Raw genomic sequence first — 43,482 nt, forward strand, 5'->3', positions numbered from 1 at the left:
CGTTCCGGCCTGCAGCTGCCCCTGCTCTCGCTCGGGCTCTGGCAGAACTTCGGCGACGACCGTCCGGCCGAACGGCAGCGCGACATCCTGCTGCGCGCCTTCGACCGCGGCGTCATCCACTTCGACCTGGCGAACAACTACGGCCCGCCCTACGGCGCCTCCGAGGTGAACGTCGGGCGCGTGCTCGGCCGCGAGCTCCGCGCGCACCGCGACGAGATCGTCGTGTCGACGAAAGCCGGGTGGGACATGTGGCCCGGGCCCTACGGCTCCGGTGGCAGCCGCAAGTACCTGCTGTCGAGCCTCGACGCCTCGCTCGGCCGGCTCGGGCTCGACTTCGTCGACGTCTTCTACCACCACCGGCCCGACCCCGGCACCCCGCTCGAAGAGACAGCCTCGGCGCTCGACGCCGTCGTGCGCGCGGGCAAGGCGCTCTACGTCGGCATCTCCTCGTACTCCGCGGCCGACGCGCGCACGATGGCGGGGCTGCTCGCCGAGCTCGGTACGCCGCTCACGATCCACCAGCCGTCCTATTCGATGCTGAACCGCTGGATCGAGACCGAGGGGCTGCTCGACGCCGCCGGCGAGCTCGGCTTCGGCGTCATCGGCTTCACCGCGCTCGCGCAGGGCCTGCTCACGGGCAAGTACCTCGGCGGCGTCCCCGAGGGTTCGCGCGCCGCCTCCGACGGCTCGCTCGACCGCACCGTGCTCACCGAGGAGCTCACCGCTCACCTGCGCGCGCTCAACGAGATCGCCGCCTCGCGCGGGCAGTCGCTCGCGCAGCTCGCGCTCGCCTGGGCGCTCCGCGACGAGCGGGTGACGAGCCTCGTGGTGGGCGCGTCGAGCGTCGCGCAGCTCGACGAGAACCTCGACGCGCTCGACCGGCTCGACTTCGACGAGGCCGAGCTGCGCGCGATCGACGAGCACGCGGTCGATTCCGGCATCGACCTGTGGGCCGACGCCCGCGGCGGCGGGCCGGTGCCGGTGCTCAAGCCCGAGTGAGCTGAGCGTGCCCGGCCGGCAGCGCCGGCCGGGCACGCACGCCGGCGCGCGGCGCTCAGGCGTTGTCGATGCGGTGCGCGAGCACCTGGCGCGCGACGAGGTCGTTCGCCACGGCGTCGCCCGTCTCGCCGAAGATCGTGGCGGTCTTCGCCGCCCCGATCGCCCCGCCGAGCAGTGCGCCGCTCGTCATGTCGCGGTGCAGCCGGGCGACGAGCAGACCCTGCGCGTCCGTCATGAAGTCGACGGCGAGGTTGATCACGAACTTCGAGCCGGCCATGGCGCCGAGCCACACGGTGCGCGCGGTGCTGCCGCGCTTCGCGAAGAAGCCGCCGGTCGGCGTCTCGGTGATCGTGAAGCCCTGCGCCTCGAGCGCGCCGCGGATCGCGGCGCGGGCGGCGGCGTGATCGCCGAGGAGGAAGTAGTCGTACGACGAGGCCATCTGGTGCTCCAGTCGGGTCGGGTCGGATGGATGCCGATCGACTCTATCGGCACGCGGCCCCCGTTCGGGTGGTGGCTCGCCTCAGCGCAGGGCGTCGAGCACGAGCTCGTGCAGCGCGCCGTTGGTGGCGAGCGAGCTGCCGTGCTGGGGCCCGGGCTCGCCGGTGATCGAGGTGAAGCGGCCGCCGGCCTCCTCGACGATCGGGATGAGGGCGGCGAGGTCGTAGATCTTCACGTCGAACTCGCCGACGATGTCGATGACGCCCTCGGCGAGCAGCATGTACGACCAGAGGTCGCCGTAGGCGCGGTCGCGCCACACCCGCTCCGAGAGCGCCAGGAGGCGGTCCAGATAGCCGGCGTCGCGCCACTGGGCGAGGCTCTGGAAGCTCAGCGAGGCATCCGCCAGTCCCGAGACCGCGGAGACCGCGAGACGACGCGGCTCAGGGCGCACGCCCGACTCGTCGGGCAGCTCGCGCGTCCAGGCGCCCTCGCCGGTGGAGGCCCACCAGCGGCGGCCCATCGCGGGTGCCGAGACGACCCCGACGACGGGGACGCCGTCGACGGCGAGCGCGATGAGCGTGCCCCACACCGGCACCCCGCGCAGGAAGTTGGCGGTGCCGTCGATCGGGTCGATGATCCACTGCCGGCTCGTGCTGCCCTCGGTGCCGAACTCCTCGCCGATGATGCCGTCGTCGGGTCGCGCGGCAGCCAGTCGCTCGCGGATGGCGCGCTCGACCGCGAGGTCGGCCTCGGTCACCGGCGTGCGGTCGGGCTTCGTCTGCACGTCGAGGTCGACGGCGCGGAATCGGGAGAGCGAGATCGCGTCGGCGAGATCGGCGAGTTCGAGGGCGAGCGCGAGGTCGTCGGCGAAGGAATCGGTCACGGCTTCAGCGTATCGGCCGGGAGTGAACGGCGAGGTTCCGGGCCGGCATCCGGGCGACGCGCCCGGGGTGCGGACGGCCCCGCGCTCGATTGGCGCGAAGGTGGCGGAGCTGATAGCGTGGTCTCTCGGTTCGGTTCGCAAGATCCGCACTTCGCACCTCTAGCTCAATCGGCAGAGCAACTGACTCTTAATCAGTGGGTTCAGGGTTCAAGTCCCTGGGGGTGCACCAGAGCGAAGGCCCCGGCAGCATGCCGGGGCCTTCGTCGTTTCTCGGCGCACGAGCGCTGGCGGCGCCTCGGACCCGCTCGCTCAGCCGCGCTCCCGCTCGACGGCCTCGCGCGCGGACTGCACCTCCGCGACCGCGGCCATCGCCCGGCGCTCGGCGCGCTGCAGGCGGCGCACGGCGATCGTGGGGCTGCCGTACCGCGCCGCGACCCGGTCGTGCTCCTCGTCGACGCCGGTGACGATGTACGCACCGGCGATGAGCACGACCTGGCTCGAGAGGTTCAGCCAGAGCAGCAGCGCGATGATCGAGGCGAACGAGGCCAGCAGCGGGTTCGATGACGCCCCGCCGATGAACAGCCCCGAGAGCACCTGCAGCACGGTGAGCCCGACGCCGCCGAGCAGCGCCCCGGTCCAGAGCGAACGGCGACGCGGCCGGAGCCCGGACAGCAGGCGGAACAGCGCGGCGACGGCCACCGTGTCGATCGCGAGCACCACGAGGATCGAGAGGGCCTGCACGCCGAAGTCGGCGAGGCCGGAGCGCGCGGGGACGCCGAGCCAGTCGAGCACGGAGCCGATCGCGGCGGTGCCGGCCATCGTGACGACGGCGCCCGCCCCGAGCGCGACGCCGAAGCCGACGGCGATCGCGAGGTTCCGCAGCACGGCCCAGACGACGAAGGTCTGATCCGGCGCCTGGTCCGCGAGTTCGCGGAAGGCGATGGCGAGCGAGCCGACCGCGCCGATCGCGGTGCCCACCAGCCCCACGAGGCCGACGACGCCCGCGACGCTGAACGCGACGGGCTGCACGAGCGAGCCGGGGTCGATCGCGCCGCCCTCGCCGACGAGGCCCGGGATGGTCCGGCCGACGGCGTCGACGAGCGCCTGCATGGCCTCGTCGTCGCGGGAGAGCCAGATGCCGGCCACCGAGAAGCCCAGCAGCACACCTGCGAACACCGAGAAGAGCGCCCGGTAGGTGACGCTGTCGGCGAGCATCGGGCCGTGGTGCTCCTGGTACAACAGGAATGCCCGCACGGGCTTCCGTTCGAGCACCCAGGCGACGAGGCGCTTCAGCCAGCCCGCCTTCGAGGGCGTCGTGGTGGCGGGAGTCGTCTCTCGTTCGGCGGCGCTCATAGGGTCAGGCTAGCCAGCGGCCGGAATCCTCGCCGGAGGGTTGACGGCGGCCGCACGTCCCTCCGACAGGAACGCCAGGCGGCGCAGCGATTCCCGGTTCCGCAGCCGCAGCATCGGCTCGCGCAGGCCGCGCGGGAGCCAGCGCGCGGGTCCCGCCGTCGGCTCCTCCTGCAGGCGGACGAGGCATCCGGCCCCGCTCGCCCGCACCTCGATGCAGACCCGGGCCTCCCCGAGCGGCCAGCCTTTGGCCAGGACGGTCAGCGACGTCGCGGTGCGCGCGACGCTCACCGTGCGGTCGTCGAGCAGCAGCGGCCAGGCGCCGACCGAGTGGTGCAGCTCCGCTCCCGGCTCGGGCCAGTGCCGGTCGACCTGCCGCATCCGCGACGCCCCGACGACCCAGGCGGGGTACAGCCAGCCGTCGGCGAGCACGGCGAGCACGGCGTCCGCGGGGCACTGCATTCGGCGTACGTTCTGCGACATGACGTCATGGTGACCGACGGCGCGCACTGCGGTCAGGGGCTTGACGTGGTGCCCGGTTCGGCTCAGTCGTCGAGACCGCGGGCGACGAGCGCCTCGCCGAGGTGGTCGGCGGTGCGCAGCGCGCGCACGATCACGGGCACGGCGACGGCGCGGATCGAGCCCTCCGCGCCGCGCGCCCGGCGGGCGTCGAGCACCTCCGCGACGATCTCGCCGAGGAGGGGGATGGCGCGGATCGCGAGGGCGAGGGCGAGCCCCACTCGGTCGGCGTCGATCCAGCGGCGGAACGGCCGCAGCAGCGTCTGCGCCGCGTCGAGGGTCTCGGTCACCGGCGTCGTGAGCGAGTACACCCCGGCCAGAACGACCGCGAGCAGCAGCCGCAGGGCGACGGTGACGGCGAGCTCCCAGCCGGCGAGGAGCAGCTGGACCGGCACGGCGATCGCCAGCAGCCAGAGCAGCGGCACGAGCTGGCGCCAGAGCAGGCGGAACGGCACTCGGGCGAGCGCGGCGATGCCCGCGACCAGCACGCACGCGCCCCCGAGTACGAGCACCGAGTGCTGCAGCGCGATGGCCGTCACGAGCGCCGCGAGCAGGCCGAGCTTCAGGAGCGCCGGCGCGCGGTGCACCAGCGAGTCGCCCGGGTGGAAGACGCCGATCACGGGCGGCTCCGCTCCTCGGCGGCGTCCTGCGCATCGTCGTCGGCGTCGTCGTCCCCGGCGTCGATATCGCGGTACCGGGGGAGGGCCACCGCGGGCACGTCGTCGCAGACGACACGTCCGCGCTCCATCACGATGACCCGGTCGAAGTCGTCGAGGAGCTCGAGCTGGTGGCTCACGACGACGAGCTGCTCGTCGAGGCCGGCGAGATGGCGCGCGACGCGGCGCGCGTTCCTGGCGTCGAGGAGCGTCGTGGGCTCGTCGGCGACGAGAATCGCGGGATGCCCCACGAGCACGCTCGCGAGTGCCAGCAGCTGCTTCTGTCCGCCGGACAGCCGGTGCGCCGGCCGCTCGGCGAGCTCGGTCAGCCCGAAGCGGGCGAGCGCGGCATCCACCCGCTCGTTCGCCTCCGCCGGGGCGAGCCGGTGCCGGCGCAGGGTGAAGGCGACGTCCTCCCGCACGGTCGGCATGACGATCTGAGTGTCGGCATTGGTGAACACGAAGCCGACGCGGCGGCGCACCTCGCGGCCCTGCTTCGCCACGTCGAGCCCGTCGACGAGCACCCGCCCGGCGTCGGGCTCGACGAGGCCGTTGATCATCCGTGCCAGCGTGGACTTGCCGGAGCCGTTGGCGCCGACGATGCCGATCCGGTGCTCGACGAGCTCGAGGGAGACGTCGTCGACGACCCGCCGTCCGTCGAAACTGCGGCTCACCCGCTCGAACACGATCGCGCTCATGCGGCCCGCTCCACGATCATCGCCACGCCCTGGCCGCCGCCGATGGAGCACGCCGCGAGGGCGGGCCGATCGTCGTCGTCGGCGAGCAGACGGGCGGCGAGACGCACGACGAGCACGGCTCCGGAGGCGCCCCAGGGGTGCCCGAGCGCGATCGCGCCGCCGTCCGCGCTGATCGCCTCCTCGTCGAGCCCGAGCTCGTCGCTCACGGCCAGCAGTTGCGCGGCGAAGGCCTCGGTGATCTCGACAGCGCCGAGGGCACGCGGTGCGACTCCGGCGCGGTCGAGCGCGATCCGAGCGGCGCGGGCCGCGCCGAGACCGGGCAGCGCCGGATCGGATGCCGCGACCGCCGCCGCACGCACGCGAAACGCGGGCAGGCCGAGCTCACGGGCGATCTCGGGCGTCGTCACCGCCATCGCGGCCGCGCCGTCGGAGAAGCCGCAGGAGTTGCCCGCCGTCACGCTGCCCTGCCCGTCCGGAGCGAAGGCGGGGGCGAAGCGTGCGAGCACCGGCGCCGTCAGGCGGGCGTTCGGTCGTTCGTCGGCGGCGACCTCATCGACGGGCACGAGCTCCGCGTCGAAACGGCCCGCCGCGCGCGCCGCAACGGCCCGGGCGTGCGAACGCGCGGCCCAGGCATCCTGGCGTTCGCGCTCGATGCCGCGCAGCCGGGCCACGGCCTCGGCGGCCGGACCCATGTCGGGGTCGGGGAATCCGGCGGGCGCGAACGGTGCCCGGGTGTACGGCGTGCCGTCGGGCCAGCTGCGCTGCGGCGCGGTCGAGGCGGACTCGGCGCCGCCCGCGAGGACGAGCCGGGCGTCGCCCGCGCGGACGCGAGAAGCGGCCTGCAGCACGGCGTCGAGGCCCGAGCCGCACTGGCGATCGACGGTCACGCCGGGCACCTCGTGGCCGAGGCCGGCGCGGAGCGCGGCGATCCGGGCGAGGTCGCCGCCCGGGCCCATGCAGTTGCCGAGGATGACGTCGTCGATCGCCCGGCCGGACGGCGCGACGAGGCGGGCCGTCTCGGCGAGCACGGCCGCGGCCAGTTCGTCGACCGTGCGCGTGGCGAGGCTGCGGGCGGCCGTGCCGATCGGGGTGCGTCGAGCGGCCACGATGACGGCGTTCATGCCCCGACCTCCGCCTCGTGCGCCGCGACGGAGGACACGATGTGCGGGTACCGGCCCGCGGCGAGCTCGCTCGCGACGGCGCCGCGGGCGGGCTTGCCCGAGGGGGTCGTCGGGAGGGCCTCGGCGCGATGCCAGCGCCTGGGCCGCCACGCGGCCGGCAGCGCTTCGGCCGCGGCGAGTGCGAGCCTGGGCTCGGCCGGGGTCGCGAGCTCGACGACCGCGACCAGGCGTTGCCCGAGGAGTTCGTCGGGCTCGCCGAGGACGATCGCGGCGGCGATGCCGGGCAGTTCGCCGAGACGGCGCTCGACGTCCTCGGCCAGCACGGTCTCGCCGGCGACCGTAATCGCGGCGTCACCGCGGCCGAGGATGCGGAACCGCGGCTCACCGGATCCGCCACGGCGCTCCGCGTCGGACTCGACCGGCTCGGCGAGATCGCCGACCGTGGCGAAGCCGTGGGCGTCCCGGCGGAGCATCCCGCCGCCGACGACACCGAGCGCGAGGTAGGGCGAGCGCGCCCAGAGCTCGGAGCCGACGGCGCTCGGGCGCAGCTCGATCTCGACGCCGGGGAAGGGGCGCAGGCCGTCGCCCTCGCCGATGGCGACGAAGGAGAGCTCGGCGGCGCCGTAGTACTCGACGAGCCGCACTCCGCGTGCGGCGGCACGGGCTCGCAGCCGGTCGTGCAGGGCGGCCCCGGCGACGACCGCGGTGCGCGGAGCAGCGGGTCCGTCGAGGAGGCGGGCGAGCCGGGTCGGCGTCGCATGCACGATCGCGCCGCGGTCCGGCTCGTCGCTCGCGGTCGCGCCGAGCTGCAGGGCGTGCAGCGCGGCGTAGAGGTGCATCGAGACGTGCAGCGGGCCGGAGATGCGCACGACGCTGTCGGGGCCCGCTCCGGTCGCCTCGGCGAGCGGGGCCGAGGACGCGAGCCACGACGCGCTGCTGCGGGCGACGATCCTCGGCCGGCCGCTCGGCGCGCTCGAACCGGAGGTGGTCAGGGCGAGCTCGGTTCCCACGGGGAGCGGTTCGGCGGGCACGGCGTCCGCGCCGACGAGCACCGGGCGGCCCCGCTCGAGGCCCGCGACCACGGCCACGAGCGTCTCGACGGGATGCGCCTCCGGTCGGACGACGATGGCCCCGCCGTCATCCGGCAGTTCGAAGGCGGCGACGGCTCGACCGAGCGCGCGGTAGTCGAGCGTCCGCCCGCCGAGGGCGAGTGCCGGACGCCCGCCCGCTCCGCCGAGCCAGCCGCCGCTCACGCGCGCTCGTCGGCCGACGCGTCCGCGCCGCGGCGCCACGGCCACGGCTTCGGTTCGATGAGACCGGGCCAGGCGCGGTGCACGCCTTTCGCGACGAGCACGGTCGCGACGACCTTGATCGCGTCGCCGATGAGGAAGACGGCCGCACCGGCGGCCGCGAGACCGATCGGCGTGGCCGTCACCAGTGCGAAGACGGGGATGCCGACGGCGTAGACCGCGACGATGCCGCCGAGCGCCGTCCAGAGCAGCGCGGGCACGAGCCGGTAGCGGGGGAGCAGCCGTGCGGTCGCCCAACCGATCACGGCGGCGCCGAGCAGCCAGCCCAGCAGGTAGCCGACCGAGGGGCCCACGAAGACGCCCAGGCCGCCGCGCCCGCCGGACAGCAGGGGCAGGCCGGCCGCGACGAGCGCGATGAACAGCAGCACGGCGAGGGAGCCCTTGCGCGCGCCGAGAATCGCGCCGGCCAGCATGACCCCGAGCGTCTGCAGGGTGATCGGCACGCCCTCGGGCCCGAGCGGGATCGCGCCGGGAACGCCGAGCGCGGCGATGAGCGCCGCGAACACGGCGATCTGGGCGAGGTCCCTGGCGGTCGCGCGGCGACGGCGCACGGGCGCGGCGGGTTCGGCCGGAGCGGCCTGCTCGGATCCGGTGCTCGGTGCGGTGCTCATCTGCTGCGTCCCTCTCGCGGAGTCGTCGGGCGGGTTCGCCCGGTTCTCACGCTAGAAGCGCGGCACGACCGCTCGCGCGGATCGCCGTACAAGAATCGACCCCGGATTTTGGACGCCGGTCGCCCAGCGGTTCGGAGAGGCGTCAGGCGGCGCGGGCGTGCAGCGGAGTCTGGGCGGCGGATGCCTCGTCGGCCTCCGCGTCGTGCGCCGGTGCGTCGGCCTCGTCGGAATGGTCCGCCGCTGCGTCGGCGTCGGGCGCCGCGGGCATGGCGACGTGCGCGCCGAGCGGCTCGGCCCAGACGACGAGGGGAGTCGGCTCCCAGTCGAGCGCGAGCTGCTGCTCGCCCTCGGGGACGACGACGGCGACGTTGTCGCGCTCGTCGAGGATGCTGCGGGTGAGCTCGGCGGCGATCTGATGGGTCACGATCGCGTGGAAGATGCGGTCGGAGTCGGCGTCCGTGCGGCGGACGAGCGTCCACTCACCGGAGGAGCCGATGAACTCGGAGAGCTTGCCGTGCAGCAGGTCGAAGATCTGCTCGCCGCGGAGGTCGGCGGCGGAGGGGCGAGGTGCCGGGGCGGCGACGTGCTCCGAGGCTTCGGCGGTGAGCCTCGTGCGGCGCCAGCGGCGGAACATCATACGACCCTCTCGATCTCGTGCAGTGCCTCAAGTCTCGGGCACCAGCACGTCATCGAGCGGGGGACACGCCGCAGAACGGCAGGCGGAGCTTACTCCAGTTCTTCGCGCTTCGTCTCGTCGGCGACGGTGCCGATCGCGACGGCGAGGCTCGCGGCCCAGGCGATCCACATCATGAGCAGTCGCCAGTCGCGGGGGCCGGACATGGTCGCCTTGACGACGCCGATGCCGCTGATGGCGGCACTCAGCACGGCTCCGCTGAAGAGGTACTTGCGCATGCCGCAACGCTACCCGGCGGAGCCCGCCCGCGTCGCCCCCTTGACGGGATCCGTGCGGCGAGGCATCCGCCGTTCGTGACGGGACGGTGAACAGGCGCTGGGAGTCGACCGAGAATCTGACCGATCGGACAGAGTCTGACCGATCGGTCAGCTACCGTCGAAGCATGCCCACCGACGCCACTCTCCCTGCGCGCGCCCGCGCCGGCGACGAACTGCGCCAGGCCGCGCTCGAACAGTTCGCCACCGTCGGCTTCGCCGCGACCTCGCTGCAGCAGATCGCCGACCACGCCGGGTACTCGAAGTCGAGCGTGCTCTACCACTACGCCTCGAAGGAGGCGCTGCTCGAGGCGGCCACCACGCCCGCCATCGAGAAGCTCGAGGTGCTCGTCGCGGAGTTCGCCGCGGGCCGCCGCTCCGACGCGGCGCGCGGCGCCTTCATCGCTCGCTTCGTCGACCTGCTGCTCGGCGAACGCCTCGCCGTGCACCTCTTTGTCAGTCAGGGCCACTCCCTCCGCGGCATCCCCGCGATCGAACGCGGCAACGCCGCGATCCGCGTCCTCGCCGACGCGATCTGCACCGGCGCCTCGCTCGCCGAGCAGATGCGCTTCGGCGTCGCCCTCGCCGGCGCCACCTACGCGCTCGTGGCGGGCGCCACCTTCTTCGACGACGACGAGATGAGCCAGCTCGTCACCTCCTACTCGGACGACGACGTGCGCGCCGCGCTCATCGACGTCCTCACCGAACTGCTGATCCCGGCCGCCGGCCGCTGACCCGGAAGACACCATGGCCCTCCTCCTGCACCGCATCGGCCGCTTCGCCTACCGCCGCGGCTGGCTCGTCATCGTCACCTGGGTGCTCGCGCTCGGCGCGTTCCTCGGCGCCGGCATCGGGCTCGGCGGCCAGCTCCAGGAATCGTTCGCGATCCCCGGCACCGAGTCGCAGTCGGCGATCGACCAGCTCGCCGCCGTGTTCCCGCAGACCGCGGGCGCCTCGGCCCGCGCGGTCGTCGAGGCGCCGGAGGGCGCCTCCGTCGAGGACGCCCCCTACCGGGACGCCATCGACGAGATGTCGAGCGAGCTCGCCGACATCGACGGCGTAGCGAGCGTGCTCGGACCGTTCGACGAGTACGCCGGCGACCAGGTGTCCGGCGACGAGCGCACCGCCATCATCCAGGTGCAGTTCGACGGGCCGAGCACCGACGTCACGCAGGAGCAGCTCGACGCCGTCACCGCCACCAAGGAGCTCGCGAGCGACGCCGGCATGGAGGTCGCCTTCGGCGGCGAGGTGTTCCAGGACACGAGCTTCGGCCTGACCGTCACCGAGGCGCTCGGCGTGCTGTTCGCGGGCGTCGTGCTCTTCATCACCTTCGGCTCGCTGCTCTCGGCGGGCATGCCGCTGCTCACCGCGCTCGTCGGCGTGGGCCTCGCGTTCGGCGGCATCTCGATCGTCGCCGCCATCACGCCGGTCTCCAGCACCGCGCCGATGCTGGCCGTCATGATCGGCCTCGCCGTCGGCATCGATTACGCGCTGTTCATCCTGTCCAGGCACCGAACCCAGCTCGCCCGCGGCCAGGATCCGGAGGAGAGCGCCGCCGAGGCGGTCGCGACGGCCGGCGGTGCGGTCGTCTTCGCGGGCCTCACGGTCATCATCGCCCTGCTGGGGCTCCTCGTGGTCGGCATCCCCTTCCTCAGCGTCATGGGCGTCGGCGCGGCGTTCGCGGTGCTCATCGCGGTCGTCGGGGCGGTGACCCTGCTGCCCGCCCTCCTCGGCGTGCTCGGCAAGCGGCTCGTCCCGAAGCCCGGCAGCCGCGCGCACCGGCGAGCGAACGCCGACGACGACGGCGGCAAGAAGCCCCTCGGCCGGCGCTGGGTCGACACCGTGCTCAAGGCCCCGATCGCCTTCGTCATCGCGATCGTCGGGCTCCTCGGTGCGGCCTCCGTGCCGGCGCTGAGCCTCGACCTGAACCTGCCGAGCGCCGCCACCGATCCCGTCGGCTCCAGCTCGCGCGAGGCCTACGACCTCATCTCCGACGGCTTCGGACCCGGGTACAACGGGCCCCTCATCGTCACGGTCGACATCACCCAGACGACCGACATCTTCGACGACCTCGACGCCATCGGGGCCCGCATCGGCGCCCTCGACGACGTCGCCTACGTCGGCGACGGTATGCCGAACCCGACCGTCGACACCGCGATCATCCAGGTGATCCCGGAGAGCGCGCCCGACGACCCGGCGACGAAGCAGCTCGTGGAGTCGATCCGCGAGCTCGAGCCCGGCATCCAGGCCGACTTCGGCACGCCCATCGCCGTCACCGGCTACACGGCCGTCTCGATCGACATCTCGCAACGGCTCAGCGATGCGCTCGTGCCCTTCGCGCTCATCGTCGTCGGCCTCTCGATCGTGCTGCTGCTGATCGTGTTCCGCTCGGTGTTCGTGCCGGTGAAGGCCGCGCTCGGCTTCCTGCTCTCCGCATTCGGCGCGATCGGCGTGACGGTCGCGGTGTTCCAGTGGGGCTGGTTCGCCGATCTGCTCCACATCGAGCCCGGCCCGATCCTGAGCTTCCTGCCGATCCTGTTGATGGCGGTGCTGTTCGGGCTCGCGATGGACTACGAGGTGTTCCTCGTCTCGGGCATGCGCGAAGAGTTCGTGCGTTCGAAGCAGCAGACGCCGGGCGGGCGTCCGCGCGAAGCGATCGTGCACGGATTCCAGCACGCCGCCCGCGTCGTCACGGCCGCCGCGCTCATCATGTTCTTCGTGTTCTTCGCCTTCGTGCCCGAGGGATCGGGTCCGATCAAGGGCATCGCCTTCGCGCTCGCGATCGGCGTCGCGTTCGACGCCTTCCTGGTGCGGATGACGCTCGTCCCCGCCGCGATGGCGCTCGCCGGGCGCGGCGCCTGGTGGCTGCCGAAGTGGCTCGGGCGCCTCCTGCCCGACGTCGATATCGAGGGAGAGGGTCTGCGCGCCCACCTCGATCAGGAGGCCTGGGCGAAGGCGCGGCCGGCGGCCGTGCTCGCGGAGGGGGCCGTGTTCGGCCTGCCCGAGCGCACGATCGGACCGGTCGACGTTGAGGTGCCCGAGCACGGCGCCCTGCTCGTCCGCGGCAGCGCGGTCGATCGGCGCGTCGTCGTCGCGACCCTCGCCGCCCGCCTCGCGCCCGTCGACGGCCGCCTCGCCGTGCTCGGCCGTCCGCTGCCGGGTTCCGGCGGCGAGGTGCTCCGCCGCGTCGCGATCGCCGAGCTCTCCGCCGACCAGGCGCTCGACGGCGGCACCGTGGGCGAGCTCATCGCCCGTCGGCTCGACGCCACCCGCCCCTGGTACCGGCTCGCGCCGGCTTCGCAGGCCGCCTCGGAGTGGGCGCGCAAGGCGGCGCTCGCGATCGGCGAGCGCTTCGACGGCGACACCCCGCTCGAATCGCTCGGCGCCGTCGCCCGTGCCGTCGTCGCGACCGCCGCGGCCCTCGCCGAACGGCCGAGCGCCGTCGCCATCGACCTCGACGAGGCGCCCGGCGCGGCCACGACCGAGCTCTGGGACGCCCTCGCCGTCCTCGTCCCCGCCGATGTCGCCCTGATCGTCGGCATCGGCCGCTCCGCCCAGGGGCCGGCCGCCGGCAGTCTCTTCGCCGCCCGCGGCGTCGAGACCGTCGACCTCGCGGCCCTTCCGGCCGCGCCAGCTTCCCCCGTTCCCACCGACCACCAGGAGGCCCTGCGATGAGCGGCCGACTCTCCCGACTCTTCGGCTCCACCCCGTCCCAGCGCCGACTCCGCTACGGCGTGCTGCTCGCGGCCGTCGTCGCCGTTCCGCTCGCCGTCGCCGGCCTCGTGTCCGGTGCGGTCGCGGGCGGCAACGACCAGCTCGAACAGATCCCGGCGATCGTCGTGAACGACGACGAGATGGTCACGACCACCGACGCCGACGGCGCCGAGCAGCAGGTGCTCGCCGGCCGGCTCCTCGTCACCGAGCTCACCGGCGGCGAGGCGAGCGGCTTCGACTGGACCATCTCGAACGACGAAGAGGCCGCGAAGAAGCTCGCCGACGGCGAGGCGTACGCGGTGCTCACGATCCCGTCCGACTTCTCTGCCTCGGTCACCTCGCTCTCGGGCTCGAACCCGACGAAGGCGAACCTCGAGATCCGCACCGACGACGCACACTCGTACCTCGCCGGCTCGGTCGTGCAGTCCGTCGGCGACGCGATGACCGCCGCCTTCGGGCGCACGCTCACGCAGCAGTACCTCGAAGGGCTCTACGCCGGGCTCGCCGACTTCGGCGGCTCGCTCGACCAGGCCGCCGACGGCGCCTCCTCCCTCGCCTCCGGCGCGGGCTCGCTCTCGACGGGGGTCGGTCAGCTCTCCACGGGCGTCGCCTCGGCCGCATCGGGCGCCTCGGATGCCGCGAGTGGAGCCGCGCAGTACGCCGACGGCGTGCGGCAGTACACCCAGGGAGTCGACGGGCTCGCCTCGGGCCTGGCTCAGGCGAGCGCCGGATCCGCCGGTCTCGACACGCTCGCCGGTGGAGTGAGCGCCTATGTCGGGGGAGTGAACTCCGCCGTCGGTCAGTTCGGCAGCACCTTCACCACCCTGATCGCGCAGCTCGAGCAGGCGAAGGTCGACAATCCGGAGCTCGCCCCCCAGCTCGATGCCCTCATCGCCCAGCTGCAGGCGCAGGCAGGTGCCCTGCAGCCGCAGCTCGACAAGTTCACGGCCCAGGGCGCGCAGCTCGCCGCCGGAGTGCAGAGCGGCGTCGACCAGACGCAGGCCGGCCTCGCCGAGCTCTCGAACGGGGCAGCGCAGCTGTCCGGCGGTTCCGCCGCGATCCGGGACGGCGCCTCCGGACTCGCTTCAGGCGTCGGCGAGCTCGCGGGCGGACTGAGCCAGCTGTCGAGCGGCGCGTCGAGCGCGGCGACGGGTGCGGGGGAGCTCGCGAACGGCGCCACGCAGTTCGCGAACGGCCTCGCGGACGGCGCCGAGCAGGCGGGCGCGCTCACGAACGTGGACGGCGAGGAGATGGCCGACGTCGTCTCCCAGCCCGTCACAGTGGACACCGCGCGCGACCACGAGATCGCCTCGACCGGTGAGGCCGTCGGCATGTGGTTCGCCCCGATCGGCCTGTGGGTCGGTGCGCTGGCGATGTTCCTCGTGTTCCGGCCGTTCGGCCGCGAGGCGCTGCGCAGCACCGCCTCGACCGGTGGCCTGGTGTGGCGGGCGCTCGCCCGCGCCGGACTCGTCGCGCTCGGTCAGGCGGTCGCGGTCGTCGGGCTGCTGCACCTCGCGCTCGGCGTCTCGTGGTCGCTGCTGCCGCAGACCCTGGCGTTCTCGGCACTCACGGCGCTCGCCTTCACCGCGGTGCACGCCTGGCTGATGACGTGGCTCGGGCGCGGCGGCATGATCATCTCGCTGATCCTCGTCGCGCTGCAGCTCACGACCACGGGCCTCGTGCCGATCGAGGCGCTGAGCGGCCCCTACCAGACGATCAGCCCGTTCCTGCCGCTCACCTGGGCGGTGCAGGGCATGCAGCTCATCGTGTCCGGCGCCGGGGGAGCAGGCGTGGCGGGAGCCGCGGGCGTACTCGCGCTGTTCGCCCTGATCGGTGTGCTCGGCACTGCGATCGTGGTCGGCCGTCGCCGGGGCCTCCGTTCGATCGGCTTCGCCTCCGCGGCGCTCGGCTGAGCCCGTCGGCCCCCTGAGCTTGTCGAAGGGGTGTTGGTTCCCTGAGCTTGTCGAAGGGGTATTGGTTCCCTGAGCTTGTCGAAGGGGTGTTGGTTCCCTGAGCTGGTCGAAGGGGGGCGCCCTTCGACAGGCTCAGGGGACCATGCCGTCCCCCTTCGACAAGCTCAGGGGACCATGCCGCCCCCCTTCGACAAGCTCAGGGGACCATGCCGTCCCCCTTCGACGGGGTCAGGGGACCATGCCGCCCCTTCGACGGGCTCAGGGGGCCACCCAGCGGGCCGTCGGGTGTTGCGGCGGGCTGCGATCGATGCGAGCCTGGCCTCTCGTCCGTGAACGGCCGCCACCGAGGAGCGCAGATGAGCGTCACCGACCAGTCCGCAGGCATCCCCGCCTCGCGTCGAGCGGGCCTGCGGCTCGCTCCGGCGGTCGTCGCGGTGGTGCTCGTGCTCGCCTCGGGCATCGCCACCGCCGCGATGCTGCCCGAGCTCACCATCCGCGTCCTGAGCTTCGCGACCATGCTCGCGGCGCTCGTGTCCGGCATCGCGGCCGTGCGCCGCGGTCCGGCGTGGGTGCGGGCGATCAGCGCGATCGTGGGGGTCATCGCGCTCATGCTCGGGTCGACGTTCTTCGGGCTGACGTACTCGTAAGGCGGCGACCGCCCTTCGACGGGCTCAGGGGGCCGGCCCTTCGACGGGCTCAGGGGACCAGCCCTTCGACGGGCTCAGGGGGCCACGAGCGGCCGAGCGCAAGCCCCCGTGGCCGATGACGGGCGACTGTTAGCCTGGGCAGGAGCCCGAGGAGGGATCTCCATCACCATGCCGGACGCCCAGACGCCCACCACCACCCGCGGTGTTCGCGCCGCCTACGAGATGATCGTCGTGTCGAACCGGCTGCCGGTCGACTACGTCGAATCCGCCGACGGCACGCCGGGCTGGCGCAGCTCGCCGGGCGGGCTCGTCACGGCCCTCGAGCCGGTGATGCGCGCCGAGGACGGCGCCTGGATCGGCTGGGCCGGCGTCGCCGACCGGGAGTTCGAGCCCTTCGCCCACGACGGCATCGAGATCATCCCCGTTCCGCTCACCGCTGACGAGCTCGAGGACTACTACGAGGGCTTCTCGAACGACACCCTCTGGCCCCTCTATCACGACGTCATCGCCCCGCCCTCGTTCCACCGCGAGTGGTGGGACGCCTACGTGCGCGTCAACCGCCGCTTCGCCGACGCCGCGATCGAGGCGGCCGCCGAGGGCGCCGTCGTCTGGGTGCACGACTACCAGTTGCAGCTCGTGCCGAAGATGCTCCGCGAGGCGCGTCCCGACCTCGTGATCGGCTTCTTCAACCACATTCCGTTCCCCGCATACGGCATCTACTCGCAGCTGCCCTGGCGGCGCCAGGTCATCGAGGGACTCCTCGGCGCCGATGTCGTCGGCTTCCAGCGAGCGGCGGATGCCGGCAACTTCACCCGCGCAGTGCGCCGGCTCTTCGGCTACGCGACGCGCGGATCGATCATCGAGGTGCCCGAGGAGGACGGCGAGCTGCGTCGCGTCGTCGCGCGGCACTTCCCGATCTCGATCGACGCCGCGGGCTTCGAGGAGATCGCGCGCCGGCCCGAGGTGCAGGAGCGCGCCGCCGAGATCCGCCGCAACCTCGGCGACCCCGAGACGATCATGCTCGGCGTCGACCGGCTCGACTACACGAAGGGCATCCGGCACCGGATGAAGGCCTTCGGCGAGCTGCTGCGCGACGGCCGGCTCTCGGTCGAGGACGCCACCCTCGTGCAGGTGGCGAGCCCCTCCCGCGAACGCGTCGAGACGTACCGCCAGTTGCGCGACGAGATCGAGCTCATGGTCGGCCGGCTGAACGGCGACCACGGCGAGCTCGGCCATCCCGCCATCTCCTACCTCCACCACGGCTACCCCCGCGAAGAGATGGTCGCCCTCTACCTCGCGGCCGACGTCATGCTCGTCACCGCGCTCCGCGACGGCATGAACCTCGTCGCCAAGGAGTACGTGGCCTGCCGCTTCGACGACGACGGCGTCCTGCTGCTCAGCGAGTTCACCGGCGCGTCCGACGAGCTCCGCCAGGCGGTGCTCGTGAACCCGCACGACATCGAGGGCCTGAAGGACGCGATGATCGCCGCCGTCGAGATGCCGAAGGGGGAGCGCGCCCGCCGCATGCGGGCGCTGCGCCGCCGGGTGCAGTCGAACGACGTCGCCAACTGGTCGGCGACGTTCCTCGAGGCGCTCACCGGCGCCGGCAAGATCCCCGCCGGCGTCTCCGATTCCCTCTCGGCCGCCGTCTCGCGGCTCGCCGGCACCGAGCGCCTGCTCGTCGCGCTCGACTTCGACGGCACGCTCGCGCCGCTCGTCGACCGGCCGGAGGACGCTCGGGCGAGCGCTCGGGCCCGCGCGGCCGTCGAACGGCTGATCGCGAGCGACGACACCCGGGTCGCGTTCGTGTCCGGCCGCTCGCTCGAGAGCCTGCGCGAGGTGGCCGATCCGCCGGAGGGCGTGCTGCTGAGCGGCTCGCACGGCGTCGAGCTGCAACTCGACGACGGGGGAGTGACCATCGAGCTGCGCGATGTCGAGCACGCCCGGCTCGCCCGGCTCACCGAGCTCCTGGAGGATGCCGCGTCGGAGGCCGACGGCGCCTGGGTCGAGCACAAGCCGGCCGGGCTCGCGCTGCACACGCGGCGTCTGCCGGTCACGGTCGGGGCCGCGTTGCAGCACTCCGCGCGCGAGCGCATCGAGGACGAGCTGCCCGGCATCACGGTGCGCAGCGGAAAGGCCGTCATCGAGTTCGCCGTGCGCTCGAGCGACAAGGGCGAGTCCCTCACCCGGGTGCGCCAGTACCTCGGCTCGACGGCGGTGCTCTACGTCGGCGACGACGTCACGGACGAGGACGCCTTCGCGGTGCTCGACGTCGACGACGTGGGCGTGAAGGTCGGGCAGGGCAAGTCGCTCGCCGGCCATCGCGTGCGCGGCACGGAGGACGTCGCGCTGCTGCTGGAGACCCTTGCGGATGCCCGGGAGGCGGCGCGCGAACACACCTCGCGGTAGCCATAGACTCGATGCATGTCGGAGTTCGATCCCAAACCGCGTAGCCGCACCGTCACCGACGGCATCGAAGCCATGACCAGCCGGGGCATGCTCCGGGCCGTGGGCATGGGGGATGCCGATTGGGACAAGCCCCAGATCGGTATCGCGAGCTCCTGGAACGAGATCACGCCCTGCAACCTCTCGCTGAGCCGCCTCGCGCAGGCCGCGAAGGAGGGCGTGCACTCCGGCGGCGGCTACCCGCTGCAGTTCGGCACGGTCTCGGTCTCCGACGGCATCTCCATGGGGCACGAGGGCATGCACTTCTCGCTCGTCTCGCGCGAGGTCATCGCCGACTCGGTCGAGGTCGTCATGGAGGCCGAGCGTCTCGACGGCTCCGTGCTGCTCGCCGGCTGCGACAAGTCGATCCCGGGCATGCTGATGGCGGCCGCCCGGCTCGACCTCTCCTCGGTCTTCCTCTACGCGGGCTCGATCGCGCCCGGCTGGGTGCGCCTGTCCGACGGCACCGAGAAGGACATCACGATCATCGACTCCTTCGAGGCGGTCGGCGCGGTCAAGGCCGGCACGATGAGCGCCGCCGACGCGAAGCGCATCGAGTGCGCCTTCGCTCCGGGCGAGGGGGCCTGCGGCGGCATGTACACCGCGAACACCATGGCCTCGGTCGCCGAGGCGCTCGGTCTCTCGCTGCCGGGCTCGGCCTCGCCGGCCTCGGCCGACCGCCGCCGCGACTACTACGCGCACCGCTCCGGCGAGGCCGTCGTCAACCTGCTGAAGCACGGCATCACCGCGCGGCAGATCCTCACCAAGAAGGCGTTCGAGAACGCGATCGCCGTGGGCATGGCCCTCGGCGGCTCGACGAACATCGTGCTGCACCTGCTCGCGATCGCCCGTGAGGCCGAGGTCGACCTCACGCTCGAGGACTTCAACCGCATCGGCTCGAAGGTGCCGCACATCGGCGACCTCAAGCCCTTCGGCAAGTACGTCATGAACGACGTCGACCGCCGCGGCGGCGTCCCGGTGCTGATGAAGGCCCTGCTCGACGCCGGGCTGCTGCACGGCGACGTGCTCACCGTCACGGGCAAGACCATGGCCGAGAACCTCGCCGAGATGGACCTCCCGCCGCTCGACGGCGAGGTGCTGCACACCCTCGACGACCCGATCCACGAGACCGGCGGCCTCACGATCCTGCACGGCAGCCTCGCCCCCGAGGGCGCGGTCGTGAAGACGGCGGGCTTCGACGCGGCCGTCTTCGAGGGCCCCGCGCGCGTGTTCGAGCGCGAGCGCGGCGCCATGGACGCCCTCACCAACGGCGAGATCAAGCACGGCGACGTGGTCGTCATCCGCTACGAGGGCCCCAAGGGCGGCCCCGGCATGCGCGAGATGCTCGCCATCACCGCAGCCATCAAGGGCGCCGGGCTCGGCAAAGATGTACTACTCTTGACGGACGGTCGATTCTCAGGCGGCACAACCGGCCTGTGCATCGGCCATCTGGCACCCGAAGCAGTCGACGCAGGTCCGATTGCCTTGGTGCGCGATGGTGATCTGATTCGGGTCGATATCGCGGCCCGGTCCATCGACCTACTGGTCGACGAGGCCGAGCTGGCCGCCCGCCGTGAAGGCTGGGCGCCGCTTCCTCCGCGCTACACCCGAGGCGTTCTCGCGAAGTACTCCAAGCTCGTGCGCTCCGCTGCCGAAGGCGCGACCACTGGCTGAGTGCTGCGCTCATTCGCACACCCATTCACCCAGATAGGAATCGCATGCCCACGGAATCCCACCCCGTGCCGTCGCCTGCCCCAGCATCGCCAGGTGCGTCCGAGATCATCACGGGCGCCGAGGCGGTCGTCCGCTCGCTGGAGAATCTCGGCATCACCGACGTGTTCGGTCTGCCCGGCGGCGCCATCCTCCCCGTCTACGACCCGCTGTTCGAGAGCCGCAAGCTCCGGCACATCCTCGTCCGGCACGAGCAGGGCGCCGGTCATGCCGCCCAGGGCTACGCGTCCTCGTCCGGCAAGCTCGGCGTCGCGATCGCGACCTCGGGCCCCGGCGCGACGAACCTCGTCACTGCGATCGCCGACGCCCACATGGACTCGGTGCCGCTGCTCGCGATCACCGGTCAGGTCTTCTCCAACCTGATGGGCACCGACGCGTTCCAGGAGGCCGACATCGTCGGCATCACCATGCCGATCACGAAGCACTCCTTCCTCGTGAAGCGCGCCGAGGAGATCCCGGCCACGATCGCGGCGGCGTACCACATCGCCACGACCGGCCGCCCGGGCCCCGTGCTCGTCGACATCACGAAGGACGCGCAGCAGAACACCTTCGCGTTCCGCTGGCCGCCGAAGGTCGATCTGCCGGGCTACCGGCCGATCACCAAGGCGCACGGCAAGCAGGTGCTCGCCGCGGCCCAGCTCATCGCCGAGGCCGAGCGCCCGGTGCTCTACGTCGGCGGCGGCGTCATCCGCTCCGGCGCCTCCGCCGAGCTCCTCGAGCTCGCCGAGGCGACGAAGACGCCCGTGGTGACCACGCTGATGGCCCGCGGCGCCTTCCCCGACTCGCACCCGCAGCACCTCGGCATGCCGGGCATGCACGGCACGGTGCCCGCGGTGCTCGCGCTGCAGGAGTCCGACCTCGTCGTCTCCCTCGGCGCGCGCTTCGACGACCGGGTCACCGGCAAGGCCGCGCTCTTCGCCCCGAACGCGAAGGTCGTGCACGTCGACATCGACCCGGCCGAGATCTCGAAGATCCGCACGGCCGACGTGCCGATCGTGGGCGACCTGAAGGAGGTGCTCGTCGACCTGCTCGCGGCCTACCGCGACGTGGCCGCGCGCGGCACCGCCGACACCGCCGAGTGGTGGGCGACGCTCGAGGGGCTCCGCAACGAGTACCCGCTCGGCTTCGCGCCGACCTCCGACGGGCTGCTCTCGCCGCAGTACGTCATCAAGCGCATCGGCGAGCTCACCGGCCCCGAGGCGGTCTACGCCGCGGGCGTCGGCCAGCACCAGATGTGGGCGGCGCAGTTCATCAAGTACGAGCGCCCCAACGCCTGGCTGAACTCGGGCGGCGCGGGCACGATGGGCTACGCGGTGCCGGCGGCGATGGGGGCGAAGGTCGCCCAGCCCGACCGCCACGTGTGGGCGATCGACGGCGACGGCTGCTTCCAGATGACGAATCAGGAGCTCGCCACGTGCACCCTGAACGACATCCCGATCAAGGTCGCCATCATCAACAACTCCTCGCTGGGCATGGTGCGCCAGTGGCAGACGCTGTTCTACGACGGCCGCTACTCGAACACCGACCTGAACACCGGGCACGACTCGGTGCGGGTGCCCGACTTCGTGAAGCTCGCCGAGGCGTACGGCGCCCTCGGCATCCGCGTCACGAAGGAAGAGGAGGTCGACGAGGCGATCAAGCTCGCGCTCGAGACGAACGACCGCCCGGTCGTCATCGACTTCGTCGTCTCCGCCGACGCCATGGTGTGGCCGATGGTGCCGCAGGGCGTCTCGAACAGCTACATCCAGTACGCCCGCGATCACTCGCCGGCCTTCAGCGAGGAGGACTGACCATGTCGACCCACGTGCTCTCCCTCCTCGTCGAGGACAAGCCGGGTCTGCTGACCCGCGTGGCGGGGCTGTTCGCCCGTCGCGGCTTCAACATCGAGTCCCTCGCGGTGGGCCACTCCGAGATCGACGGGCTGTCCCGCATCACGGTCGTGGTCGACGTCGAGGAGCTGCCGCTCGAGCAGGTCACGAAGCAGCTGAACAAGCTGATCAACGTGATCAAGATCGTCGAGCTCGACCCCGCCCAGTCGGTGCAGCGCGAGCACCTGTTGATCAAGGTGCGCGTCGACAACACGACCCGATCGCAGGTGCTCGAGGCGGTCAACCTCTTCCGCGCCCGCGTGGTCGACGTGTCGACCGACGCGCTCGTGATCGAGGTCACCGGCGACTCGGGCAAGACCCAGGCGCTGCTCAAGGTGCTCGAGCCCTACGGCATCAAGGAGATCGCGCAGTCGGGTCTCCTCGCGATCGGCCGCGGCGGCAAGTCCATCACCGAACGCGTCTTCAAGAACTAAGCACTCGGCTCCCCGAGCTCGTCGAGGGGAGCGTCGACCCCGTGGTCCCTCCGACAGGTTCAGGGGACCGGATCAAAGGAAAAGGAACAGCAATGGCTGAGATGTACTACGACCAGGACGCCGATCTCTCGATCGTCCAGGGCAAGAAGGTCGCCGTCATCGGCTACGGCTCGCAGGGGCACGCGCACGCGCAGAACCTCCGCGACTCGGGCGTCGAGGTCGTCATCGGCCTGAAGGACGGCTCGAAGTCGATCGCCAAGGCGCAGGAGGCGGGCTTCGAGGTGAAGAACGTCGCCGACGCCGCCGCGTGGGCCGACGTCATCGTCATCCTCGCGCCGGACCAGTACCAGCGTCACATCTACGCCGAGTCGGTGAAGGACAACCTGAAGGAGGGCGACGCGCTCGTCTTCGGCCACGGCTTCAACATCCGCTTCGGCTACATCGAGGCGCCCGAGGGCGTCGACGTCATCCTCGTCGCCCCGAAGGCCCCGGGCCACACCGTGCGTCGCGAGTTCGTCGCCGGCCGCGGCATCCCGGACATCATCGCGGTCGAGCAGGACGCGACCGGCACCGCCTGGGACCTCGCGAAGTCGTACGCCAAGGCGATCGGCGGCACCCGCGCCGGCGTCATCAAGACGACCTTCACCGAGGAGACCGAGACCGACCTGTTCGGCGAGCAGGCCGTGCTCTGCGGCGGCACCTCGCAGCTCGTGCAGTACGGCTTCGAGACCCTCGTCGAGGCCGGCTACCAGCCGGAGATCGCCTACTTCGAGGTGCTCCACGAGCTGAAGCTCATCGTCGACCTCATGTGGGAGGGCGGCATCGCCAAGCAGCGCTGGTCGGTCTCCGACACGGCCGAGTACGGCGACTACGTCTCGGGCCCGCGCGTCATCGACCCCTCGGTCAAGGAGCGCATGAAGGAGGTCCTCGGCGACATCCAGAGCGGCGCCTTCGCCGAGCGCTTCATCGCCGACCAGGACAACGGCCAGAAGGAGTTCCTCGAGCTTCGCGCCAAGGGCGAGCAGCACCCGATCGAGACCACCGGGCGCGAGCTGCGCAAGCTCTTCGCCTGGAACTCCTCGGACGACGACGACTACGTCGACGGCGAGGTCGCGCGCTGATCAGGCGCTGAGCCTCGCGGGAGCGTCGCTCCCACGACCATGAACGGCCCGTCCCGGTTCTCCGGGGCGGGCCGTTCCGCGTCGTCGGGAGCGCCCGCCGGCAGGGCGCGGGAGAGCGACGGAACCGGCGGAACGGCTCCATCTCGAAACATCCGATGTTCCGTGACAGGATGGACGGCGATCGCGGATCGGAAGGACGAGATGACCCCGGATTGGTTCACCGAGGCCCGCTTCGGCCTCTTCGTGCACTTCGGCGCGTACAGCGTCGCGGCCCGGCACGAGTGGGTGCAGAACTACGAGCGGCTGAGCGACGAGGAGTACCGGGAGTACGTCGAGTTCTTCGACCCCGACCGCTTCGACGCGCGCGAACTCGCGCGCACGGCGAAGGCGGCAGGCGCCGGCTACGTCGTGCTCACGACGAAGCACCACGACGGCTTCGCGCTCTGGGACTCGCAGCTCAGCGACTTCACCTCGATGCGCAGCTGCGGTCGCGACCTCGTGCGCGAGACGGTCGACGCGCTCCGCGAGGTCGGCCTCCGGGTCGGCCTCTACTACTCGCTCATCGACTGGCACCACCCCGACTTCACGGTCGATTGGAACCATCCGCGCCGGGACGACGCGGTGGGCGCCGCCCTCAACGAGGGCCGGGACATGGCCCGCTACCGGGCGTTCCTGCACGGCCAGGTGGAGGAGCTCCTCACCGGCTACGGCCCGATCGACTCCCTGTTCTTCGACTTCACCTACCCCGAGACCAAGCAGGGCTGGGCGGGCAAGCGCGCCGAGGACTGGGATGCCGAGCGGCTGCTCGCCCGCTGCCGCGAACTGCAGCCGCAGATGCTCGTGAACGACCGGCTCGGCATCGAGGGTGACTTCGTGACGCCCGAGCAGTACCAGCCGACGAGCCCCATCGTGCGCGACGGCCGGCCGGTGCGCTGGGAGGCCTGCCAGACGACGAACGGGTCCTGGGGCTATCACCGCGACAACGAGGACTACAAGAGCACGCCGCTGCTGCTGCGCATGCTCGTCGACTCGGTCTCGATGGGCGGCAACATGCTGCTGAACATCGGACCGGACGGCCGGGGCGCGATCCCGCCGCGCGACCGCGAGATCCTCGACGGCATCGGGGAGTGGATGGCGCTGCACGGCCGCGCCGTCGTCGGCGCGGGTCACGCCGGCTTCACCCCGCCGCGGGAGGGCGTGTACACGCGACGCGGCGACCGCCTCTACCTGCACCTGTTCACCTGGCCGCTCGGCTTCGTGCACCTGCCCGGGCTCGCCGGGCGCGTGCGGCACGCACGGTTGCTGCACGACGGCTCGTGGCTCAGGCGGAGCGTCACCGACCCCGGCCAGGAGGCGCTGCTCACGCAGCCGGCGGGGCAGGCCGACGGCACGCTGACGATCTCGCTGCCGGTGCGGCGGCCCGATGTCGCGATCCCGGTGATCGAGCTCGTGCTCGACGAGACGGACTGAGCGAGGCAGCCGGACCTGAGTGAGGCATCCGATGTTTCAGCATTCAAACATCGGATGAAAGTTGGCAAATCTTCGATTCGGATGACATGATTGTGCTCGCACCGCCGGTGAACCGGAGCTTTGAGCGAGGAAACACCGGATGAATACTGTTCACTGCCTAGGAGGCGACATTCAATGAAGAAGATCCACGTCGGCGCGGTCGCGGCCGCCGCCGCCGCGGCCCTCGTCATGACGGGCTGCAGCACCGGCGGGGGCGACGCGTCGTCCGACACCGTCGTCATCGACATGTGGGCCGGCAGCCAGTCCGACACGGACGCGCTGAACGCCCAGCTCGAGATCGCGCGCAAGCAGAACCCCGACCTCAAGATCGAACTGCGCACGGCACCGTGGGGCGACTTCTTCACGAAGCTCACCACGAACATGGCCTCCGGCAACATGGCCTGCGTGACCGGGATGAACTCGGGCATGCTGTCGAGCTACACGGACGGCTTCCGGGAGCTGAGCGACGCCGACCTCGAGGCGGCGGGCATCGACCTCGCCGACTTCTCGGCCGGCGCCGACGAGATCCTCAGCAACAAGGGCACCATGTACGGCGTCCCCTTCGACATCGCGACGATGCTCGTCTACTACAACGCCGACCTGCTCGACGCCGCGGGCGTCGCGCACCCCGAGGCCGGCTGGAGCTTCGACGACTTCGAGGCCACCGCCAAGGCGGCCACGAAGGACGGCAAGTACGGCTTCGCCGTGGGCATGGGCGACTTCCAGTGGCAGGCGCTGCCGATCGCGAAGGCCGGCCAGCAGCCCGTCGAGCAGGACGGCACCCTCGCCCTCACCGACCCGGCCTTCGTCGACGCGGCGAGCTGGTACTCGGGCCTCGTCACCGAGCAGAAGGTCGCGGCGCCCGTCGCGAGCGCCTCGGACACCGGCTGGGGCGAGAACCAGTACACCGGCCAGAACGCCGCCATGGCGGTCGACGGCACCTGGAACGCGGTCAGCTACCTGAACAACGACGCCGGCTTCACCGCGGGCATGACGACGCTCCCGAGCGGTGAGAACGGCTCGCTCGGCCTCATCCTCGGTTCGGGCTTCGGCATCGCGAAGAGCTGCAAGAACCCGGACGCCGCGCTCAAGGTGCTCGGCTCCATGCTCAGCCCCGAGGCGCAGGACTACATCGCCTCGTCCGGCCGCAGCTACCCGGCGCGCACCGCCTCGCAGCCGCTCTACTTCGAGTCGATCGACGAGCAGTTCCGCCCGCAGGTCGAGGAGGTCTTCACCAAGGCCTTCGAGCAGGTGCAGGGCCAGTACGTCAGCGACAACTGGTCGAAGGTCGGCACCTACATCCAGCCGCAGCTCGTGAGCGTCTACAACGGTCAGGAGACCATGGAGAACGTGCTCGAGAGCGCGCAGCAGCAGTTCGGCGAATAACAGGAACCCCCACGAGATGTCGACCACCACGTACACGCCTCGCAGGGGGACGCTCGCCAGGACCGAGTCCCGTCAGGCGCTGGGCTTCGTCAGCCCGGCCCTGGCGGGCCTCGCCCTGTTCACGATCGTCCCCGTCGTCCTGTCCATCGTGATGGGCTTCTTCAACTGGCCCACCTTCGGTGACAAGGAGTTCGTGGGGTTCGACAACTACGTCCGCCTGTTCACGCAGAGCCCGGACTTCTGGCCCGCGCTGCGCAACACCTTCGTGTTCGCGCTGCTCTACGTGCCGATCAGCGTCATCCTCTCGCTCCTGCTCGCGCTCTCGCTGAGCTCCCGCATCCGCGGGCGCGGCGCACTGCGGGTGCTGTTCTTCATCCCCGTCGTGACCCCGATGGTCGCGAACGTGCTCGTCTGGAAGATGCTGCTGCAGCCGCAGGGCCTCTTCAACGGGCTCGCGCAGAGCTGGTTCGGGGTGCAGCTGCCGAACTTCCTCGCCGACCCGCAGTGGGCGATGATCATGGTCGTCGTGATGAGCGTCTGGCAGGGCCTCGGCTACAACATGCTGATCTTCTCGGCGGCGCTCGAGCAGCTGCCCGAGTCGGTCGTCGAGGCGGCCCGCATCGACGGGGCGAAGGGCTTCCGGATGATCTGGAGCGTCATGCTGCCGATGATCTCGCCCTCGATCTTCTTCGCGAGCATCATGACGATGATCACCTCGCTGCAGGTCTTCGCCCAGCCGCAGCTGCTCACCGGCGGCGGCCCCGGCAACGCGACCCAGCCGCTCGTGCAGTTCATCTACAACCAGGGCTTCAAGTTCCAGGAGCTCGGCCTGGCCGCGGCGGCCGCGTGGATCCTCTTCGCCATCATCATCGTCCTGACCGCGCTGCAGTTCCGCGCGCAGAAGAAGTGGGTGCACTATGAGCACTGAGCTGATCTCCCCGGTGACCGCCATCGCCGACGCCGAGCACGACGCCGCTCCCGTCGAGCCCGCCGAGCGCCGCGGGCGCGCCCCGCTCACCACCGGCGGACGCATCCGCCTCGTGTTCGCCCACCTGGGCGTCTACCTCGCCGCCCTGATCTTCGTCTCGCCGCTCGTCTACGCCTTCTTCTCGGCGCTGAAGCCGAACTCGGAGATGTTCTCCATGCCGCCGACGCTCGTCGGCTCCGAGCTGCGTTGGTCGAACTTCGCCGACGTGTTCGCGTACGGCCCGTTCCTCACCTACATCGGCAACTCCTTCTTCGTCGCGATCGCGGGCACCCTCGTCGTGCTCACCGTCTCGACGATGGCGGGCTACGCCTTCGGGCGGCTGCGCTGGAAGGGCCGCGACCTCGTCTTCGTGCTCTTTCTCGGCACCCTGATGGTGCCGCAGGAGGTGCTCGTCATCCCGATGTTCCAGGTCATGCAGTGGCTCGGCTGGGTCGACAGCTACCCGGCCCTGATCTTCCCGTTCGCGTTCACCGCGTTCGGCACCTTCCTCATGCGGCAGTTCTTCCGCGGCATCCCCTTCGAGCTCGAGGAGGCCGCCCGCGTCGACGGCGCCGGCCCCATCCGCTCGTTCCTGCAGATCATCCTGCCGCTCGCGAAGTCCGCGGTCGCCGTGCTCGCGGTCTTCACCTTCCTGTCGTTCTGGAACAGCTACCTCTGGCCCCTCATCGTCACGGTCGACTACGCCTCGCACGGCACGCTGCCGATCGGTCTCGCCTCGTTCTCGGGACTGCAGGGCACCCGCTGGGACCTGCAGATGGCCGCGGCGATCATCTCGATGGTGCCGACCACCGTGCTCGTCATCGCCCTCCAGAAGCACCTGGTCAAGGGCATCGCGATGGCGGGGCTCGGCGGCCGCTGAGCCGCGGCCCCGTCCTCCGGCCTCCGCACCGCCTCCGCCGACCGACCCTCAGACGCAGACGGGACACCCCATGCCTCGCACCCCGCTCGCCGCCGGCATCGACATCGGCGGCACGAAGATCTCCGCGGTCATCACCGACGACGACGGCCGTCGCCTCGCCTTCGACCACGTGCCGGCGCCCGCCGCGGCGGGCGGGCCGGCGATGGCAGATGCCGCGGCGGCCCTCGTGCGCCGGCTCGAAGCCGAGGCCGGCGCCGCCGTCGGGATCGCCGGAGTCGGCGCCGCGGGCGTCATCGACCAGCGCAGCGGCACCGTCGTCGCCGCGTCCGCGACCTTCGCCGAGTGGGCCGGCTTCGCGCTGGGCGCGGCCCTGGCCGACCGGCTCGGCGTGCCCGTCGCGGTCGACAACGACGTGAACGCCTTCCTCGTGGGGGAGCTGCGCTGGGGTGCGGCCCGCGGCCAGGCCGACGTGCTCGGCATCATGCTCGGCACCGGGGTCGGCGGGGCGATCGCGCTCGACGGCCGGCTGTTCGCCGGGCACCGCGGCGCGGCCGGCGAGATCGGGCACACGCCGGGCTACGGCGAGCTCGTCTGCACCTGCGGCCGCGTCGGGCACCTCGAGACCCTCGCCTCCGGCCGTTCGATCGAGGCGCGCTACGCGGAGCGCACGGGCGCCGCGGCGCCGATCGTCCGGGGGAGCGAGATCGCGGACCGCGCGCGTGCGGGCGAGCCCGAGGCCCTCGCCGTCTTCGACGCCGCCGGGCGCGCGGTCGGCCTCGCCGCCTCCTCGGCCGCCAGCATGTTCGACCTCTCCTTCGTCGTCATCGGCGGCGGGGTGCGTGCCGCCTGGGACGTGCTCGAGCCCGCCATCCGCGCCGGCATCGACGGCAACCCGCCGGTCTCCGGCTTCCCGCTCGAGGTGCGCCCCGCCGAACTCGGCGCCGACGGCGTCGTGCTCGGCGCCGCCGCCCTCGCCTACTCCGACGCGCCGCACACGATGCCCGCCGGCGCATCCGTCCCGACCGCCCTCGCCGCCCACTGAGAGGACCGACCATGCTGAACTTCGAGACCCGCACCGGCCCCGACTTCGGGGCGCTCGCGCCCACGTACCCGGCGAACACGGTGCCCGAGTGGTACCGCGACGCCAAGCTCGGCTTCTTCGTGCACTGGGGCCTCTACTCGGTGCCCGCCTGGGGCACCGCCCACGGGCCGGGGGGCGTGCCGACCGAGGACGCCTACGCGCACCACCAGTACGCCGAGTGGTACGGCAACACCGTGCGCATCGCCGGCAGCCCCACCTGGCAGCGCCACCAGGACGTCTACGGCACCGGCACGAGCTACGAGGACCTCGCCGATCTCTGGGACGCGAGCGCCTTCGACCCGGACGCCTTCGTCGGCTCCCTCGTCGACGCGGGCGCCCGCTACGTCGTGCCGACGACGAAGCACCACGAGGGCTTCTGCCTCTGGGACACGGCGACGACGCCGTTCAACTCCGCCCGGCGCGGTCCGAAGCGCGACCTCATCGCCGAGTTCCACGACGCCACGCGCGCCGCCGGTGCCCGCTTCGGCGTGTACTTCTCGGGCGCGCTCGACTGGCACGTGAGCGACTTCCCGCCGATCGAGTCCGACACCGACCTCTTCCGGTACCGGCGGAACGACGAGCGCTTCTCGCGCTACGCCGCGGCCCAGCTCGAGGAACTCGTCGAGCGCTTCGGCCCCGACGTGCTCTGGAACGACATCGAGTGGCCCGACGGCGGCAAGGGGCGCGAGGACTACGGCGTCGCCGCGCTGCTCGCGCGCTACTTCGCCCGGGTGCCCGACGGCGTCGTGAACGACCGCTGGGGCGTGCCGTACCACGGCTTCCTCACCCGCGAGTACACGCACGTCGAGCACGCGCTGCCGACGCCGTGGGAGTCCACCCGCGGGCTCGGCTTCTCCTTCGGGTACAACCAGGCCGAGGGGCCGGAGCACTCGCTCTCCGGCGAGGCGCTCGTGCGGCTGCTCGTCGACGTCGTCGCGAAGAACGGCAACCTGCTGATCAACGTCGGTCCGCGCGCCGACGGCTCGATCCCGGAGCTCCAGGCCGCGGCGATGGCCGAGATGGGCGCGTGGCTCCGGCTGAACGGCGAGGGCGTCTACGGAACCCGCCCATGGCTGCGCGCGGCCTCGGAGCACGGCACCCCGCTGCGGTACACGAGCGGCCCGAGCGGCGCCTTCGTGCACGCGCTCGATCCCGCGGCGGGCGAGTTCGCCCTGCCGGCCGAGCTGGCCGCCGCGGTCGCCGGGGCGCACTGGCTGGGCGACGGCGGCGCCGTCGAGTCCGCCGTGCGCGACGGCCGCACCTGGGTCGCGGTGCCCGAGGCGCTGCGCGCTGCGCCGATCGCCGTGCTCGCGGTGCCGGCCTGAGTCAGAGCGCCGCGGAGCGGAGCCACTGCTCGACGCCGGAGACGTGCACCGTCGTCAGCGCCTGGGCGAGCTCCGCGTCGCCGGCCTCGATCGCCTCGAGGATCGCGTGGTGCTCGTGCAGCGTGCGGTCGACCGCGTTCTCCTGCGTGATGCCGCGCCAGATCCGCGCGCGGATCGTGTGACTCGAGAGCGAGTCGATGAGGCTCGCCAGGTAGCCGTTGCCGCCCGCCTGGGCGATGCCGGAATGGAAGTGGAGATCGTGCTCGACCAGTTGCTCGACGTTCGCCTGCCGGTCGACGGCGTCGACCGCCTCGCGCAGCAGCTGGATGGCGTCGGCGTCGGCGTTGCGGGCGGCGAGGGCCGAGGCGGCCGGCTCGAGGATGCGGCGCACCGCGAGGATCTCGAGCACCGACTGGTCGTCGTGCAGGTCGACGACGAAGGACATCGCCTCGAGCAGCAGCGAGGGCTCGAGGCTCGTGACGTAGGTGCCGTCGCCGCGCCGCACGTCGAGCACCCGGATGACCTCGAGCGCCTTGACCGCCTCGCGCAGCGAGGAACGCGAGAGGCCGAGCTGCTCGCTGAGCTCCTTCTCGGGCGGGAGGCGGTCACCGGGGGCCAGCTGGCCCCCGGTGATCATCTCCTTGATACGGAGGATCGCTTCATCGGTGACGGCCATGGGGCGATGTTAGCGTGCGCCGGCGGGTCGGAGCCGCAGGGCCTGCATGCCGCCGTCGACGGCGAGCGAGACGCCCGTCGTGGAGCCCGCGCGCGGGCTCAGCAGGTACGCCACGGCATCCGCGACCTCGGCCGCGGAGACGAGCCGGCCGTGCGGCTGGCGGGCCTCGAGCGCGGCGCGCTCCGCAGCAGGATCCTCTGCGGAGTCCAGCAGGCGACCGACCCACGGGGTGTCCGCGGTGCCGGGGTTCACGGCGTTCACGCGGATGCCTTCGCGCAGGTGGTCCGCCGCCATCGCCAGGGTGAGCGAGAGCACGGCGCCCTTGCTCGCGCTGTAGAGGGCGCGCTGCGGGAGGCCCGCGGTCGCGGCGATGGACGAGGTGTTCACGATGGCCGCAGCGGGGGAGCGGCGCAGGTACGGCAGCGCGGCACGGCTCGTCCGGGCGATGCCGACGACGTTGATGTCGAGCACGCGGTGCCACTCGGCGTCCTCGTTCGCGGCGACGTCGCCCTGGGCGCCGATGCCGGCGTTGTTCACGAGCAGGTCGAGCCGACCGAAGTGCTCGGCGACCTCGGCGACGCCCGCGCGCACACTGTCGTCGTCGGCGACGTCGACGGCGACCGCGAGGTCGGCGTGCTCGGCGCCATCGGGGCGCAGATCGAACACCGCGACCTTGGCGCCGTCGGCGCGCAGGCGCTCGGCGATGGCCGCGCCGATGCCGCTGGCGCCGCCGGTGACGACGGCGACGAGCCCCTCGAGCGGAGCGGTCGATGAGACGACGGGTGCAGGAGTCATCGTGCGGCCTCCACGTAGTGCTGGCGCTGACGGCCGAGGCCGTCGATCTCGAGCTCGACGACGTCGCCGGCGCCGAGGTAGGGGAAGCGGCCGGAGAGCGCGACGCCCTCCGGGGTGCCGGTGAGGATGAGGTCGCCGGGCTCGAGCACGAGGAACTGGCTGAGCTCGTGCACGATCCGGTCGATGCCGAAGATGAGGTCGGCGGTGCGCGAGTCCTGTCGCGGTTCGCCGTTCACCCAGCTGCGCAGCCGCACGTCGTCGGCGTCGATCTCGTCGCCGGTCACGAGCCACGGGCCGGTGGGGCAGAAGCCGGGACCGCTCTTGCCCTTCGACCACTGGCCGCCGGACACGGCGAGCTGCCAGTCGCGCTCGGACAGGTCGTTGGCGAGCACGAAGCCGGCGATGTGCGCCCGCGCGTCGGCGGGGGAGTCGAGGTACGAGGTGCGCCGGCCGATCACGATGCCGAGCTCGACCTCCCAGTCCGTCTTCGTGCTGCCGCGCGGGATCTGCACCTCGTCGTCCGGTCCGATGATCGTGTTCGGCGCCTTCATGAAGAGCACGAGGTGCTCGGGCGGCAGCGAGCCGGACTCCGCCGCGTGCGCCGCGTAGTTCATGCCGACGCAGTACACGGCGGACGGCCGGGCGATCGGCGCGCCGACCCGCAGGGCGGCGGCGTCGGCGAGCTCGGGGAGTTCGCCGGCGGCCACGGCGGCCCGCGCGCGCTCCACGCCGTCCGCGGCGAGGAAGGCCCCGTCGAGCTCGGCGGTCAGCGGGCGCAGGTCGAGGTGGCGCCCCTCGTCGACGACGACGGGGATCTCGGCTCCTGGGGCTCCGAGGCGGGCGAATCTCATCGGGGTCCTTTCGACGGAAGGTCAGCTCTCTCGACCGCGAAATCCGGGCCGGTTCCGGCATTCTCGCACAATTCGCTCCGCTTGACGCGCTAAACATCGGATGTCTATGCTCAGAGCGCCAGAAAGGACGCCATGACCACGATCGCCGACGTCGTCACCCGCGACATCCGCTTCCCGACCTCTCGCACGCTCGACGGGTCCGACGCCATGAACCCCGACCCCGACTACTCGGCCGCGTACCTCGCGATCCGCACCGACGCCGGCGACGGGCTCGAGGGCCACGCCTTCGTGTTCACGATCGGGCGCGGCAACGACGTGCAGGTCGCGGCGATCGACACGCTCCGCGAGCACCTCGTCGGCCGCGACGTCGAGGAGCTGCTCGGCGACATGGGGGCCGCCTCGCGGGTGCTCATGACCGACTCGCAGCTGCGTTGGCTCGGGCCCGAGAAGGGCGTCATGCACATGGCGATCGGCGCGGTCGTCAACGCGCTCTGGGACCTGCGGGCCAAGCGCGCGGGCGAGCCGCTCTGGCTGCACCTCGCCCGGCTCTCGCCCGAGGAGCTCGTCTCCCTCGTCGACTTCCGCTACCTGAGCGACGCGCTCACGCCCGCCGAGGCGCTCGCGATCCTCCGCGCCGCCGAGCCCGGCCGCGAGGAGCGCATCGCGACGCTGCTCGAGCTCGGCTACCCGGCGTACACGACGAGCCCCGGCTGGCTCGGCTACTCCGACGAGAAGCTCGAGCGCCTCTGCCGCGAGGCCGTCGCCGACGGCTTCCCGCAGATCAAGCTCAAGGTCGGCGCGGACCTCGACGACGACCGCCGCCGCCTCGCGATCGCCCGCCGCGCCGTCGGTCCCGGCTACCCGATCGCGATCGACGCGAACCAGCGCTGGGACGTCGCCGACGCCATCGCCTGGGTGCGCGCCCTCGCCGAGTACGAGCTCGCCTGGGTGGAGGAGCCCACGAGCCCCGACGACGTGCTCGGCCACGCCGCGATCGCCAGCGGCATCGCGCCCGTGCGCGTTGCGACGGGCGAGCACGTGCAGAACCGCATCGTGTTCAAGCAGCTGCTGCAGGCGCGCGGCATGGACATCATGCAGATCGACGCCGCCCGCGTCGGCGGGGTGAACGAGAACCTCGCGAACCTGCTGCTCGCGGCGAAGTTCGGCGTACCGGTCTGCCCGCACGCCGGCGGCGTCGGGCTCTGCGAGGCCGTGCAGCACCTCTCGATGTTCGACTTCGTCGCGGTGTCGGGCACGATGGAAGGGCGCATGATCGAGTACGTCGACCACCTCCACGAGCACTTCGTCACCCCCGTCGTCATCGAGCGGGGGCGCTACCTCGCGCCCACAGCCGCCGGTGCGGGCACCGAGATGCTCGCCGCCTCGATCGAGACCCACACCTGGCGCGGCGCGCACGCCGAGGCCACCGCATGAGCCGCGCCCCCGCGCTCGCCGCCCGCATGGGCCGGCTCGGCTACGGCGCCGCCTCGATCGGCAACCTCTATCGCGAGGTGAGCGACGAGGCGGCCGAGGCCGCGCTCGAATCGGCGTGGGCCGGGGGCATCCGGTACTTCGACACCGCGCCGCACTACGGGCTCGGGCTCTCGGAACGACGCCTCGGCGCCTTCCTCGGGCGGATGCCTCGCGGCGACTACGTGCTCTCCACGAAGGTCGGCCGCGTGCTGGAGCCGAATCCCGACTTCGCCGGCGGCGACGACCGGGCCAACGAGTTCGCCGTGCCCGACCGCACGGTGCGTCGCTTCGATCCCAGCGAGGCTGGCGTGCGGCGCAGCATCGAGGACTCGCTCGAACGCCTCGGCGTCGACCGCATCGACCTCGCCTACCTGCACGACCCCGACGTCTACGACCTCGACCGGGGGCTCGCCGAGGGGCTGCCCGCCCTGCAGCGGCTCCGCGACGAGGGGCTCGTCGACGCGATCGGCATCGGCACGAACGACGCGGCGGCCGCGACCCGCGCCGTGCGCGAGGGCGAGCTCGACGTCGTCATGATCGCCGGCCGCTACACGCTGCTCGAGCAGCCCGCGCTCGCCGAGCTGCTGCCCACCTGCGCGGAGCGGGGCGTCGCGGTGGTCGCCGCCGCGGCCTATAACTCGGGGCTGCTCGCCACCGACGAGCCCTCCGCCGCCGCCCACTACAACTACGCGCCGCCGCCCGCGGCGATCCTCGAGCGGGCGCAGCGGCTCGCCGCGGCCTGCCGGGCCGCGGGCGTGCGGCTCCCGGTCGCCGCACTGCACTTCCCGCTCCAGCACCCGGCGGTGCAGGCCGTGGTGGTCGGCTCCGCCCGCGCCGCCGAGGTGCAGGAGAACCTCGCTCGATTCGACACCCCCGTGCCTGAGGGGTTCTGGGCCGAGCTGCGGGAGGCCGGACTCATCCCGTGACCGTCATCGACGCCCACCTGCATCTCTGGGACCTCGACGCCGTCGAGATCCCGTGGCTCACGCCGTCCCTCGGCGCGCTGCACCGCAGCTTCGGCGCCGAGGAGGCCGCGGCGGAGCTGCGCGGGGCGGGCGTCGACGCGGCCGTGCTCGTGCAGGCGGCGGACTCGCTCGCCGAGACCCGGTGGATGCTCCGCACCGCCGACGCACACCCGTGGATCGCCGGCGTCGTCGGCTGGGTGCCACTCGACGACGAGGCCGCCGCGCGGACCGCGCTCGACGGGGAGCTCGCGGGGGAGAGCCGGCTGCGCGGCATCCGCCACCTCGTGCACGACGACCCGCGGGACGAGTTCTTCGCGCTGCCCGCCGTGCGCGCCTCCCTGGTCGAGCTCGCCCGCCGCGGGCTCGTGCTCGACGTGCCCGACGCCTGGCCGCGCCACCTCGGCACGGCGACCGCCGCCGCCCGCGCGACCCCCGAGCTGACCGTCGTCATCGACCACCTCGGCAAACCGCCACTCGGGCGGGCGGGCCTCGACGCCTGGCGCACCGCCCTCGCGGAGTCCGCCGCGCTGCCGAACACCGTCGCGAAGTTCTCCGGCCTCCACTTGCCGGGGACGGTGCTCGACGTGGCGCTCGCCTCCGGGCTGCTGGAGCTCGCGCTCGAGCTCTTCGGCGCCGACCGCGTCATGTACGGCGGGGACTGGCCAATGTCGGTGCCGCACGGCGGCTACGCCGCCACGTACGCCGCGATGCGCGCGGCCGTCGACCGGTTGAGCCCCGACGAGGCGGCCGCCGTCCTCGGCGGCACGGCCACCCGGGTGTACGGTCTGGGCGACGTCGCGTCCCTGCGCACCGCGAGCTGATCGCGCCCCACGAGAGGACCCCTCATGCTGCACGGCATCCACCCGCTGCTCACCGGCGAACTGCTCGCCGCCCTCGACAGGCTGGGCCACGGCGACGAGCTCGTCGTCGCCGACGCGAACTTCCCCGCGTACTCCGTGGGGGCGCCCGTCGTCGAGGCGGCGGGCATCGCCTCGCCCGAGCTGGTCGCGGCGATCCGCACCGTACTGCCGGTGGACGCCTACGAGGGGCCGGCGGTGCTGCTGATGACCTCCGAGGACCCGGAGCCGCCCGCGGTGCAGCGCGAACTCGTGACGGCCGCCGCGGCGGCGCCCGGCCGCGTCGACTCGCTCGAGCGCTTCGCGTTCTACGAGCGCGCCGCGCGGGCCCGCCTCGTCGTGCGCAGCGGGGAGCTGCGCGCGTACGGCAACCTCATCCTGCGCAAGGGCGTCGTGCGCGCCGCCGGGCCGATGGCACCGGCCGAGTGACGAGCGCTAGTTCGCCGCCGGCGTCTCGGCCGGCTCCTCCTCGGCGGGCGTCTGGGCCGGCGCGTCGCTCGCCGGGGCATCCGTGCCGGCCTTGACGGCCTCGACCTCCGCCTCGGAGTAGCCGCAGTAGTTCACGGCCTCGCTCTCCCAGCGCTTGGTGAGCCGGTCCTTGCCCGCGGCGTGCGCCTCGGCGACCGTGCCCTCGTAGATCTGGTTGTCCTGCGACTCCTTGTTCACGTCGGGCACGTCGGCGCAGACGTGGAACACCGAGCCGGACTTCGTCCAGTAGACGAGGTCCTCGCCCGTGAGCTGGGCGACGAGGTTCGACTCCTCGGTGTACTGCTCGACCGACGGGGGGTTGTAGTCGACGCCGAGCGCGACGGCGCCGCCGCCGATGACGATCGCGATGATGCCCGCGATCGCCTTCTGCTTGCCGTCCATGTCCTTGTTCGTGAAGATCAGCACGATCAGCGGCAGGAAGGCGATGACCGCGATGATCGCGCCGAGCTGGTTCTGCACGAAGAAGCGGACCGTGTCCTGCTTCGACGCCGGGTCGAGGCGGTTCGCCTTCTTCCACAGCACCGAGCCGGTGATGGCGAGGGCGCCGATGACGACGGTCAGCCCGATCAGCAGCCAGAGGTTGACCGGGGTCTGCCGGAGCACCCAGAAGATCGCGACGGCCTCGCCCGCGATCGCGAGCAGCCACAGCACACCCGCGATGATGCGGAAGCGGGTGGCCTGCTGCTTCGCCTCGGGCGTCGGCGTCCACCCGGGGGCCGGCTCGGTGGCGTCGCCGGACCCGCCCGCGGCGCTCGTGCGTCCGGAGGCGCCCTTCGACGCCGCCGTCTCGACGCGGACGACCTTCTTCTTCCGCTGCTCAGCCACGCGATTTCCCTCCAGGCGCTCGGATGTCGCGATGAGCCTATTGGACGAGCGGGGCGTGCGAGTAGCCCCCGTGGCACGCGCCGCAACGCCGGTCGAATCGGCATCCCGGCCGTTCGGTACCCTGGCCCGATGAGCCAGGAGCCCCGTCGCCCGCTTCCCGTCGAGATCGCCGTGCAGGATGCGGCCGGCGCCAGGACCGCCCTCGACGGCGGCGCCGCCCGCGTCGAGCTGTGCCTCGCGCTCGGCCTCGGCGGGCTGACCCCGTCAGCTGGGCTGATCGAGGCGAGCGCCGAGCTCGCCGCCGAGCGGGGGGTCGCCGGCTTCACGCACGCGCTCATCCGCCCGCGCGGCGGCGGCTTCGTCTACGACGCCGAGGAGCGCCGGGAGATCGTGCGCGACATCCGCCTGGCCGTGCGGCTCGGCGCCGACGGCGTGGTCGTCGGTGCGCTCGACGAGACGGGCCGGCTCGATCTCGACGCGATCGCCGAGTTCCGGGATGCCGCGGGCGACGCCGACGTCACCGTCCACCGCGCGGTGGACGCCGCCGCCGACCAGCTCGCCGCCGTCGCCGCGCTCGCGGAGCTCGGCGTGCGCCGCGTGCTGACCTCGGGCGGGGGCGCCGACTGCCGCGCCGGCCTGCCGACGCTCGAGCGGATGGTCAGTGCCGTCGAGGGGCGGCTCGAGATCATGGCGGGCGGCGGGGTTCGGATCGAGGACATCCCGGCGCTCGCCGCCGCCGGGGTGGACGCCGTGCACCTCTCGGCCCGCGGCCGCGCCCTCCGCGGCGGGGCGAGCGGTCCCGGGGGCGGGGTCGACGGCTTCGACGAGACCGATGCGGCGCTCGTCGCAGCCGCCGTGGCGGCGGCCGGCTGGGCTGCGACGGACGCCACCGCCTAGGCTGGGAGCCATGGCCCACCCCGATTCCGACGACGAGGCCCTCAGCTGGGCGGGTGACGACGACGCGACGCTCGCCCCGGGCTGGAAGCGCGTCGGCACGCCGACGCCGGCGAGCGGCGAGCGCGCATCGGATGCTCCCTCAGCCGCCGCGCCGGACGCACCCGCGGGCGACGCCGCGACGGCCGTCGACCAGGCGTCCGACGACCGGCCCGTCGAGGAGGACCGCACCGGGCAGACCGGCTCGGTCGAGCTCGTCGTGCTCGGCATCCTCGGCGGGGTCTACCTGCTCTACGCCGTGGGCTGGCTGATCGTCGCGACGACCCCGGCCCCCGAGCTCGCCGACCCGGTGGCGACCTTCATGTACGGCCTCGGCCGCTGGTTCGCGGTGCTCGCGCCGGCGCTCTGGTTCGGCGTCACGATGTGGCTCTGCGCCGAGCGGCATCGCGCCCGGCTGCTCTGGCTCGTCGCCGGGGCCATCCTGCTCGTCCCGATCCCGTTCCTGCTGCGAGGCTGACATGACCGACGCATCCGCTCCCGCCGAGCAGCCGGAGACCTCGAGCGAGCCCCGCACCGACGTCGCGGGCGCCGACGCAGCCGAGGCATCCGCCCGTCCGGCCACGCCGCTCTGGCTCGCCGTCGTCATCGCCGCCGTCACGGGCCTCTTCTACGCCTACGACGTGTGGGAGGCGGTCGGCAACCTCGTCGGCCTGAACCTCTACGCCGACAGCCTCGGCGTCGGGCTCACCGCCTACGGCGTCGTCGTGCTGATCATCGGCGTCGTGCTGCCGTTCCTGGTCTATGCCATCGCCTTCTGGGTCGGCCGGCGACGCGGACCGCTCGGCCAGCTCGCCCTGTTCGTCGTCGGCTACGCGCTCGTGCAGGTGCTGAGCGCCGACGTCGCCGTGCTGTTCGGGCTCAACGGCCTCGACCTGGGCTGAGACCGGCCGCCGGCCCGGCGTCACAGAACGAGACGCTTCGTCACACTCCAGTAGCATTGGCGCAAGGCGCCCCCACGGCGTGTGGCGCATGCACCCCCACCGCAACCCGCGCTTCGCTGCGCGCATGCCCCGAAGGAACCGTTCGTGTCAAAGCCGGTCGTGCTGATCGCCGAAGAACTCTCGCCCGCCACCGTCGACGCCCTCGGGCCCGACTTCGACGTCCGCAACGTCGACGGCACCGACCGGGCGGCGCTGCTGTCCGCGCTCGCCGACGCCGATGCGATCCTCATCCGCTCGGCCACCCAGGTCGACGCCGAGGCGATCGCCGCAGCCAAGAAGCTGAAGGTCGTGGCCCGCGCGGGCGTCGGCCTCGACAACGTCGATGTCAAGGCGGCGACCACCGCGGGCGTCATGGTCGTCAACGCGCCGACCTCGAACATCATCTCGGCGGCCGAGCTCACCATCGGCCACATCCTGAGCCTCGCCCGGCACATCCCCGCCGGCCACGTCTCGCTCTCGGCGGGGGAGTGGAAGCGCTCGGCCTACACCGGCACCGAGCTCTACGAGAAGACCGTCGGCATCATCGGCCTCGGCCGCATCGGCGCGCTCATCACCGCCCGCCTGCAGGCCTTCGGCATGGAGGTCATCGCCTACGACCCGTACATCACGGCCGCCCGGGCGCAGCAGCTCGGCGTGCAGACCGTCTCGCTCGACGAGCTGCTCGAGCGCAGCGACTTCGTGACGATCCACATGCCGCGCACGCCCGAGACGCTCGGCATGATCGGCACCGAGCAGCTGCAGAAGATGAAGAAGACCGCGTACGTCGTGAACGTCGCGCGCGGCGGCCTCATCGACGAGGCGGCGCTGCACGACGCGCTCGTCTCGGGCGAGATCGCCGGCGCCGCGCTCGACGTCTTCGTGCAGGAGCCGCCGAAGGAGTCGCCGCTGCTCGGCCTGCCGAACCTCATCGTCACGCCGCACCTCGGCGCCTCGACCGACGACGCCCAGGAGAAGGCGGGCATCTCGGTCGCCAAGTCGGTGCGGCTCGCCCTCGCCGGCGAGCTCGTGCCCGACGCGGTCAACGTCGCCGGCGGCGTCATCGACCCGTACGTGCGTCCCGGCATCCCGCTCGTCGAGAAGCTCGGCCAGCTGTTCTCGGGTCTCGCGCACGGCGCGCTCACGAGCCTCGACGTCGAGGTGCGCGGCGAGCTCGTCGACTACGACGTCAGCGTGCTGAAGCTCGCGGCGCTGAAGGGCGTGTTCACGAACGTCGTCTCGGAGAGCGTCTCCTACGTCAACGCCCCGCTCCTCGCCGAGCAGCGCGGCGTGCAGGTGCGCCTCATCACCGAGTCGGACAGCCCCGAGTACCGCAATGTCATCACGCTGCGCGGTGCGCTCGCCGACGGCACCCAGGTGTCGGTCTCGGGCACGCTGACCGGGCCGAAGCAGTCCGAGAAGCTCGTCGGCATCGACGGCTACGACCTCGAGGTGCCGATCGCGAAGCACCACATCGTCATGACGTACGCCGACCGCCCGGGCATCGTGGCGATCTACGGCCAGGAGTTCGGCGAGGCGGGCATCAACATCGCGGGCATGCAGATCGCGCGCCGCGAGGCCGGCGGCACCGCGCTCAGCGTGCTCACCGTGGACTCCCCGGTGCCGACCGAGGTGCTCGACCGCGTGCGCGAGGCGATCGACGCGCAGGTCTTCGTCGAGATCGACATCACCGAGTAGGCGTCCCCGCCGCACCGCATTCGACTTGCCCGACTTTCATGAAAGTCGGGCAAGTCGCCGTTTCGGGGATGGCGCGCGCCGGCGCTTGGCGGCGGTGGCATGCACAGCCGGGGGAGCGGCGGATCAGTCGCGCGCGGCGAGCCGCTCGAGCAGGGCGACGAGCTCGTCCATCTGCTTGGGCGTGAAGTCGCCCGTCGAAACCGGGCGATCGACCGCTTCGGCGCGGGTGGCCGCGTGGTAGTAGAGCCCGTCGCCGATGAGCGCGATGGCGATGGCGAGCGAGGGGTCGGCGACGTACTGGCCGAGCACGTCGAGCCAGCGCTGGCGCACCTCGTCGATGGCTCGCCCGGCCTCGCGGTCGCCGCCCTGGGCGAGCCGGACGACGGCGATGAAGCTGCGGTCGAGCGGGGTCTCGATCTGCACGGAGGAGCGCACGAAGTAGGAGATCGGCCCGTCGGGGGCCGTGTCGATGCGCTCGATGTCCTCTTCGATGAGGCGGTGGAGCCGCTCGATGAGCCCTTCGATGAGGGCCTGGCGGGTGCCGAAGTGGTAGAGCAGGCCGCCCTTGGAGACGCCGGCCTCGCGCGCGGTCGCCTCGATCGTGGCAGCGCGCTCGCCTTCGCTCGCGATCAGCTGCTCGAAGGCGTCGAGCACCGCCTCTCGGGCGGCTGGGGGACGGCTCATCGGCACAATCCTAGGTGCGAAGCAGGGCGCATATCTGTTACTATACCAGCCGGACGGTACAGAAACTGAGATGGAAATGAACGAGAACACCAGCACGTCGTCGACCGAACGCCTCGGCCACTCGACGGATCCGACGCCCCGAACGGCCGCCCGGCCGAACGCCGTCGGCGATCCCGCGAGCACGGGCCGTGCGCCCCGCCGCGCCTGGTTCGCGCTGGTGGTGCTGATGCTGCCCACCCTGCTCGTCTCCGTGGACAACACGGTGCTGAGCTTCGCGCTGCCAGAGATCTCGCGCGACCTCGCGCCGACCGCCGCCGAACAGCTCTGGATCATCGACGCCTACCCGCTCGTGCTCGCCGCGCTCCTCGTCGCCATGGGCAGCGCCGGCGACCGCTGGGGCCGGCGCCGCATGCTGATCATCGGTTCGATCGGCTTCGCCGTCGTGTCGGTGCTCGCGGCCTTCGCCCCCACGGCCGCCGCGCTCATCGCGGCCCGCGCCGCGCTCGGCTTCTTCGGCGCGATGCTGATGCCCTCGACGCTCTCGCTGCTGCGCTCGCTGTTCACCGACCGTGAGCAGCGCCGGCTCGCGATCGCGGTCTGGGCCTCCGGCTTCGCGGCCGGCAGCGCCCTCGGCCCGCTCGTCGGCGGCGTGCTGCTCGAGCACTTCCCGTGGGGCTCGGTCTTCCTGCTCGCGGTGCCGGTGCTCGTGCCGCTGCTCGTGCTCGTGCCCATCCTGATCACCGAGAGCCGCGACCCGGCGCCCGGCCGCATCGACGTGTGGAGCATCCTGCTCTCGCTCGCGACGATGGCCCCCATCGTCTACGGCATCAAGCACATCGCGACCGAGGGCGTCGACCTCGTCTCGATCGTGGCGATCGTCATCGGTCTCGTGGCCGGCTACGTCTTCGTGCGCCGCCAGCTCGCGAGCGCGACGCCGATGCTCGACGTGCGGCTGTTCACCACCGGGCCGTTCGGCGGCGCGGTGCTCGTGAACCTGCTGAGCGTCGTCTCGCTCGTCGGCTTCCTCTACTTCGTCTCGCAGCACCTGCAGATCATCGCGGGCCTGTCGCCGGTGAACGCCGGCCTCGCGCTGCTGCCCGGACTCGTCGTGATGATCATCGCCGGCCTCGTGGTCGTGCCGATCTCGCGCCGGGTCCGCGCCCGGGTGCTCGTGCCCGCTGCACTCACCCTGTCGGCCGGCGGGTACCTGGTGGTCGCCTTCGGCGCCTCCGAGGGCTCGATGTCGGCGGTCATCATCGCCTTCGTGATGCTCGGTATCGGTATCGGCATGGCCGAGACGGTGTCGAACGAGCTCATCCTGACGAGCGCGCCGCCGGCGAAGGCCGGTGCCGCCTCGGCGGTGTCCGAGACGGCCTACGAGCTCGGCGCGGTGCTCGGCACCGCGGTGCTCGGCAGCATCATCGCCGCACACTACGCGAGCTCGATGCTCGTGCCGTCCTCGCTCACGGCCGAGCAGGCGGATGCCGCCCGCGAGACGCTCGCCGGGGCGGCGGCGGTGGCGGCGGATCTGCCGGCGAGCCAGGCGCAGCAGCTCATGGATGCGGCGGCGGTCGCCTTCGACGGCGGCGTGCTCGTCACCTCGCTGATCGGCTTCGGCCTGATGCTCGTGGCGGCGACGATCGCGGCGCTCACGCTGCGCAACCCCGACCCGTCGCGGGAGCCCGCCGAGCACTGAGTCCGGCTGGCGCTGAGCTCGGCATCCCCGACAGGCGAACGGGCGGCG

The 43,482-nt window shown here is 72.3% G+C and carries 41 protein-coding genes and 1 tRNA gene; 26 read left to right on the plus strand and 16 right to left on the minus strand.

The features are described 5' to 3' along the window. The coding region (locus tag IEY71_RS07855) for an aldo/keto reductase (protein ID WP_189084670.1) at positions 1–999 on the plus strand (999 nt) is incomplete at its 5' end. A gap of 55 nt (positions 1,000–1,054) precedes the next feature. On the opposite strand, the gene IEY71_RS07860 is transcribed toward IEY71_RS07855, so the two are convergent. Further along, positions 1,055–1,438 (minus strand): hypothetical protein, encoded by a 384-nt coding sequence (locus IEY71_RS07860; protein WP_189084671.1) that lies wholly within the window; start codon positions 1,436–1,438, stop codon positions 1,055–1,057. A gap of 81 nt (positions 1,439–1,519) precedes the next feature. After that, positions 1,520–2,320, minus strand: coding sequence for a histidinol-phosphatase (hisN, locus tag IEY71_RS07865; RefSeq protein WP_189084672.1), 801 nt, complete (start codon positions 2,318–2,320; stop codon positions 1,520–1,522). A 153-nt stretch (positions 2,321–2,473) separates the two neighbouring features. Between hisN and IEY71_RS07870 the strand changes: the two genes are divergently transcribed. After that, a tRNA-Lys gene (locus IEY71_RS07870) sits at positions 2,474–2,549 on the plus strand. A gap of 80 nt (positions 2,550–2,629) precedes the next feature. Here the strand turns inward: IEY71_RS07870 and IEY71_RS07875 are convergent. From IEY71_RS07875 to IEY71_RS07915, 9 genes are all read right to left on the minus strand, one after another. After that, a complete protein-coding gene (locus IEY71_RS07875) occupies positions 2,630–3,673 on the minus strand; it encodes a YihY/virulence factor BrkB family protein (protein WP_189084673.1) in 1,044 nt (347 codons plus the stop codon). Between the two features lie 9 nt (positions 3,674–3,682). Next, positions 3,683–4,153: an SRPBCC family protein gene (locus tag IEY71_RS07880; RefSeq protein WP_189084674.1), complete on the minus strand. Its 471-nt coding sequence runs from the start codon at positions 4,151–4,153 to the stop codon at positions 3,683–3,685. 62 nt (positions 4,154–4,215) lie between these two features. Beyond that, positions 4,216–4,809 (minus strand): energy-coupling factor transporter transmembrane component T family protein, encoded by a 594-nt coding sequence (locus IEY71_RS07885; RefSeq protein ID WP_189084675.1) that lies wholly within the window; start codon positions 4,807–4,809, stop codon positions 4,216–4,218. Further along, the gene (locus IEY71_RS07890) at positions 4,806–5,543 is read right to left on the minus strand and encodes an energy-coupling factor ABC transporter ATP-binding protein (RefSeq protein WP_189084676.1); all 738 of its coding nucleotides are present in this window, start codon (positions 5,541–5,543) and stop codon (positions 4,806–4,808) included. Before IEY71_RS07890 ends, IEY71_RS07885 begins: the two co-directional genes overlap by 4 nt. Beyond that, positions 5,540–6,664 (minus strand): thiolase family protein, encoded by a 1,125-nt coding sequence (locus IEY71_RS07895; protein ID WP_189084677.1) that lies wholly within the window; start codon positions 6,662–6,664, stop codon positions 5,540–5,542. The genes IEY71_RS07890 and IEY71_RS07895 overlap by 4 nt, the downstream gene beginning before the upstream one ends. Beyond that, on the minus strand, positions 6,661–7,917 hold the full coding sequence (locus IEY71_RS07900) for an AMP-binding enzyme (RefSeq protein ID WP_189084678.1): 1,257 nt from the start codon (positions 7,915–7,917) through the stop codon (positions 6,661–6,663). Before IEY71_RS07900 ends, IEY71_RS07895 begins: the two co-directional genes overlap by 4 nt. Next, on the minus strand, positions 7,914–8,585 hold the full coding sequence (locus tag IEY71_RS07905; RefSeq protein WP_189084679.1) for a biotin transporter BioY: 672 nt from the start codon (positions 8,583–8,585) through the stop codon (positions 7,914–7,916). Before IEY71_RS07905 ends, IEY71_RS07900 begins: the two co-directional genes overlap by 4 nt. A 142-nt stretch (positions 8,586–8,727) precedes the next feature. After that, a complete protein-coding gene (locus IEY71_RS07910; protein WP_189084680.1) occupies positions 8,728–9,219 on the minus strand; it encodes a hypothetical protein in 492 nt (163 codons plus the stop codon). A 92-nt stretch (positions 9,220–9,311) separates the two neighbouring features. Further along, entirely contained in the window at positions 9,312–9,497 is a 186-nt protein-coding gene (locus IEY71_RS07915; RefSeq protein ID WP_189084681.1) for a hypothetical protein, read from the minus strand. A gap of 164 nt (positions 9,498–9,661) precedes the next feature. On the opposite strand from IEY71_RS07915, the gene IEY71_RS07920 reads away from it, so the two are divergent. The 15 genes from IEY71_RS07920 to IEY71_RS07990 all read left to right on the plus strand — a co-directional run bounded on the left by IEY71_RS07920 (position 9,662) and on the right by IEY71_RS07990 (position 30,554). Continuing rightward, complete coding sequence (locus IEY71_RS07920) at positions 9,662–10,267, plus strand: TetR/AcrR family transcriptional regulator (protein ID WP_189084682.1); 606 nt, start codon at positions 9,662–9,664, stop codon at positions 10,265–10,267. A gap of 13 nt (positions 10,268–10,280) precedes the next feature. Then, complete coding sequence (locus IEY71_RS07925) at positions 10,281–13,208, plus strand: MMPL family transporter (RefSeq protein WP_189084683.1); 2,928 nt, start codon at positions 10,281–10,283, stop codon at positions 13,206–13,208. Beyond that, positions 13,205–15,160: a YhgE/Pip family protein gene (locus IEY71_RS07930; protein WP_189084684.1), complete on the plus strand. Its 1,956-nt coding sequence runs from the start codon at positions 13,205–13,207 to the stop codon at positions 15,158–15,160. Before IEY71_RS07925 ends, IEY71_RS07930 begins: the two co-directional genes overlap by 4 nt. Positions 15,161–15,516: 356 nt before the next feature. Next, positions 15,517–15,807 (plus strand): hypothetical protein, encoded by a 291-nt coding sequence (locus tag IEY71_RS07935; RefSeq protein ID WP_189084685.1) that lies wholly within the window; start codon positions 15,517–15,519, stop codon positions 15,805–15,807. Positions 15,808–15,975: 168 nt separating this feature from the next. Next, positions 15,976–18,216 carry a bifunctional alpha,alpha-trehalose-phosphate synthase (UDP-forming)/trehalose-phosphatase gene (locus tag IEY71_RS07940; RefSeq protein ID WP_189084686.1) on the plus strand — a complete coding sequence of 747 codons (2,241 nt, stop codon included), beginning with the start codon at positions 15,976–15,978 and terminating at the stop codon, positions 18,214–18,216. 15 nt (positions 18,217–18,231) lie between these two features. Next, complete coding sequence (gene ilvD / locus IEY71_RS07945; RefSeq protein WP_189084687.1) at positions 18,232–19,926, plus strand: dihydroxy-acid dehydratase; 1,695 nt, start codon at positions 18,232–18,234, stop codon at positions 19,924–19,926. A gap of 44 nt (positions 19,927–19,970) precedes the next feature. Next, positions 19,971–21,773 carry an acetolactate synthase large subunit gene (locus IEY71_RS07950; protein WP_189084688.1) on the plus strand — a complete coding sequence of 601 codons (1,803 nt, stop codon included), beginning with the start codon at positions 19,971–19,973 and terminating at the stop codon, positions 21,771–21,773. A 2-nt stretch (positions 21,774–21,775) separates the two neighbouring features. Next, positions 21,776–22,285: an acetolactate synthase small subunit gene (gene ilvN, locus IEY71_RS07955; protein ID WP_189084689.1), complete on the plus strand. Its 510-nt coding sequence runs from the start codon at positions 21,776–21,778 to the stop codon at positions 22,283–22,285. A 92-nt stretch (positions 22,286–22,377) separates the two neighbouring features. After that, on the plus strand, positions 22,378–23,406 hold the full coding sequence (gene ilvC / locus IEY71_RS07960) for a ketol-acid reductoisomerase (protein ID WP_189084690.1): 1,029 nt from the start codon (positions 22,378–22,380) through the stop codon (positions 23,404–23,406). A gap of 201 nt (positions 23,407–23,607) precedes the next feature. Beyond that, positions 23,608–24,876 carry an alpha-L-fucosidase gene (locus IEY71_RS07965; RefSeq protein WP_189084691.1) on the plus strand — a complete coding sequence of 423 codons (1,269 nt, stop codon included), beginning with the start codon at positions 23,608–23,610 and terminating at the stop codon, positions 24,874–24,876. A 174-nt stretch (positions 24,877–25,050) separates the two neighbouring features. Further along, on the plus strand, positions 25,051–26,301 hold the full coding sequence (locus IEY71_RS07970; protein WP_189084692.1) for an ABC transporter substrate-binding protein: 1,251 nt from the start codon (positions 25,051–25,053) through the stop codon (positions 26,299–26,301). A gap of 16 nt (positions 26,302–26,317) precedes the next feature. Then, positions 26,318–27,229: a carbohydrate ABC transporter permease gene (locus IEY71_RS07975; protein ID WP_189084693.1), complete on the plus strand. Its 912-nt coding sequence runs from the start codon at positions 26,318–26,320 to the stop codon at positions 27,227–27,229. Next, entirely contained in the window at positions 27,219–28,148 is a 930-nt protein-coding gene (locus tag IEY71_RS07980) for a carbohydrate ABC transporter permease (protein ID WP_189084694.1), read from the plus strand. The genes IEY71_RS07975 and IEY71_RS07980 overlap by 11 nt, the downstream gene beginning before the upstream one ends. A gap of 70 nt (positions 28,149–28,218) precedes the next feature. Continuing rightward, positions 28,219–29,190, plus strand: coding sequence for an ROK family protein (locus tag IEY71_RS07985; protein WP_189084695.1), 972 nt, complete (start codon positions 28,219–28,221; stop codon positions 29,188–29,190). 11 nt (positions 29,191–29,201) lie between these two features. Continuing rightward, positions 29,202–30,554, plus strand: coding sequence for an alpha-L-fucosidase (locus IEY71_RS07990; protein ID WP_189084696.1), 1,353 nt, complete (start codon positions 29,202–29,204; stop codon positions 30,552–30,554). A 1-nt stretch (position 30,555) separates the two neighbouring features. Here the strand turns inward: IEY71_RS07990 and IEY71_RS07995 are convergent, their stop codons facing one another. From IEY71_RS07995 to IEY71_RS08005, 3 genes are read right to left on the minus strand one after another with little or no spacing between them, the layout of a single operon-like run. Further along, entirely contained in the window at positions 30,556–31,230 is a 675-nt protein-coding gene (locus IEY71_RS07995; RefSeq protein ID WP_189084697.1) for a FadR/GntR family transcriptional regulator, read from the minus strand. A gap of 9 nt (positions 31,231–31,239) precedes the next feature. Further along, a complete protein-coding gene (locus IEY71_RS08000; RefSeq protein WP_189084698.1) occupies positions 31,240–32,025 on the minus strand; it encodes an SDR family NAD(P)-dependent oxidoreductase in 786 nt (261 codons plus the stop codon). Beyond that, the gene (locus IEY71_RS08005; protein ID WP_189084699.1) at positions 32,022–32,876 is read right to left on the minus strand and encodes a fumarylacetoacetate hydrolase family protein; all 855 of its coding nucleotides are present in this window, start codon (positions 32,874–32,876) and stop codon (positions 32,022–32,024) included. Before IEY71_RS08005 ends, IEY71_RS08000 begins: the two co-directional genes overlap by 4 nt. 132 nt (positions 32,877–33,008) lie before the next feature. On the opposite strand from IEY71_RS08005, the gene IEY71_RS08010 reads away from it, so the two are divergent. From IEY71_RS08010 to IEY71_RS08025, 4 genes are read left to right on the plus strand one after another with little or no spacing between them, the layout of a single operon-like run. Then, positions 33,009–34,310 (plus strand): enolase C-terminal domain-like protein, encoded by a 1,302-nt coding sequence (locus IEY71_RS08010; protein ID WP_189084700.1) that lies wholly within the window; start codon positions 33,009–33,011, stop codon positions 34,308–34,310. After that, a complete protein-coding gene (locus IEY71_RS08015) occupies positions 34,307–35,275 on the plus strand; it encodes an aldo/keto reductase (protein WP_189084701.1) in 969 nt (322 codons plus the stop codon). The genes IEY71_RS08010 and IEY71_RS08015 overlap by 4 nt, the downstream gene beginning before the upstream one ends. Further along, entirely contained in the window at positions 35,272–36,135 is an 864-nt protein-coding gene (locus IEY71_RS08020; RefSeq protein ID WP_189084702.1) for an amidohydrolase family protein, read from the plus strand. Before IEY71_RS08015 ends, IEY71_RS08020 begins: the two co-directional genes overlap by 4 nt. Positions 36,136–36,159: 24 nt before the next feature. Continuing rightward, positions 36,160–36,600, plus strand: coding sequence for an RbsD/FucU family protein (locus tag IEY71_RS08025; protein WP_189084703.1), 441 nt, complete (start codon positions 36,160–36,162; stop codon positions 36,598–36,600). 6 nt (positions 36,601–36,606) lie between these two features. Here the strand turns inward: IEY71_RS08025 and IEY71_RS08030 are convergent, their stop codons facing one another. Further along, positions 36,607–37,485 (minus strand): hypothetical protein, encoded by an 879-nt coding sequence (locus tag IEY71_RS08030; RefSeq protein ID WP_189084704.1) that lies wholly within the window; start codon positions 37,483–37,485, stop codon positions 36,607–36,609. Between the two features lie 129 nt (positions 37,486–37,614). On the opposite strand from IEY71_RS08030, the gene IEY71_RS08035 reads away from it, so the two are divergent. From IEY71_RS08035 to serA, 4 genes are all read left to right on the plus strand, one after another. After that, the gene (locus IEY71_RS08035; protein ID WP_189084705.1) at positions 37,615–38,382 is read left to right on the plus strand and encodes a copper homeostasis protein CutC; all 768 of its coding nucleotides are present in this window, start codon (positions 37,615–37,617) and stop codon (positions 38,380–38,382) included. Positions 38,383–38,392: 10 nt separating this feature from the next. Then, positions 38,393–38,896 carry a DNA polymerase III subunit gamma/tau gene (locus IEY71_RS08040; protein ID WP_189084706.1) on the plus strand — a complete coding sequence of 168 codons (504 nt, stop codon included), beginning with the start codon at positions 38,393–38,395 and terminating at the stop codon, positions 38,894–38,896. Between the two features lies 1 nt (position 38,897). Then, positions 38,898–39,320: a hypothetical protein gene (locus IEY71_RS08045; protein WP_189084707.1), complete on the plus strand. Its 423-nt coding sequence runs from the start codon at positions 38,898–38,900 to the stop codon at positions 39,318–39,320. A gap of 144 nt (positions 39,321–39,464) precedes the next feature. Next, positions 39,465–41,054 (plus strand): phosphoglycerate dehydrogenase, encoded by a 1,590-nt coding sequence (gene serA / locus IEY71_RS08050; RefSeq protein WP_189084708.1) that lies wholly within the window; start codon positions 39,465–39,467, stop codon positions 41,052–41,054. 123 nt (positions 41,055–41,177) lie between these two features. Here serA and IEY71_RS08055 read toward each other — a convergent pair whose 3' ends face one another. Then, positions 41,178–41,738, minus strand: coding sequence for a TetR/AcrR family transcriptional regulator (locus tag IEY71_RS08055; protein ID WP_189084709.1), 561 nt, complete (start codon positions 41,736–41,738; stop codon positions 41,178–41,180). A gap of 76 nt (positions 41,739–41,814) precedes the next feature. Between IEY71_RS08055 and IEY71_RS08060 the strand changes: the two genes are divergently transcribed. Next, positions 41,815–43,434, plus strand: a complete 1,620-nt coding sequence (locus IEY71_RS08060) for an MFS transporter (protein ID WP_229781580.1) — start codon at positions 41,815–41,817, stop codon at positions 43,432–43,434. Positions 43,435–43,482: the final 48 nt, after the last annotated feature.

The organism is Agromyces mediolanus (assembly GCF_014648575.1).
Classification (GTDB): Bacteria; Actinomycetota; Actinomycetes; order Actinomycetales; family Microbacteriaceae; genus Agromyces; species Agromyces mediolanus.

Coding starts and splice junctions, on each gene's coding strand:
- IEY71_RS08045 (WP_189084707.1), top strand. CDS start 38,898: ATGACCGACGCATCCGCTCCCGCCGAGCAGCCGGAGACCTCGAGCGAG.
- IEY71_RS07925 (WP_189084683.1), top strand. CDS start 10,281: ATGGCCCTCCTCCTGCACCGCATCGGCCGCTTCGCCTACCGCCGCGGC.
- IEY71_RS08040 (WP_189084706.1), top strand. CDS start 38,393: ATGGCCCACCCCGATTCCGACGACGAGGCCCTCAGCTGGGCGGGTGAC.
- IEY71_RS07950 (WP_189084688.1), top strand. CDS start 19,971: ATGCCCACGGAATCCCACCCCGTGCCGTCGCCTGCCCCAGCATCGCCA.
- IEY71_RS07970 (WP_189084692.1), top strand. CDS start 25,051: ATGAAGAAGATCCACGTCGGCGCGGTCGCGGCCGCCGCCGCCGCGGCC.
- IEY71_RS08015 (WP_189084701.1), top strand. CDS start 34,307: ATGAGCCGCGCCCCCGCGCTCGCCGCCCGCATGGGCCGGCTCGGCTAC.
- IEY71_RS07940 (WP_189084686.1), top strand. CDS start 15,976: ATGCCGGACGCCCAGACGCCCACCACCACCCGCGGTGTTCGCGCCGCC.
- ilvD (WP_189084687.1), top strand. CDS start 18,232: ATGTCGGAGTTCGATCCCAAACCGCGTAGCCGCACCGTCACCGACGGC.
- IEY71_RS08010 (WP_189084700.1), top strand. CDS start 33,009: ATGACCACGATCGCCGACGTCGTCACCCGCGACATCCGCTTCCCGACC.
- IEY71_RS08025 (WP_189084703.1), top strand. CDS start 36,160: ATGCTGCACGGCATCCACCCGCTGCTCACCGGCGAACTGCTCGCCGCC.
- IEY71_RS07880 (WP_189084674.1), bottom strand. CDS start 4,153: ATGTCGCAGAACGTACGCCGAATGCAGTGCCCCGCGGACGCCGTGCTC.
- IEY71_RS07895 (WP_189084677.1), bottom strand. CDS start 6,664: ATGAACGCCGTCATCGTGGCCGCTCGACGCACCCCGATCGGCACGGCC.
- IEY71_RS07910 (WP_189084680.1), bottom strand. CDS start 9,219: ATGTTCCGCCGCTGGCGCCGCACGAGGCTCACCGCCGAAGCCTCGGAG.
- IEY71_RS07930 (WP_189084684.1), top strand. CDS start 13,205: ATGAGCGGCCGACTCTCCCGACTCTTCGGCTCCACCCCGTCCCAGCGC.
- IEY71_RS08055 (WP_189084709.1), bottom strand. CDS start 41,738: ATGAGCCGTCCCCCAGCCGCCCGAGAGGCGGTGCTCGACGCCTTCGAG.
- IEY71_RS07935 (WP_189084685.1), top strand. CDS start 15,517: ATGAGCGTCACCGACCAGTCCGCAGGCATCCCCGCCTCGCGTCGAGCG.
- ilvC (WP_189084690.1), top strand. CDS start 22,378: ATGGCTGAGATGTACTACGACCAGGACGCCGATCTCTCGATCGTCCAG.
- IEY71_RS07985 (WP_189084695.1), top strand. CDS start 28,219: ATGCCTCGCACCCCGCTCGCCGCCGGCATCGACATCGGCGGCACGAAG.
- IEY71_RS08000 (WP_189084698.1), bottom strand. CDS start 32,025: ATGACTCCTGCACCCGTCGTCTCATCGACCGCTCCGCTCGAGGGGCTC.
- ilvN (WP_189084689.1), top strand. CDS start 21,776: ATGTCGACCCACGTGCTCTCCCTCCTCGTCGAGGACAAGCCGGGTCTG.
- IEY71_RS07875 (WP_189084673.1), bottom strand. CDS start 3,673: ATGAGCGCCGCCGAACGAGAGACGACTCCCGCCACCACGACGCCCTCG.
- IEY71_RS07980 (WP_189084694.1), top strand. CDS start 27,219: ATGAGCACTGAGCTGATCTCCCCGGTGACCGCCATCGCCGACGCCGAG.
- IEY71_RS08060 (WP_229781580.1), top strand. CDS start 41,815: ATGAACGAGAACACCAGCACGTCGTCGACCGAACGCCTCGGCCACTCG.
- IEY71_RS07890 (WP_189084676.1), bottom strand. CDS start 5,543: ATGAGCGCGATCGTGTTCGAGCGGGTGAGCCGCAGTTTCGACGGACGG.
- IEY71_RS07920 (WP_189084682.1), top strand. CDS start 9,662: ATGCCCACCGACGCCACTCTCCCTGCGCGCGCCCGCGCCGGCGACGAA.
- IEY71_RS07915 (WP_189084681.1), bottom strand. CDS start 9,497: ATGCGCAAGTACCTCTTCAGCGGAGCCGTGCTGAGTGCCGCCATCAGC.
- IEY71_RS07965 (WP_189084691.1), top strand. CDS start 23,608: ATGACCCCGGATTGGTTCACCGAGGCCCGCTTCGGCCTCTTCGTGCAC.
- IEY71_RS08005 (WP_189084699.1), bottom strand. CDS start 32,876: ATGAGATTCGCCCGCCTCGGAGCCCCAGGAGCCGAGATCCCCGTCGTC.
- IEY71_RS07975 (WP_189084693.1), top strand. CDS start 26,318: ATGTCGACCACCACGTACACGCCTCGCAGGGGGACGCTCGCCAGGACC.
- IEY71_RS07995 (WP_189084697.1), bottom strand. CDS start 31,230: ATGGCCGTCACCGATGAAGCGATCCTCCGTATCAAGGAGATGATCACC.
- IEY71_RS07990 (WP_189084696.1), top strand. CDS start 29,202: ATGCTGAACTTCGAGACCCGCACCGGCCCCGACTTCGGGGCGCTCGCG.
- IEY71_RS07860 (WP_189084671.1), bottom strand. CDS start 1,438: ATGGCCTCGTCGTACGACTACTTCCTCCTCGGCGATCACGCCGCCGCC.
- IEY71_RS07905 (WP_189084679.1), bottom strand. CDS start 8,585: ATGAGCACCGCACCGAGCACCGGATCCGAGCAGGCCGCTCCGGCCGAA.
- IEY71_RS08035 (WP_189084705.1), top strand. CDS start 37,615: ATGAGCCAGGAGCCCCGTCGCCCGCTTCCCGTCGAGATCGCCGTGCAG.